The organism is Ilumatobacter coccineus YM16-304, assembly GCF_000348785.1.
GTDB lineage: Bacteria > Actinomycetota > Acidimicrobiia > Acidimicrobiales > Ilumatobacteraceae > Ilumatobacter_A > Ilumatobacter_A coccineus.
The window spans coordinates 1,839,399-1,895,850 of sequence record NC_020520.1 but is presented as its reverse complement, the minus strand read 5'-3'; the positions used below and the strand labels follow the sequence as shown (position 1 = coordinate 1,895,850).

Annotated in this window: 55 protein-coding genes and 1 tRNA gene (1 of these 56 running past the window's edge); 22 read left to right on the top strand and 34 right to left on the bottom strand. The window is 67.5% G+C overall.

Annotation, left to right across the window (positions count from 1 at the left end; all coding sequences use genetic code 11):
- Nucleotides 1-19: 19 nt before the first annotated feature.
- The gene (locus YM304_RS08505; RefSeq protein WP_015441255.1) at nt 20-1,588 is read left to right on the top strand and encodes a sulfatase family protein; all 1,569 of its coding nucleotides are present in this window, start codon (nt 20-22) and stop codon (nt 1,586-1,588) included.
- A gap of 62 nt (nt 1,589-1,650) precedes the next feature.
- Here the strand turns inward: YM304_RS08505 and YM304_RS08500 are convergent, their stop codons facing one another.
- Genes YM304_RS08500 through YM304_RS08485 form a run of 4 tightly spaced genes read right to left on the bottom strand, consistent with a single transcriptional unit; the run spans nt 1,651 to nt 4,600 of the window.
- Nucleotides 1,651-2,049, bottom strand: coding sequence for a DoxX family protein (locus YM304_RS08500; protein WP_015441254.1), 399 nt, complete (start codon nt 2,047-2,049; stop codon nt 1,651-1,653).
- A gap of 6 nt (nt 2,050-2,055) precedes the next feature.
- A complete protein-coding gene (locus YM304_RS08495) occupies nt 2,056-2,697 on the bottom strand; it encodes an FMN-dependent NADH-azoreductase (RefSeq protein WP_015441253.1) in 642 nt (213 codons plus the stop codon).
- Nucleotides 2,697-3,848: an acyl-CoA dehydrogenase family protein gene (locus YM304_RS08490; RefSeq protein WP_015441252.1), complete on the bottom strand. Its 1,152-nt coding sequence runs from the start codon at nt 3,846-3,848 to the stop codon at nt 2,697-2,699. Before YM304_RS08490 ends, YM304_RS08495 begins: the two co-directional genes overlap by 1 nt.
- On the bottom strand, nt 3,845-4,600 hold the full coding sequence (locus tag YM304_RS08485; protein ID WP_015441251.1) for a maleylpyruvate isomerase family mycothiol-dependent enzyme: 756 nt from the start codon (nt 4,598-4,600) through the stop codon (nt 3,845-3,847). Before YM304_RS08485 ends, YM304_RS08490 begins: the two co-directional genes overlap by 4 nt.
- A gap of 186 nt (nt 4,601-4,786) precedes the next feature.
- Here YM304_RS08485 and YM304_RS08480 point away from each other — a divergent pair, with 186 nt between their 5' ends.
- A complete protein-coding gene (locus tag YM304_RS08480; protein ID WP_015441250.1) occupies nt 4,787-6,634 on the top strand; it encodes an ABC transporter substrate-binding protein in 1,848 nt (615 codons plus the stop codon).
- Between the two features lie 69 nt (nt 6,635-6,703).
- Here the strand turns inward: YM304_RS08480 and YM304_RS08475 are convergent, their stop codons facing one another.
- The 3 genes from YM304_RS08475 to YM304_RS08465 are packed head-to-tail and all read right to left on the bottom strand — an operon-like array spanning nt 6,704 to nt 9,321.
- Nucleotides 6,704-7,303, bottom strand: a complete 600-nt coding sequence (locus YM304_RS08475; RefSeq protein WP_015441249.1) for a uracil-DNA glycosylase family protein — start codon at nt 7,301-7,303, stop codon at nt 6,704-6,706.
- Between the two features lie 6 nt (nt 7,304-7,309).
- Nucleotides 7,310-8,173 (bottom strand): alpha/beta fold hydrolase, encoded by an 864-nt coding sequence (locus YM304_RS08470; protein WP_015441248.1) that lies wholly within the window; start codon nt 8,171-8,173, stop codon nt 7,310-7,312.
- Complete coding sequence (locus tag YM304_RS08465; protein ID WP_015441247.1) at nt 8,170-9,321, bottom strand: acyl-CoA dehydrogenase family protein; 1,152 nt, start codon at nt 9,319-9,321, stop codon at nt 8,170-8,172. The genes YM304_RS08470 and YM304_RS08465 overlap by 4 nt, the downstream gene beginning before the upstream one ends.
- Before the next feature lie 119 nt (nt 9,322-9,440).
- On the opposite strand from YM304_RS08465, the gene YM304_RS08460 reads away from it, so the two are divergent.
- Entirely contained in the window at nt 9,441-10,190 is a 750-nt protein-coding gene (locus YM304_RS08460) for a dihydropteroate synthase (protein WP_015441246.1), read from the top strand.
- 1 nt (nt 10,191) lies between these two features.
- On the opposite strand, the gene YM304_RS08455 is transcribed toward YM304_RS08460, so the two are convergent.
- Genes YM304_RS08455 through YM304_RS23885 form a run of 4 tightly spaced genes read right to left on the bottom strand, consistent with a single transcriptional unit; the run spans nt 10,192 to nt 14,415 of the window.
- The gene (locus YM304_RS08455; protein WP_015441245.1) at nt 10,192-10,809 is read right to left on the bottom strand and encodes a histidine phosphatase family protein; all 618 of its coding nucleotides are present in this window, start codon (nt 10,807-10,809) and stop codon (nt 10,192-10,194) included.
- Complete coding sequence (locus YM304_RS08450) at nt 10,806-11,711, bottom strand: glucosyl-3-phosphoglycerate synthase (RefSeq protein WP_015441244.1); 906 nt, start codon at nt 11,709-11,711, stop codon at nt 10,806-10,808. Before YM304_RS08450 ends, YM304_RS08455 begins: the two co-directional genes overlap by 4 nt.
- A 4-nt stretch (nt 11,712-11,715) precedes the next feature.
- Complete coding sequence (folK, locus tag YM304_RS08445) at nt 11,716-12,564, bottom strand: 2-amino-4-hydroxy-6-hydroxymethyldihydropteridine diphosphokinase (protein ID WP_015441243.1); 849 nt, start codon at nt 12,562-12,564, stop codon at nt 11,716-11,718.
- A 39-nt stretch (nt 12,565-12,603) separates the two neighbouring features.
- A complete protein-coding gene (locus YM304_RS23885; protein ID WP_015441242.1) occupies nt 12,604-14,415 on the bottom strand; it encodes a C45 family autoproteolytic acyltransferase/hydolase in 1,812 nt (603 codons plus the stop codon).
- Between the two features lie 79 nt (nt 14,416-14,494).
- Between YM304_RS23885 and YM304_RS08435 the strand changes: the two genes are divergently transcribed.
- The 3 genes from YM304_RS08435 (at nt 14,495) to YM304_RS08425 (ending at nt 18,095) form a co-directional block, all read left to right on the top strand.
- Entirely contained in the window at nt 14,495-15,871 is a 1,377-nt protein-coding gene (locus YM304_RS08435; protein WP_015441241.1) for an NAD(P)/FAD-dependent oxidoreductase, read from the top strand.
- A gap of 71 nt (nt 15,872-15,942) precedes the next feature.
- A complete protein-coding gene (locus YM304_RS08430) occupies nt 15,943-17,157 on the top strand; it encodes an aminotransferase family protein (RefSeq protein WP_051071368.1) in 1,215 nt (404 codons plus the stop codon).
- 176 nt (nt 17,158-17,333) lie between these two features.
- Nucleotides 17,334-18,095, top strand: a complete 762-nt coding sequence (locus YM304_RS08425) for a dienelactone hydrolase family protein (protein ID WP_197536946.1) — start codon at nt 17,334-17,336, stop codon at nt 18,093-18,095.
- Between the two features lie 67 nt (nt 18,096-18,162).
- Here the strand turns inward: YM304_RS08425 and YM304_RS08420 are convergent, their stop codons facing one another.
- Entirely contained in the window at nt 18,163-18,585 is a 423-nt protein-coding gene (locus YM304_RS08420) for a cyclic nucleotide-binding domain-containing protein (protein ID WP_015441238.1), read from the bottom strand.
- 136 nt (nt 18,586-18,721) lie between these two features.
- On the opposite strand from YM304_RS08420, the gene YM304_RS22275 reads away from it, so the two are divergent.
- The 4 genes from YM304_RS22275 to YM304_RS08395 all read left to right on the top strand — a co-directional run bounded on the left by YM304_RS22275 (nt 18,722) and on the right by YM304_RS08395 (nt 22,524).
- Nucleotides 18,722-20,317, top strand: a complete 1,596-nt coding sequence (locus tag YM304_RS22275; protein WP_015441237.1) for an aromatic ring-hydroxylating oxygenase subunit alpha — start codon at nt 18,722-18,724, stop codon at nt 20,315-20,317.
- Between the two features lie 107 nt (nt 20,318-20,424).
- On the top strand, nt 20,425-21,021 hold the full coding sequence (locus YM304_RS08405; protein ID WP_015441236.1) for a pyridoxamine 5'-phosphate oxidase family protein: 597 nt from the start codon (nt 20,425-20,427) through the stop codon (nt 21,019-21,021).
- A complete protein-coding gene (locus YM304_RS08400; RefSeq protein ID WP_015441235.1) occupies nt 21,018-21,512 on the top strand; it encodes an anthrone oxygenase family protein in 495 nt (164 codons plus the stop codon). Before YM304_RS08405 ends, YM304_RS08400 begins: the two co-directional genes overlap by 4 nt.
- A 13-nt stretch (nt 21,513-21,525) precedes the next feature.
- Nucleotides 21,526-22,524: an AraC family transcriptional regulator gene (locus YM304_RS08395; RefSeq protein ID WP_015441234.1), complete on the top strand. Its 999-nt coding sequence runs from the start codon at nt 21,526-21,528 to the stop codon at nt 22,522-22,524.
- Here the strand turns inward: YM304_RS08395 and YM304_RS22270 are convergent.
- From YM304_RS22270 to YM304_RS08380, 3 genes are read right to left on the bottom strand one after another with little or no spacing between them, the layout of a single operon-like run.
- Entirely contained in the window at nt 22,521-23,441 is a 921-nt protein-coding gene (locus YM304_RS22270) for an SCO6745 family protein (RefSeq protein ID WP_015441233.1), read from the bottom strand. The two genes, YM304_RS08395 and YM304_RS22270, sit on opposite strands and share 4 nt — an antisense overlap.
- Nucleotide 23,442: 1 nt before the next feature.
- Nucleotides 23,443-24,723 carry an acyl-CoA dehydrogenase family protein gene (locus YM304_RS08385; RefSeq protein WP_015441232.1) on the bottom strand — a complete coding sequence of 427 codons (1,281 nt, stop codon included), beginning with the start codon at nt 24,721-24,723 and terminating at the stop codon, nt 23,443-23,445.
- Entirely contained in the window at nt 24,720-26,300 is a 1,581-nt protein-coding gene (locus tag YM304_RS08380) for an AMP-binding protein (protein ID WP_015441231.1), read from the bottom strand. Before YM304_RS08380 ends, YM304_RS08385 begins: the two co-directional genes overlap by 4 nt.
- A gap of 134 nt (nt 26,301-26,434) precedes the next feature.
- Between YM304_RS08380 and YM304_RS08375 the strand changes: the two genes are divergently transcribed.
- The 5 genes from YM304_RS08375 (at nt 26,435) to YM304_RS08355 (ending at nt 30,794) form a co-directional block, all read left to right on the top strand.
- Nucleotides 26,435-28,072: an acyl-CoA mutase large subunit family protein gene (locus YM304_RS08375; protein WP_015441230.1), complete on the top strand. Its 1,638-nt coding sequence runs from the start codon at nt 26,435-26,437 to the stop codon at nt 28,070-28,072.
- A 2-nt stretch (nt 28,073-28,074) separates the two neighbouring features.
- Nucleotides 28,075-28,554, top strand: coding sequence for a VOC family protein (locus YM304_RS08370; protein WP_015441229.1), 480 nt, complete (start codon nt 28,075-28,077; stop codon nt 28,552-28,554).
- Between the two features lie 91 nt (nt 28,555-28,645).
- On the top strand, nt 28,646-29,155 hold the full coding sequence (locus YM304_RS22265) for a hypothetical protein (protein ID WP_015441228.1): 510 nt from the start codon (nt 28,646-28,648) through the stop codon (nt 29,153-29,155).
- A gap of 122 nt (nt 29,156-29,277) precedes the next feature.
- Nucleotides 29,278-29,934: a nitroreductase family protein gene (locus YM304_RS08360; protein ID WP_015441227.1), complete on the top strand. Its 657-nt coding sequence runs from the start codon at nt 29,278-29,280 to the stop codon at nt 29,932-29,934.
- Nucleotides 29,931-30,794, top strand: coding sequence for an LLM class F420-dependent oxidoreductase (locus YM304_RS08355; protein WP_015441226.1), 864 nt, complete (start codon nt 29,931-29,933; stop codon nt 30,792-30,794). Before YM304_RS08360 ends, YM304_RS08355 begins: the two co-directional genes overlap by 4 nt.
- Here YM304_RS08355 and YM304_RS08350 read toward each other — a convergent pair.
- Together YM304_RS08350 and YM304_RS08345 are read right to left on the bottom strand one after the other, a co-directional pair.
- Entirely contained in the window at nt 30,755-31,240 is a 486-nt protein-coding gene (locus tag YM304_RS08350; protein WP_015441225.1) for a MerR family transcriptional regulator, read from the bottom strand. The two genes, YM304_RS08355 and YM304_RS08350, sit on opposite strands and share 40 nt — an antisense overlap.
- The gene (locus YM304_RS08345; protein ID WP_015441224.1) at nt 31,237-31,689 is read right to left on the bottom strand and encodes a methyltransferase family protein; all 453 of its coding nucleotides are present in this window, start codon (nt 31,687-31,689) and stop codon (nt 31,237-31,239) included. The genes YM304_RS08350 and YM304_RS08345 overlap by 4 nt, the downstream gene beginning before the upstream one ends.
- Nucleotides 31,690-31,832: 143 nt before the next feature.
- On the opposite strand from YM304_RS08345, the gene YM304_RS22260 reads away from it, so the two are divergent.
- Nucleotides 31,833-33,053 (top strand): HNH endonuclease signature motif containing protein, encoded by a 1,221-nt coding sequence (locus YM304_RS22260; protein ID WP_015441223.1) that lies wholly within the window; start codon nt 31,833-31,835, stop codon nt 33,051-33,053.
- A gap of 99 nt (nt 33,054-33,152) precedes the next feature.
- Nucleotides 33,153-34,814, top strand: coding sequence for a hypothetical protein (locus tag YM304_RS22255; RefSeq protein ID WP_231897666.1), 1,662 nt, complete (start codon nt 33,153-33,155; stop codon nt 34,812-34,814).
- 24 nt (nt 34,815-34,838) lie between these two features.
- On the opposite strand, the gene YM304_RS08330 is transcribed toward YM304_RS22255, so the two are convergent.
- A complete protein-coding gene (locus YM304_RS08330) occupies nt 34,839-35,207 on the bottom strand; it encodes an FKBP-type peptidyl-prolyl cis-trans isomerase (RefSeq protein WP_015441221.1) in 369 nt (122 codons plus the stop codon).
- A 77-nt stretch (nt 35,208-35,284) separates the two neighbouring features.
- On the opposite strand from YM304_RS08330, the gene YM304_RS08325 reads away from it, so the two are divergent.
- The gene (locus YM304_RS08325; RefSeq protein ID WP_154723370.1) at nt 35,285-36,925 is read left to right on the top strand and encodes a hypothetical protein; all 1,641 of its coding nucleotides are present in this window, start codon (nt 35,285-35,287) and stop codon (nt 36,923-36,925) included.
- 50 nt (nt 36,926-36,975) lie between these two features.
- A complete protein-coding gene (locus YM304_RS22250) occupies nt 36,976-37,665 on the top strand; it encodes an alpha/beta hydrolase (protein ID WP_015441219.1) in 690 nt (229 codons plus the stop codon).
- 13 nt (nt 37,666-37,678) lie between these two features.
- On the opposite strand, the gene YM304_RS08315 is transcribed toward YM304_RS22250, so the two are convergent.
- Complete coding sequence (locus YM304_RS08315) at nt 37,679-38,578, bottom strand: NAD(P)-dependent oxidoreductase (protein WP_015441218.1); 900 nt, start codon at nt 38,576-38,578, stop codon at nt 37,679-37,681.
- Between the two features lie 84 nt (nt 38,579-38,662).
- On the opposite strand from YM304_RS08315, the gene YM304_RS08310 reads away from it, so the two are divergent.
- The gene (locus YM304_RS08310) at nt 38,663-39,157 is read left to right on the top strand and encodes a VOC family protein (RefSeq protein WP_015441217.1); all 495 of its coding nucleotides are present in this window, start codon (nt 38,663-38,665) and stop codon (nt 39,155-39,157) included.
- A 50-nt stretch (nt 39,158-39,207) separates the two neighbouring features.
- A complete protein-coding gene (locus YM304_RS08305) occupies nt 39,208-39,951 on the top strand; it encodes an endonuclease/exonuclease/phosphatase family protein (protein WP_162142051.1) in 744 nt (247 codons plus the stop codon).
- Here YM304_RS08305 and YM304_RS08300 read toward each other — a convergent pair whose 3' ends face one another.
- From YM304_RS08300 to YM304_RS08265, 7 genes are all read right to left on the bottom strand, one after another.
- Entirely contained in the window at nt 39,952-40,488 is a 537-nt protein-coding gene (locus tag YM304_RS08300) for a CarD family transcriptional regulator (protein ID WP_015441215.1), read from the bottom strand.
- Nucleotides 40,489-40,565: 77 nt separating this feature from the next.
- Nucleotides 40,566-40,639, bottom strand: a tRNA-Arg gene (locus YM304_RS08295).
- A 29-nt stretch (nt 40,640-40,668) separates the two neighbouring features.
- Complete coding sequence (locus YM304_RS22245; protein ID WP_015441214.1) at nt 40,669-42,792, bottom strand: hypothetical protein; 2,124 nt, start codon at nt 42,790-42,792, stop codon at nt 40,669-40,671.
- A gap of 51 nt (nt 42,793-42,843) precedes the next feature.
- The gene (locus YM304_RS08280) at nt 42,844-44,118 is read right to left on the bottom strand and encodes a CinA family nicotinamide mononucleotide deamidase-related protein (RefSeq protein ID WP_015441213.1); all 1,275 of its coding nucleotides are present in this window, start codon (nt 44,116-44,118) and stop codon (nt 42,844-42,846) included.
- Nucleotides 44,115-44,675: a CDP-diacylglycerol--glycerol-3-phosphate 3-phosphatidyltransferase gene (gene pgsA / locus YM304_RS08275; RefSeq protein ID WP_015441212.1), complete on the bottom strand. Its 561-nt coding sequence runs from the start codon at nt 44,673-44,675 to the stop codon at nt 44,115-44,117. Before pgsA ends, YM304_RS08280 begins: the two co-directional genes overlap by 4 nt.
- Nucleotides 44,675-46,000: a 30S ribosomal protein S12 methylthiotransferase RimO gene (gene rimO, locus YM304_RS08270; protein ID WP_015441211.1), complete on the bottom strand. Its 1,326-nt coding sequence runs from the start codon at nt 45,998-46,000 to the stop codon at nt 44,675-44,677. The genes pgsA and rimO overlap by 1 nt, the downstream gene beginning before the upstream one ends.
- A 9-nt stretch (nt 46,001-46,009) precedes the next feature.
- Nucleotides 46,010-46,984 carry a helix-turn-helix transcriptional regulator gene (locus YM304_RS08265; protein ID WP_015441210.1) on the bottom strand — a complete coding sequence of 325 codons (975 nt, stop codon included), beginning with the start codon at nt 46,982-46,984 and terminating at the stop codon, nt 46,010-46,012.
- A 62-nt stretch (nt 46,985-47,046) separates the two neighbouring features.
- Here YM304_RS08265 and YM304_RS22235 point away from each other — a divergent pair, with 62 nt between their 5' ends.
- On the top strand, nt 47,047-47,709 hold the full coding sequence (locus tag YM304_RS22235; RefSeq protein WP_051071363.1) for a TIGR03086 family metal-binding protein: 663 nt from the start codon (nt 47,047-47,049) through the stop codon (nt 47,707-47,709).
- Here YM304_RS22235 and YM304_RS08255 read toward each other — a convergent pair whose 3' ends face one another.
- The 8 genes from YM304_RS08255 to YM304_RS08220 all read right to left on the bottom strand — a co-directional run.
- Nucleotides 47,710-48,207: a GNAT family N-acetyltransferase gene (locus YM304_RS08255; RefSeq protein ID WP_015441208.1), complete on the bottom strand. Its 498-nt coding sequence runs from the start codon at nt 48,205-48,207 to the stop codon at nt 47,710-47,712.
- Nucleotides 48,204-49,148 (bottom strand): SMP-30/gluconolactonase/LRE family protein, encoded by a 945-nt coding sequence (locus tag YM304_RS08250; protein WP_015441207.1) that lies wholly within the window; start codon nt 49,146-49,148, stop codon nt 48,204-48,206. Before YM304_RS08250 ends, YM304_RS08255 begins: the two co-directional genes overlap by 4 nt.
- Before the next feature lie 17 nt (nt 49,149-49,165).
- The gene (locus tag YM304_RS08245) at nt 49,166-50,119 is read right to left on the bottom strand and encodes an isopenicillin N synthase family dioxygenase (RefSeq protein ID WP_015441206.1); all 954 of its coding nucleotides are present in this window, start codon (nt 50,117-50,119) and stop codon (nt 49,166-49,168) included.
- A gap of 16 nt (nt 50,120-50,135) precedes the next feature.
- A complete protein-coding gene (locus YM304_RS08240; protein WP_041298125.1) occupies nt 50,136-52,727 on the bottom strand; it encodes an FtsK/SpoIIIE family DNA translocase in 2,592 nt (863 codons plus the stop codon).
- A gap of 62 nt (nt 52,728-52,789) precedes the next feature.
- Nucleotides 52,790-53,728, bottom strand: a complete 939-nt coding sequence (locus YM304_RS08235) for an AAA family ATPase (RefSeq protein WP_015441204.1) — start codon at nt 53,726-53,728, stop codon at nt 52,790-52,792.
- A gap of 21 nt (nt 53,729-53,749) precedes the next feature.
- Nucleotides 53,750-54,283 (bottom strand): hypothetical protein, encoded by a 534-nt coding sequence (locus YM304_RS08230; protein ID WP_015441203.1) that lies wholly within the window; start codon nt 54,281-54,283, stop codon nt 53,750-53,752.
- Nucleotides 54,280-54,690, bottom strand: a complete 411-nt coding sequence (locus YM304_RS08225) for a YidB family protein (protein ID WP_015441202.1) — start codon at nt 54,688-54,690, stop codon at nt 54,280-54,282. The genes YM304_RS08230 and YM304_RS08225 overlap by 4 nt, the downstream gene beginning before the upstream one ends.
- A gap of 28 nt (nt 54,691-54,718) precedes the next feature.
- Nucleotides 54,719-56,452, bottom strand: the 3' portion of a protein-coding gene (locus tag YM304_RS08220; protein WP_231897636.1) for a ribonuclease J. Its footprint extends 24 nt past the window's final position; 1,734 of the gene's 1,758 nt are visible here — the last part of the coding sequence; its start codon lies off the right edge, out of view; it ends in the stop codon at nt 54,719-54,721.

Below are 56,452 nucleotides of genomic sequence, written 5' to 3'. Positions count from 1 at the left end.
CACTGCTCCCACCGATCCCATGACTCGTACAGACACCACGACGCCACCCAACGTCCTCGTCGTCATCACCGATCAGCAACGGGCCGATCACGTCGGCTTCGGCGGCAACGCCACGGTCCGGACCCCGAACCTCGATGCGTTGGCCGAGCGTTCCGTCGTCTTCGATCGGGCGTACGTCGCGAACCCGGTGTGCAGCCCGAATCGAACCACGTTGCTCACGGGCCGGATGCCGAGCAGCCACGGCGTGATCTTCAACGACCGTGCGTTGGAGTGGGGCACGAACACCTTCGTGCGTTCGCTCCGAACGGCGGGCTACCGCACCGGGCTGATCGGCAAGTCACACCTTCAGCTGTCGATGGACCGCTGGGCGATTCCGATGATCGGCGCCGATGCACGTGACGACGGCCATCCCGACGACGTGTACTCGTGGGAGTTCGCTGAGCGTTTCGACGGCGACGCCGAGCTCGACGCACCCGATGACTACTACGGGTTCGATCGCGTCGAGTTCTCCACCGACCACGGCGCACGGATGGCCGGTCACCACCTCCGTTGGGCGCTGGACAAGGGCGCTCGTCGCGAGGACGTGTTTCCGCCGATGAGCGCCGACGCACCGGGCGACCGTCGCTCCGAACGGTGGTGGCAGATCTACCGACCGCCGTACGAGCCCGAACTCCACTCCACCGCGTTCGTCGGCGAGCGGACCGTCGCGTTCGTCGACGAGGCACACGCGCAAGGACGTCCGTGGATGGCGTGGATGGCATTCCCCGACCCGCACCACCCGCTCACCCCTCCCGGGCACTGGTTCGATCGTCACGACCCCGACGACATCGAGACGCCTCCGACGTTCGGCGATCCGCTCGCCGACGCGCCGCCGTATCTCCAGGCGATTCGCAATCGTTCCGAAGCGCCGTTCTGGCCGCTGCCGTTCGGCACCGACGATCCACGGCTGGTCCAGGAGGCGATCGCGGCCACCTACGGGATGATCGAGTTCGTCGACCAGGAGGTCGGCCGAGTCCTCGCCCATCTCGACCGTCTCGGCATCGCCGACGACACCATCGTGGTCTTCACGTCCGACCACGGCGACATCATGGGCGACCACTCGCTCATGGTGAAGGGCAACATCCACTACCAGGGCGTCATCCGCGTCCCACTGTCCATCGCCGGCCCGGGGGTCACGCCGGGCCGCTCGTCTGCGCTGGTCTCGAGCCTCGACCTGGCACCGACGGTCATCGACCGTTGCTCCGTCGACGGGTACCGCGGCATTCAAGGAGCGTCGCTCTCGCCACTCCTCGACGGCACGAGTGCGTCGGTCCGCGACCATCTGCTCATCGAAGACGACCTGCAACCCGAGATCGCCGCGCTGCTGGGCAACCCGACTCGGATGCGCACCCTCGTCACCGATCAGGTGCGCTACACCCGCGACTCGCTCGGTTTCGAGCAGCTCTTCGATCTCGACGACGACCCGGACGAGATGCACGACCGCTCATCGACCGATACGAGACGAACCGAGCTGCTCGCGACGCTGGCCGATGCGATGATGAACGTCGACGACGTCGGCGGGGGCGTCGGCCGCGATCGCACCGGCTGACGCGCTGCGACGACGACCCGCGTTTTTCGACGTGCTCGTGCCGTTCGCCGCTCCGAGCTGCCTCAGAGAGAAACGGTCGGCGACGTGAGCGCGTTGGCGTCATCGATGGCTTCGGTGAAATCGCCCCACTGGACGATGACGACCGCCACCAACACGGCGATCACCGCCAGGGTGAACAGCACCTCGGGCGGCCCCTTGAACCGCAGGTTGGTGACCGCTGCACCGATCATCGTCGGCAGCACCAGGAGCGCTCCGGCAACCGCACACCATGGCCACCAGATGCCGGCGATCAGAAGCAGTGCGGCGGGGATCTCGACGACGGCGGTGAACACGGCGACGCGGTAGGAATAGCCGAACAGTTCGAACGACTCCACCATGTGCGGGTGGCGGGTGAGCTTCATGTAGCTCACCATGAGGTACAGCGCAGCGATCAGGCCCTGCAGAATCCAGAGGACGATCATCCGCGCTCAGTCTGCCGACGCTGCGGTCGCGAAGGAGCGAGCGGCGGCGCGCGATCGTTCGACCGCCTCGGCGGCGAGCGCCTCTCGCTCTTCGGGGGTGAAGGCCGTGGTGGGCTCGACGATCACCGACTCGGCCAGATCGAACCCGAGGAACTCGAACAGGTAACGCAGGTACGGCTCCTGGTGGTCTTCCATCTCGGGACTGCGTCCGTCGTACGCCGACGAGCGAGTCAGGATCAGCTGTGCCCGCTTGCCCACGCCGAGGGTGCCGACGTGGCGCCCCTCGGCGTCGAGCGTGAACGACTGAAGCGGTTGGACGACGACGTCGATCCAGGCCTTCAACGCGTGCGGGATACTCCAGTTCCACATCGGCGAGCTGATGAGCAGCGCATCATGCGACGCCACCTGTTCGATCTGCGCGGTCACCCGCTCCCAGATCGCCGCCTGGTCCGGGGTGTGCGGCTCACCGAAGAGCGGGCCGAGCTTGGCCAGCGCCGCTTCGCGGCCGAACGACACGATCTCGTCCGACCAGACGTCGAGATGCGTGATCTCGACGTCGTCGAGCGTGTCGAGGAACGCGCGGGCACACGACGACGACAGCGAACGCTGACCCTTCGGGCTGCCTTCCACCCAGAGTATCGAGGTCATCAGACGAGCTGGTTCGTGATCGGCTGGCCGAAGAGTTGCCGGGCATGATCGCCGTAGCGCGACTCGCGCTCGAACACCACGTGATTCGACGCCGTGTTGATGTCTCGGGCGAAACGCTGAATCGGGTTGTCGAGCATCGCTCCGCTGGCACCGACGAGCGAGGCGATCGTGTTGGTCGCCGTGCGGCACATGAACACCGCGTGTGCGATCTGGCTGACCCAGGCCGAGCGCTCGTCGACGCCCGCATCGTGGCGGTGTGCGAGCAGCTTCGCGAGCGAATCGCGCATGAGGAGTTCGGCAGCGTCGATCGACAACGACGCCTCGGCGATCAACCCGAAGTTGCCTTCGCCCTTGACCATGCCCGTGGCGCCGATCTTCTCCTTGACCTGTTCGCCGAACGCTGCCCGAGCGCCGCGAGCCGCCCCGAGGCACGGAAGCCCGGCGGCCAGGGCCAGGATCGGCACCAACGGCGTCGAGTACAGCGGAGCGTCGTTTCGTGCGGCGATTCCCCAACTCCCGTCGAGGAGACCCAGGAACGGCACGGCGCGATCCTCGGGAACGAACACGTCGTCGATCGTGAAGTCGAGCGACCCGGTGCTGCACATGCCGGAGATGTGCCAGGTGTCGATGGTGTCGACCTCGTCGCGCGGGAGGAGGAACATCATCGGCGTCGCACCGCCGTCGGCGTCCATCGCGATGCATCCGGCGATCACCCAGGTCGCATGCACGATGCCGGTCCCCCACGACCAGCGACCGTTCACCAGGTAGCCGCCGTCGGTCGGCGTCGCGGTGCCACCGGCGATGTTGAGCGCCGCGGGTGCGAGTACGTGATCGGCATCGCCGTACGCCTCGTCCTGCACCGCTTCCGGGTACTCGGCGAGCCAGAACGCATGCTCGATGTAGAAGCCGATGAGCCAGCCCATGGCCGCATCGGCCTCGGAGAGGATCAGCACCACCTCGAAGAACGTGTCGACGTCGAGTTCGTGTCCGCCGTAGCGCTTCGGCACCATCATCGAGAAGAGCCCGCTGTCGCGCGCCGCCTCGATCACGTCGTCGAGCGGTCGGCGGGCGATTTCGCCGTCTCGCGCTTTCTCACTCAGGAGCGGCGCGAGATTCCGCGCCGCACGGATGCAATCGTCGTGGGTCATCATGATGGTCCTCGTCTCGTGGATGTGTCTTCGCTGAGTTCTGTCGCTGGCGACTCTTCGTGGATGTCGGTCTCGGCGAGCGGGTTGTGCACCAATCCGGGTGCGTATCGTTCGATGTCGCCGTCGTGGTCGGTGGCGCGGAGTTGGTTCATCGACCGCCGCCCTCCGGTGAGCCGGAACATCTCCCAGAGGCTGCCGCGCACTTCGAGCTCGACGTCGCCGGAGCCGTACTCGAAGGTGTGGTCACCGGCGACGACACGGATCGCCTGCAGACCGTTCGCCTCGAGATCCTTCTCGACGAAGCTCGTCTTTGCCGACATCACCAGTTCGACACCCGACGACGACCGGTCGGAGTGCGTGCCGAGTGCACCGGCGATGTCGTGCTCGTGACTGAGCAGGTCGATGACGAGCACTCCGGCCTGAGGAACCTTGCGCAGCAGCGCTTCGAACGCGGGACCGCTCTGCGACCACCGCTCGAGTTGCTCGGCGACGCTGGTGTCGGCTCGGTCGGCGACGACCTGATCGACCCACACCTGCGGATCGCCGGCTGGGCCGCGTCCTGCCGACACCTCTTCGGCTGCGCCGTTCAGATGACTCAACAGGTCGCGGACTCGCCACGCCGGGCAGGTGGGCACCATCTTCTGCTCGTCGTCGGCAGAGATGCCGTCGAGGAGTGCCATGGTGCGTCGCCGCGACGCCTCGTACTCCTTCGCCCAACGCTCCCCACTCGGCTGGGTCAGATCGTCTGCACTCATCGTTGTCCCCCTGCGTCGACCCCTCGGACGGCGTCGACAATTCGTCTTGCGTTTCCAGCAGTATTGTATGACAATGTGACCGACGTCAAGCCGAACGTGCTCGACGGGCCACGACGACTCGATCGTCGGCGGCAGTCAGACAGGGGAACAACGACCGCGCTCGTCTGGGCGCACCGAGGGGGAACCATGAAGTATTCAGCACGCCGTGTCGCCACGCTGCTCGTTGCGGGGACGATGATCGCCGCATCCTGCGGCGGCAGCGACGACGCTTCTGACAGCGGACCGGAGGACGCCGGTCCGGAGACGGAGACGACCGGGGCCGACACGACCGACGCCGACACCGAATCGACCGACACGGACGCCACCGACGACGCAGCGACGGACGACGCCGACGACGACGCAGCGACGGATGAGTCCGACGCCGGAGACGCGACCGATGACGAGACCACGGACGGCGCGACGCCTGAAGATGACGGTGCCGACGCGGCCGACATCGAGCGCGGCGGCACGTTGACCTACCTGCTCGAAGCGGAGAGCGACACCTGGGACATCCCGGGAGCCAACTGCGCGGTCTCGTGCATCACGGTGATGAACGCGGTGGCCGACACGATGACGACCGTGAACGAGGACGGCGAGGTCGAGCCGTTCCTGCTCGAGTCGTTCGAGGCGAACGACGACTTCACCGAGTTCACACTCGTGATGCGCGACGGCGTCACGTTCCACGACGGCACACCGGCCGACGGTGCCGCGGTGCAGCGCACGCTCATCGAGATGGCCAGCGGCGTGCTCGCCGGTCAGACGTACTTCGACCTCGCCAACGGTGCGCCCAACAACCCGGACAACCCGGGCGACGCAGCCGACAGCATCGTGCTGAACGACGACGGGTCGGTCACGGTCAGCTTCGCGAACCCGTACTCCACGTACGGCATCTTCCTCGCCAACCGCGGTGGTTGGTTGGTCGCACCGAGCTTCTGGGACGACCCCGACCGCGCCGGGGCGCTCATGGTGGCGACCGGACCGTTCATCATGACCAACCAGATCCGCGGTGAGGTCACCGAAGTCGTCGCCAACCCCGACTACTGGCGCGACGGTGCCGACGGTGAACCGCTGCCGTATCTCGACGGCGTGAACTTCCGTCCGGTGCCCGACGTCTCGACGCGTCGCGCCACGATGGAAGCGGGCGACGCCGACGTCAACATGGACAGCTTCGGTGAGAACCAGGAGTTCTGGAACAACGAGTGGGTCGAAGCGGGCAATGGCGTGGTCGACGAAGACCCGGCTCGCGAGGTCAGCTACCTGATGTTCAACAACTCGAAGCCGCCGTTCGACGACCCGCAGGTCCGCCGGGCGCTCGCGCTGTGCACCGATCGCAACGAGTACCTGACGTTCCGTGAACCGGGGAACGACCTGGCCAACGGCCCCTTCGCCGAAGGGTCGCCGGGCTACCTCGAAGATCCGGGCTTCCCGCAGTTCGATGTCGACGCCGGCAACGCCTTGTTCGACGAGATCGGCCGTCCCGACGTGATCAACTACGGCACGACCAACGTGCCGGCCAACCTGATCACCGCGGAGTTGTTCGCCGACATGTGGAACCGCAACTGTGGGCTCAACGTGGCGATCGACCAGTTCGAGCAGGCCGAACTGATCACCAAGGCGATCACCGGTGACTTCGAGGTGTTCGCCTGGCGGAACCACGGCCAGGGACACCCCGGCATGGAGTACGTGTGGTGGCACAGCCAGTTCTCGACGGGCCTGGCGCTCAACTTCGGCCGCATCGTCGACCCGGAGCTGGACGATCTGCTCGAGCAGTCCTGGGCCACGGCCGACGCTGACGAACTCGACGCGATCGGTCAGGACATCAACGTGCTGTTCGCAGAGAACGTGTACAACATGTGGCTGAACACCACGGAATGGGCGAACCCGTACCGCCAGGGTGTCCACGGGCTCCAACACCTCACCCTTGAGTCGGGCAACCCCAACCAGCAGTCGATCGCCGGCCGCGTCGAACTCGACGAAGCCTGGGTCGAGAGCTGACCGATCTGGTTCGCGTGGGTGCGGGCGCAGCGTGCGCCCGCACCCACGCCAGGTCGAGTTCAGCCGGCGCTACCGACTGGCGTCGTCTGCAACACACTCGGCGATACGTCGGCGGACCGCGGGCAGCGCGTTGGCTTCGAACCAGGGGTTCTTCGTGAGCCAGTGCTGGTTGCGCGGCGACGGGTGCGGCAACACGATCGTGCCGGGCAGATACGCCGACCAGTTGGCGACCGTGTCGGTCAGGTTTTTCCTGCGGTCGGGCACGTAGCGTTTCTGGGCGTAGGTGCCGATGATGACGTGGAGTCGGTCGGTGGGCAGTTCGTCGAGCAGTCGCTCGTGCCACAGCGGCGCACACTCCGGCCGCGGCGGTTTGTCACCCGATGCAGCGGATCCGGGATAGCAGAAGCCCATCGGCACGATCGCCACGATGTCGGGGTCGTAGAACTGCTCGTCGGTGAGGCCGAGCCACCGGCGCAGTGTGCGGCCGCTCGGGTCGTCCCACGGCACGCCCGACTCGTGGACCCGCCGACCGGGCGCCTGACCGATGATGACGATGCGGGCACGGCTGCTCGCCTGCACGACCGGGCGGACGCCGTGTTCGAGGTGCGGGGCGCACACGGTGCACGAACGGATCTCGCCGAGCAGGTGGTCGAGCGTTCGTGCGGGCATGTCGGGTCAGGGCAGACGTTGCAGGAAGCCGACGACGGCGTCGTTGAACGCATCGTTCGCGTCACCGGCGACCATGTGGCCGGCGCCGGCGACGTCGGCGAACTCGGCGTGTGGCACGAACTCGAGGAAGCGTCTGGCGCCCTCCTCCGACAGCAGGTCGCTCTGGCGCCCGCGCACGAGGAGCGTCGGGATGGTGAGCCCACGAGCCGCGTCCTCGAGCGACTTGGCGCGCTCGTCGAACTCGATGATGCGGGTCTCGTCGGTCTGTTCGTGCTTGCCCCACATGAACGCCGGGTCCCAGTGCCAGTACCACCGACCGTCGTCGCGGAGTCGCACGTTCTTCTTCAGCCCGTCGAGGTTCGTCGGTCGTGGTCGGTGCGGGTTGTACGCCGCGACCGCGTCGGCCACCTCGTCGAGTGAGGCGAAGCCGGTGTGCATGTGCTCGTGCATGAACTCGCGGATCCGGTCGACACCGCTCGGTTCGATGTTCGGTGCGACGTCGACCAGAACGAGGGCTCTGGCGATGTCGAGCGGCTTGCTGCGATGCACCGCCATGAGCGACGACGTGCCACCGAGTGAGGCACCGACGAGCACGGGTCGGTCGAACTGCTGGGCCACCGCCGCGACGTCATCGGGGAAGACCGCCGCGCCGTAGTCGCCACCGGGCGACCAGTCGCTGTCGCCGTGCCCACGGAGATCGATCGAGGCGACGTGGAAGCCGCGGTCGACGAGATCGCGCATCGCGCTCCCCCACGAATGGCGAGTCTGACCGCCGCCGTGGAAGAGCAACACCGCCGGGTTCGACGGGTCACCGAGGATGTCGGCAGCGAGTTCGACGCCATCGGCTGCTGCCAGCCGCACCGTCGTCACGCAAGCACGTCCTTCGAGATGATCGTCTTCATGATCTCGCTCGTACCGCCGTAGATCGTGCAGACGCGCGCATCGGCGAAGGCTCGGCCCACCGGGTACTCGGTCGTGTAGCCGTAGCCGCCGAAGAGCTGCAGGCACTTGTCGATGCAGCGGTTCTGCATCTCACTCCCCCACAGCTTCGACTGTGCGGCGACGCCCGGCGACAGTTCGCCGGCGTTGAGCTTCATCACGCACTGGTCGATGAACGGCTTCGTCACCTCGATCTCGGTGGCGACTTCGGCGAGCACGAACTTGGTGTTCTGGAACGAGCTGAGCGGCTTGCCGAACGCCGTGCGCTCCTTGACGTACTCGACGGTCCAGTCGAGCACGGCGGTGGCGGCGGCCAAGCCGTAGAGGCCGATCGAGAGACGTTCCTGCGCGAGGTTGAAGCTGAGGTACTGGAAGCCCTTGCCCTCCTCGCCGAGCACGTTGGTGACGGGCACCCGAACGTCGGAGAAGAACATCTCGGCGGTGTCGGCCGAGTGCTGACCGATCTTGTCGAGGTTGCGTCCGCGCTCGAAACCGGCCATGCCGCGCTCGACGACGATCAGCGACATGGCGTTGGCACCGTCCTTGGGGTCGCCGGTCTTGCAGGCGACGATGACGAGGTCGGAGTTGATGCCGTTGGTGATGAACGTCTTGGCGCCGTTGATGACGTACTCGTCGCCGTCGCGCACGGCCGTGGTGGCGATCGACTGGAGGTCGGAGCCCGTGCCCGGCTCGGTCATGGCGATCGCCGTGATCAGTTCGCCCGAGGCGATGCCGGGCAGCCAGCGCTGAGCTTGCTCGTCGGTGCAGTACTCGATGAAGTACGGGGTGGTGATGTCGTTGTGCAGCATCATGCCGAGGCCACCGCCACCGATGCCCGCCCGAGCGATCTCCTCGTTGAGCACCGCGTTGAACCGGAAGTCCTTGATGCCGCCGCCACCGAACCGTTCGGGGATGGCCATGCCGAGGAACCCGAGCTTGCCGGCCTCGAGATACACGTCGCGATCCATGATCCCGTCTCGCTCCCACCGCTCGACGTGCGGGCTCATGTGGGTCTGGACGAACCCGCGGAAACTGTCGCGGAAGAGTTCGTGTTCGTCGTCGTAGATCGTCATCTCCACAGCATGGCAAACCATCGTCCGGATCGCAGCAACCGTCGTGGCTCTGCCCGTGCCCGATGCACGTGGCGGCCTGTGATCAGAGTGCAGCACCCGGCCGGCGACGGCAGTAGCTTCGCCTCGTGATCATCTACGGCGTCGTGAACGCCAGCCCCGATTCACTCGCCGGCGACTCGATCGCCACCACTCCGGAGGAGGCGATGGCCAGGGCCCGCTCGCTGCTCGCCGACGGCGCCGACGCCATCGATCTCGGCGGCCAGGGTTCCACCGACAACGCATCGGTCGTGACCTGGCACGACGAGTGGGCTCGTGTCGAGCACATCATTCCGGCGCTCGCCACGCTCGGCGTCGACGTGTCGATCGACTCGTGGCGGCCCGAGGTGGTGCAACGCTCGCTCGACGCCGGAGCGACGGTCATCAACGCCGCCGACGGGATGCAGTCGGACGAGATGTGGAAGGTGGCGGCCGAGTACGACGTGCCGATCGTCGTGCCGTTCCTCTCGGGTCCGAACCCGCGCGAGATGGACTTCGTCACCTCCGACCCGGTGCAGGTGATGGTCGACTTCTTCACCGAGCGGCTCAGAGATGCCGACCGGTTCGGGCTGCGCAGCCGCTGCATCCTCGACCCCGGCACCGGCTTCGCTCCGTCGAACTGGGAGTGGGAGCAGCGCTACCTCTACCAGAAGCAGGTGTACTCGAACCTCGGCGAACTCCGACGTTTCGACCTGCCGATCTACATCGCGCTGCCGTGGAAGGAGACCGCGCAACACGACGAGCTGCTCGACATCGTCGTCGAGCAGCGTCCCGAGTACGGCCGGGCGCACTACCCGGCGAAGATCCGCCGTGTGCAACGAGCGCACGGTGTGATCTGACTCAGGCGTAGGAGCGGTCGACCGGCTCGTCGTCGGGGTCGGCAGCTCGCAGGTGCACGCGCTCGCCCACCGGCGCCAACCGATCGTCGGCGTATTCGAACCAGCGTCCTTCGAGGTTGTCGAGTCGCACCCACGGCTCGCCGCGATCGCGTTCGAGCGCGTTGATGACGCCACCGTGCGACACCACGAGCATCGACTGTCCGGCGTGGCGGCGAGCGAGGTCGGTCAGTGCCGCGCCGGCACGGTGCACGACCGCGTCGTCGTCCTCGTAGCCGGGCGGTCGGCGGTCGTGATCGAGGAAACCGGGGTAACGCTCGTTGATCTCCACGCGTGTGAGCCCTTCCCACTCGCCGGCGGCTCGCTCCGCCAGTGACTCGATCGGCGCAGCGATGTCGACGCCGACGCCGGCGGCGAGCAGTTCGCCGGTGCGCCGAGCGCGCTGCAGTGTCGACGTGGCGACGAACGAGAACGAGCCGAGACCGCGCAGCGCGGCCACGGCATCGAGCGCCTGCTGCTCGCCTCGCTCGGTGAGCGGCGGGTCGGCCTGCCCCTGCCAGCGGCGCACGGCGTTCCAGGTCGACTCGCCGTGACGGACGAGCAGGAGGCGCGTGATCGTCATGCAGACGTGCGGCTCAACCCCAGCGAGGCGAGCGAGGGGCGCGAGCGGAGATTGAGCGGGACGTCGGTTCCGTCGGCGCGGATGAGCGCCTGCTGCACCTCGCCGTCGCCGGGCGGATGTCCGGCACGGTCGAGCATGGTGGCCATCACTTCGGCGGCCTGCACCGAGAGCGATTGGAGCGACCGGTGGCGGTGGAGTCGGTTGCCGAGGTCGACCTGGGCGATGGCCTCGGGTCCGTATCGGTCGGCGATGTCGATGAGCAGTCCCATCTCGACGCCCCAGCCCTGCACGAAACTCAACGATTCGAGCACCGAGCGGCGGCCTGCATACTCGCCCGACAGCGGCTGGGCGAGTCCGGTGAGTTCGGGGAAGTACCGCGACATCAGGGGGCGAGCCACCAGTTCGGTCGTACGACCGCCACCGCCGTACTTGGTCGGCCGGTGGTACAGCGCCTTGACCATGCCGACCGAGTCGTCGTCGAGCATCGGGAGCAGCAACTTCGACACCCAGTCGGGTTCGAAGCTCGTGACGTCGCCATCACACCACACGACGAAATCGCCGTGGCTCACGAGGAGCGTCGCCCAGAGGGCGTTGCCCTTGCCGAAGCCTTCGCCGTGGGAGACGTGGACGTCGTCGATCGACACGACGCGTGCTCCGGCGTGCGTGGCGACGCGTGCGGTGTCGTCGGTACTGCGATCGTCGAGGACGATCAGTTCGTCGACGAGACCCGTCTTCGCGATCAGTTCGCTGCGGATGACGCTGATCAACGGGCCGACCGTGGCCGCCTCGTCGCGACACGGCAGGCACACCGAGATGGTGCGGTCACCCTTCAGTTCGAGCAGACGAGCGATCTCGTCGTCGTCGAGCCGATCGGGCACCTCGAAGGTCCGAACTCCGGCCATCGGTTCAACCCAGCGAGAGTGGCCCTCGGGCGTGCACCCCGCCCGGCTCGAGCGTGTCGTCCCAGCCGTCGGGGCATCGCTCGGGGGCGACGTCGGACAGCGGCTGCAGCACGAAGCGGCGTTCGGCGAACCGCGGGTGCGGGATGCTGAGGTCGTCGCTCACCATGGTGAGGTCGTCGAAGAGGACGATGTCGACGTCGAGCGTGCGCGGCCCCCAGTGCACCACTCGTTGTCGCATGGCTTCGGCCTCGATGCGCTGGCAGCGGCGCAGCAGGGCGAACGGATCGAGCGAGGTCTCGACCTCGACGACCATGTTGAGGTACGGACCTTGCTCGTCGGGGCCACCGACCGGATCGGTCTCGTACACCTGCGACATCGCGGTGACGTTGCCCAGCCCCTTGACGCCGAGGCGCAGGAAGGCTTCGCGGTCGCCCAGGTTGGAGCCGAGGGCGATGTAGGCGCGGTGCAGGGTCTGCGGCGGCATCTCGGCCTCGGCCCGTGACCGGCGGATACGAACCGCGGTGTCGACTGCGTCGACTTCGAGCGGCGGGCGCAGTTTGGTCAGCTTGACCTCGACGGCTTCGACGCGATCGAACGCCAACACCTCGTCGGCGATGCGCGCGACCAGGCGCTCGAGCAGGAAGTCCTTCGATTCCTGCACGACGGCGACGACGCGATCGGCGACGAGGCCGTAGTGCACCGTGTCGCCGAGTTCGTCGCTCCGGCCGGCGTCTCGCAGGTCGACGTCGAAGGCCAGGTCGATCTGCAAGGGCTGGGCGATTTCACGCTCGTGCGGGAGCGCACCAACGATGGTGATCGCCCGCAGACCGTTGATCTCGATCTGATCGCTCATGGGCGAGACCCTACGGCCACCGGCCGCCCGACACCCGACTCAGCCCCGACCTCGTCGCGCCGTGTCGGTCACATCTGGTTCGACGAAGTCGGCGTTGTGCCAGACGATGAGCGCGGCATAGCTCTCGACCAGGGGATTCTCCATGTAGTTCGCCAAGGCCCCGCGAGCTTCGAATCCGTTGTCGAGTTGGAAGGTGAGGGTCGGGTCGTACAGCCGACCGGCCGCGACCTCGGCGATGTACTCCTCCGCGCTCATCTCGTGCTTGTGGCCGGCATAGCCCGGGATCACGCCGCCGGCGACGATGCCGCGCAGCCCGAGGTCCCGGCACACCTGTTTGCGCAGGTCGTAGAGCTCACTGCCGATGCCGCGTCGCCGATGGTCGGGGCGCACGGCGATCGAGGTGCCGTAGTACCAGTCGCCGTCGGGTACGTGTCCGCAGCCGCCACCGTTCCGCTCGATGAGTTCGAGCACGGTGTGTTGCGGGTCGTCGAGGTCGAAGTACGTGCGGATGCCGAAGCCGGTGGCGATCGGTACGCGTCGTTCGTCGATGCCGACGAAGCAGCCCTCCGGAAAGGCCGCGGCCAGCCCGGCGACGTCGTCGAGGTCGAGCAGGTGCTCGGGGCGCGTGTTCGGAAACGCCTGGCTCTCCAGCGCCACGGCCATCGACGACCACATCGGGTCGAGGTGGTGGTAGCGCACGCCCGAGCGCGGTCCGATCATGACGGGGGCCGCAGCCGGCTCGGGCATCGACTCGCGCGCCACCATCGGCATCGCGACGCGCGAGAAGTCGTTGTCGGCCGGGCGCCCCCAACACGCCCAGAAGTCGCTCGAGGCGGGACGCATCACCGCTGCTCCGCTCGACTCGATGTGCATCGGCTCGACGGCTCGCTGGCAGATCGCGGTGGGCTCGCGCAGCATCTCGACCAGGCGATCGAGGTCGATGTCGCCGTCGGCGAGCAGACGCTCGGCCATCGCCCGACGCTTGGTCGACGACTCGGTGGCCAGCGGTGGCCGCTCGACCTCGACGGCGGTGGCCGCGTCGTACACCGTGTGGTTGGTGTGCACGACGACCGTCGCGCCGAGTGTCTCGACCGGCCGGACCGCCGGCATCGCCTCGACGTTGTAGCCGACGTCGTGGCGGTCGTAGACGAGGAAGTTGTGCGCTCCGGCGAGGTCGGCCGAGAGCAGCAGGTCGAGTGCGGCATCGGCCGAGTCGGTGTTGAGCATGCCGCGGACGACCGAGGTCCACGCGACCCCGCGGCGTCCGTCGAGCCCGGTGAGGTTGTTGATGCCCACACACACCCCGGCGGTGTTCATGCCGATCTGGCCGAGACACCCGGTGGTGGTGAACACGTTGAAGCCCAGTCCGTCGGCCGGGTGCGCACGCAGCAGGACGACGTGGTCGGTGGCCGAGTCGTGCATGTCCCAGGTCTGGGCGAGGAAGCCCGCTCCCCCGGCGCGCGAGTTCGGCACGATCACCGCCGTGCAGTCGTCTTCGATCAGTTCGGCGGGCGTCGGTCCGCCGGTGACGGCGCGCACCGTGTCGACGAAGTCGGTGAACCCGCCGACCACCACGGCTTCGGCGAGCGTGATACCGGCCGCGTCGGCCATCGCCGCCATCTCGGCGTGGAGGCTCGCGTCGAACGCCTCGTGTGCCGGCAGCATCGACGCCGCGATGTCGAGCACGTCCGACTCGGCGATCGGTCCCCCACTCCACGATCCTTCGGCGACCAGGGCCACTCGATCGCGGGTGTATCGACGGATCTCGTCGGCGAAGGCCGCACCGTGCGTCGCGCCCATCTCCTCGGGCGTGCCGGAGATGTCGAGGATGCGAATCGGCGGTCGTCTCATCGTGAACCTCGACGCTATAGGTTTCGCCCATGCCGGTTCCTGCCGCACCAGAATTCGACGCACCGCGTCGGGGGTTGCGGTGACCGAGGCGGTGCCGAGGTCGCTCTGGCTCGACCGAGCCCCGCTGCCGCCGCGACGACCTGCACTCGACGGCGACGCCGACGTCGACGTCGCCATCGTCGGTGGCGGGTTCAGCGGACTCTGGACCGCGTACTACCTCACCGAACTCGACCCGACGTTGCGCATCGCCGTCATCGAGAAGCACTACTGCGGCTTCGGCGCGTCGGGCCGCAACGGCGGATGGGCAGTCGGAGAACTGGCGGGAGCGACGAGCCGCTACGCCGAGATGTCGACACGATCCGACGCCCACCGCCTCGAACTGGCCGTGTTCGATGCCGTCGACGAGATCGGACGCGTCGCCCGGCGTGAAGGCATCGAGTGCGGGTATGCGAAGGGTGGCAACATCCGGCTCGCCCGAACCCGACCGCAGGCCGAGCGCCAGCGCGCCGAGGTCGAGCACGCGCGCCGGGCCGGCATCGGCGACGAGCACCTTCGTCTGCTCGATGCCGACGAGGCACGACGCCACTGCGCTGCCACCGACGTGCGGTCGGGCATCTTCTTCGCCCCGTGCGCCGCGCTCGACCCGGCCCGCCTCGTCCGTGGGCTCGCCGACACCGTCGAGCAGCGTGGCGTCACGATCCACGAAGACACCGCTGTCACCGCCATCGACGGTCGCCGCGTCGTCACCGAACGAGGCACGATTCGCGCCGACGTCACCGTCCGAGCGCTCGAGGCGTACACGCGCGACCTCGCCGGCGAGCGACGCGACCTGCTGCCGGTGTACTCCTTGATGATCGCCACCGAGCCCCTGCCTTCGGAGGTGTTCGACGAGATCGGTCTCGCCGACCGGCAGACGTTCAACGACGACCGCACGATGGTGATCTACGGGCAGCGCACCGACGACGACCGTCTGGCGTTCGGCGGCACCGGCATCCCCTATCGATTCGGGTCGGTCATCGACCCGGCGACCGAGTTGCACGAACCTGCTCACCACCGGATCCGCGACGTCCTCGTCGATCTGTTCCCCTCGCTCGACGACGCGGTCGTCACGCACCGATGGGGCGGCGTGCTGGGCATCCCCCGCAACTGGCTGCCTTCGGTGCACCTCGACCGAGCCTCAGGGACGGCGACGCTCGGCGGCTACGTCGGCGAAGGCGTGGCCGCGGCCAACCTCGCGGGGCGCACCCTCGCCGAACTCATCCACGGCGACCAGACCGACCGCACCACACTGCCGTGGGTCGGAGCGCGGCACCGCCGGTGGGAGCCCGAACCGCTGCGCTGGCTGGGCGTGCGAACCAGCCGACGTCTCCTCGCCGCGGCCGACCGTCGTGAAACCCGACGCGACCGTCCCGCACGAGCGGCGATGTGGCTCGCCGGCGCACTCCGCGGCGACTGACGAGACGAGCCGCCGGGTGGGCGGGCGGATGAATGGGCGGGCGAATGAGCTGGGGATGGGAAGATGACGTCATGACGTCGAGCGCGCTGCTGCATCCCTTCGCCGACCCGGCCAAACCGGAAGGCGACTTCGTGAAGATCGTGCGCGCCGAAGGCACCACGTTGTGGGACGACACCGGCAAGACCTACCTCGATGCGATGGCCAGCCTGTGGTTCTGCCAGATCGGCCACGGCAACCGCGAGATGGTCGATGCGATCGGCACACAGTTGGCCCAGCTCGACAGCCACCACATCTTCGACCCGTTCACCCATCAACCGGCGATCGACGCGGCCGAGGCCATCCGTTCGGTCTCGCCGATGCCCGACGGTCGCGTGTTCCTCGGCAGCTCCGGATCCGAGGCGGTCGACACCGCGCTCAAGTTGATGCGCCAGTTCCACCGGTTGAACGGCGACCCCGACCGCCAGATACTGCTCCGCCGAACGCGCGGCTACCACGGCACCAACTGGGGCGGAACCACCGCCCAGGGCATCGAACCGAACCGAGACGGCTGGGGCGACCTCGTCCCGCACTTCGTCGAGATCGACCCGGACGACGTCGAGGACGCGGCGCGCGTGTTCGCCGAGCACGGCGACCGCATCGCCGGGGTCATCACCGAGCCGATCCAGGGCGCCGGCGGTGTGTTTCCACCGTCGGATGGCTATCTCGAAGGGCTTCGCCGCCTCACCGAGCAGCACGGGGCGTTGCTGTGTTTCGACGAGGTCATCAGCGGCTTCGGACGGACCGGGTCGTGGTTCGCGTCGCAGACCTACGGCGTCACGCCCGACCTGATCACCTTCGCCAAAGGGGTCACCTCCGGCTACCAGCCGCTGTCGGGTGTGGTCGTCGGCCGGCGCGTGGCCGATGCCTTCGAGTCGTCGGATGCGATGTTGCGCACCGGCTACACCTACTCCGGGCATCCGGCAGCGTGTGCTGCCGGGGTCACCAACATCGCGATCATCGAACGTGACGGTCTCGTCGCCCGAGCGACCGAGATCGGCGAGCGCTTCGAGGCGGCGTTCGCGGCGCTCACCCGCGACGGCGTCATCGCCGGTCACCGCGGAACGGGTGCCGTCCAGGCGGCACTCCTGCACGCCGACGGCATCGGCACTCGACAGCGGATGCTCGAGGGTGGCGTGGTCGTACGCCCGATCGGCGAAGCGCTCGCCTTCTGCCCGCCGCTCACGTCGACCGACGCCGAGATCGACACCATGATCGATGTGATGGTCGCATCGATCCGCCCTGCGTAGGCGCTCCGAGCGGGCGGAGGTCGCGGTCCCGCCAACCGTCGATTCCGTCGATCGAGCGGTCGCTCGTACGTTGCTCGCACGTTGCCAGCTCGTTGCTCGTTCGTTGCCCGATTCGCCATGACTCATGCCAGAAAGAATCTGCGGTGACTTGGACGCTCACCGTGACGATCGGGCCGATGAGCGGGTACTTTCACCCGATGGACCTCAACGAATCGATCCTCGACGTCGCCACGGACGACGGCACGATGGCGGTGCTCGTGAAGGAACCGGCCGCCGGCGGACCGTTCCCGACGGTCGTCATCTTCCACGATGCTCCGGCGATCCGCGAGGCCCTCCACGAGTTCATGCGCAAGCTCGCCGCCGACGGGTTCCGCGTCGTCACGCCCGATCTGTACCACCGCTCCGGCCGGATGATCGGGTTCGAACCCGCCGACGTGGTCGCCGATCCGTCACTCCGCAACCGCATGTGGGAGCTCATCGCCAGCCTCGACGACGTCGGCATCCAGTCCGACCTCGACGACACGCTCGACGCGCTCGACCTTCCGGCCGACGCGAAGCTCGGCACGATCGGCTTCTGCCTCGGCGCCCGGGCGGTGTTCCGCACGCTCGAGCGACTGCCCGAGCGTTTCGCCGCCGGATCGATGTTCCATCCATCGTTCCTGGCCGACACCGAGCCCGACTCCCCGCACCGGTCGGCCGCGCAACTGCAGCAGCCGCTGTTCATCGGCATCGGCACCGCCGACAAGGTGCAGTCGATCGAGATGCATCAACCGTTCTTCGACGCGGTCGAACCGCTCGACAACGTCGAGGTCGAGATCTTCGACGGGGCCGACCACGGCTTCACCTGGCCTGGCTACGCCACGTACCACCAGGAAGCGTCCGACCGCACGTACGAGAAGACACTCGAGATCTTCCGCCGCACGTTGACGGCAGGCTGACCCGCCCGGCCGCGACCCGACCGCGATGAGCGGCCGGCTCGGCGTCGGAACGACGCCGGCAACCGGGTCAGTCGGAGACGCGGGAGTTGTTGTCGACGACGCGCTTGGCGACGATCGGCAGCATCTTGACCGCGATCTGCGGCGCTTCGTCGAGCACGTTGTCGAACGAGCGACTGTCGATGTGCAACACCTTGGTCGGCCCCTTGGCCACCACGTCGGCGTTGCGCGGACGACCTGCGAGCAGCCCCATCTCGCCGGCGAAGCCGCCGGTCTCGATGAGCGCGATCTCGGTGTCGCCGAGCTTCACACAGAGCGAGCCCTCGAGCACGATGACCATCTCGCGAGCCGTCGAGCCGGCACGCATGAGCACGTCGCCCTCCTTGAAGGAGAGTTCGGTGACCGCGGCGCCGATGACGTCGAGGTCCTCGTCGTCGACACCCGCGAACAGCGGGACAGCGCGGAGGTAGTCGTGGTACTGGTTACGTGACATGTGGTGAAGTCCGATCTCGTCCGAAGAGTGCTGAGTGTAGCGACTGTCTGCCAGGCGTATCGGGCCGAGCTCACCACAATCCGAACGCCTTTTCACCAACTCGATACGAGCCGAAGTGGCGTGCGAACATGGCCTCATGACCGAGACGATCACCGGCACCGACCGCTCCGCTGGCATCAGCTTCACCGAGTTGCTCGAGGGCGACTCGGGCCCCGTGTCCGACCTGCTCCGCAACGAGAGCCGGGTCGGCCTGCGCGAGGGCAACACGCGCGTCCCCGCCTGGTATTACACCTCGCCCGAGTTCCACGCGCTCGAGGTGGAGAAGTTGTGGAGCCGCGTGTGGCAGATGGCGTGCCTCGAAGAGGAGATCCCCGAGGTCGGCGACTACCACGTCTACGAGATCGCCGACATGTCGTTCCTGATCGTGCGCACCGACGACGGCATCAAGGCCTACCGCAACGCGTGTCTGCACCGCGGCCGCCTGCTTCGCGAAACCCACGGCAAGGGCGCCAAGAACCTGCGCTGTGCGTTCCACGGCTGGGCCTGGAACCTCGACGGGTCGATGAAGGAGATCCCGTGCGAGTGGGACTTCCCGAGCATCCGCAAGGAGGACTACGAACTGCCCGAGGCGTCGGTCGACACGTGGCACGGTTTCGTGTTCATCAACCCCGACCGCAACGCCGAACCGCTCGCCGACTACCTCGCCGGCCTCGACGAGCACCACGAGAAGTACCCGTTCGAGAAGCGCGTCAAGGTCGTGCACGTCGAGAAGATCATGCGGGTCAACTGGAAGGCCTGCCAGGAAGCGTTCATGGAGTCGTACCACGTGGTGGCGACCCACCCGACGCTGATGACCAACCTCGGCGACGCCAACACGCGCTACGACACGTACGGCAACTTCTCTCGAGCCATCTCGCCCAACGCCGTCGAGAGCCCGCACCTCATCGGCATGAAGCACTACGAGCGCCTCGAAGACGGCAAGCAGTTCTCGCGCTACCGGCACCCGATGAACGGCCACATCTACGAACGTGTCGAGTTGGGCAAGGTTCGCATCATCGACCTCGACGGCAACGAGAGCCACTTCACCGACGAGGGTGAATGGCTCGACGGTCCGATCAAGCAGGGCGATCAGCACCTGTGCAAGTGGATCGGCGGCCCGACGCCCGAAGACGTGCTCGATCTGCCGCTCACCGATCCGGCACCGCCGCCCGAGATCACGACCGAAGCCGAGACGCGTGCCTGGGTCGCGGCGCAGCGTCGCGACGGCGTCCGCCAGCAGTTCGGCGACGCGATCGACCCCGACGAGTTCAGCGACTCCGAGATGCTCGACGCCACCTACTACTCCGTGTTCCCGAACTGGTCGCCGTGGGGTGTGTTCAGCACGCTCAACTACCGCTTCCGTCCGCACGGCAACAATCCCGACGAGTGCATCTTCGAAGTGATGATGTTCACGCCGTGGGGCGATCAAGACAATCGCCCGACTCCGGCCAAGGTCACCAAGCTGGGCCCCGACGACGACTGGACGATGGCCACCGAGATGGGCGCCGTCGCCAAGATCTTCCAGCAGGACTCGATCAACCTGCCGCAGGTCCAGAAGGGACTCAAGGCCCAGGAGCAGCAGGAAGTCGTCCTCGCCAACTACAACGAGACCAAGCTGCGCCACTTCTGGGAGCACCTGTACGCGCAGCTCGAGATCGGCGAGACGAACGTGTCGCTCACCCCGCGTTCCTGACGCTGGACACGCCCGGCGCCCAGACGCCGAGCGGTTCGGACGATCGGTCATGAACACCGGCGTCTGAGCCATTCCGCGTCCGAGAACGGTCGGTCATCGTGGACGTCATGACCACGACGAACATCACCTCCACCACGTCCACCGCCACGCGCACGCCGCAGGCTCCGCCACCCGACACGGCGGCCGACGCCATGGCGAGTCTCCTGACCGGCGACGGCCACGCACGCCGAATCGTCCGACTGATCCGCCGCAAGTCGTTCTGCACGCTCGCCACCGTGTCGCCCGCCGGGCGCCCTCACTCGGCCGGCGTCGTGTACGTCTGGGCCGACGGCGCGCTCTGGGCGCACACCATGAGCACCAGCCGCAAGGGCCGGAACATCGCAGCAAACGAGCACGTCGGCGTGACCATCCCGTTCCGGCGGCTTCCGGCAGGGCCGCCCTACACGATCCACTTCCAGGCCACCGCGACACTCGTCGAGATGACCGACCCGACCGCCCGCCGATTGATCGACGACGGCACGCTGAAACTCATCAGTGGCCACGGCGCGCTCGACGAACTCGACGGCGCCTTCATCCGCATCACACCGGTCGGCAACATCCACAGCTACGGCCCCGGCGCCCGGGCCATCGACATCATCCGCGACCCGCTGCACAGCGGCGCCGGCATCACCACGGCCGAGGCGATCGGCGAGGTCGAGCGATGAGCGCGGCGAGCGTCCTCACGGGGGCCTCGGTCGTGACGACGGGACTGATGGCCGGGCTCTTCTTCGGCTGGGCCGTGTCGGTGATCCCCGGCACGAAACAGGTCGACGACCACACCTACGTCGAGACGATGCAGTCGATCAACCGGGCCATCATCAACCCCGGATTCGTCGTGCCGTTCGTCGCCACTCCGCTCGTCCTCGGCGCCGCGGCGTTCGCTCAGGCCCGGGTCGGCAACATCCGCGCCGCCTGGTGGCTCGGTTCGGCGACCGTGCTGTACACCGTCGGCCTCATCGGGGTCACCGGCGTCGGCAACATCCCGCTCAACGACGCGCTCGACCGGTTCTCGCTCGATGCAACGGATCGGGCGGCGCTGGCCGAGCGTCGACGCACCTACGAGTCGCCGTGGAACCGTTGGCACGCGCTGCGCACGGCCGCTGCGGTCGCCGCGCTCGGTTGTGCGTCGATCGCCGCGCTGGTCGAGAGCGACTAGAACGGTGTGGACCATGGGTACCGCGCACACCCCCAACGAGATCGGCGAGGCCGGTGTTCCACTCATCACCGATCCGCTCGCCGAGGCGTTGCACTTCATGCGCATGGAGGGCGTGTTCTACTGCCGCTCCGAACTCACCGCACCCTGGGGTGTCGGCATGCCGGCGCTCCCCGACTGCGTGTACTTCCACGTCATCACGTCGGGCGAGTGCTGGCTCGTCGACGCCGACGGGACGCAACGCCTGGCGCGAGAGGGCGATCTGGTGGTGCTGCCACACGGACGCGGCCACGACGCTGTCGACGCGATCGGCAACGACACGCCCTCGGTGTTCGACCTGCCGCACGAATACGTCAGCCGCCAGTACGCGATCCTCCGCCATGGTGGTGGCGGCACAGCGACCAACCTGATCTGCGGCGCCGTGCAGTTCAAGCACCCTGCGGCACGATCGCTCGTGGCCCTGCTACCCGAAGTGATCCACGTGACGTCGTCGACCGTGCACGCCGAATGGCCGTGGATGCCGACGTTGCTCGGCCTGATGGCGCACGAGAGCGCGGCGACGCAGCCGGGAGGCGAGGCCGTCGTGACACGGCTGTCCGACGTGCTCGTGATCCAAGCGATCCGGCACTGGATCGCCACCGACACCGAGTCGCCACGGGGTTGGCTCGGCGCACTCGACGACCCGCTCATCGGTCATGCCATCGCGATGGTGCACCGCGAACCCGAGCGCGAGTGGTCGGTGGCGTCGCTGGCGCGGGAGGTGGCGATGTCACGGTCGAGTTTCTCCGCCAAGTTCACGAAACTCGTCGGCGAGTCGCCGATGCAGTACGTCACCACGTGGCGGATGCACCTGGCCGCCGACCTGCTCGCCGAAGAAGGACTCACGGTCGCACAGACCGCCGAACGGCTGGGCTACACGACCGAGGCAGCGTTCAGCCGGGCGTTCAAACGCATCACGGGCACGCCGCCCGGTGCCGTCCGGCGTGCGCCGACGACGGTCGATGCAACGGCTTAGCCCGCGGCTCGTTTGCGAGGATCCGCCGGCGCGACCTGCGCGTCGACGACGGCGGCACCGATCGTCTCGAGGTCGCCGACCAGGTCGTCGAAGCCGTCGCCGATGGCCTCGATGATCGCATGCTGCGAGAGGTCGGTCGCCGCCTCGATGGCGGTCCGCGCTGCGCGACCCGACTCCGTGATGACACCGCCAGACACCCAGCCGCTGGCTTCGATCGCGTCGACCGCCTGCTGAATGCGCTCTGGGCCGAACCCCCGTGTGGCGGAGTACTCGCCGATCGGATAGCCGAGCCACAGTTCGGTGAGCACGTTCATCTCGACCGGATCGAGGCCTGCAGCGACGGATGCCGCGAGGTTGCCGTCGCCGCGGTGCTCGCGGTACATCTCGGCGGCTCGCCACAGCGCGGCGTGCGGGTCGGCGCCGATCGGCAGCGAGCGGAGCGCGCTGAACAGCGGACGAGCGGTGCCGTCGACGCCGTCGAGCGCGGCTCGCAGCCGCGCTCCGGCCGACTCGACGAGTTCGATGTCGATGTCGGTCGTGGAAGCGACGACGGCGCGTAGCCCGTCGGTGGCGCCGGCTTCACGTCCGGCGAGTACCGCCTCGTGTGACGCTGCCGAGCGAGCGCCGTCGAGCACCGAGGTAAGGAGCGTCGGCTCGAACACGCCGAACGCCGACACGACGACGCCGGCGTCGACGTCGGGCCCGAGTGCTGCGGCCCTCCCCCACACGTAGCCGCCGAAGAAGTCGAGTCCGAGGGCGGTGAACTGCTCGGTCGCCGCTCGTGACCACCATCCGATGGTGGCGATCGGTTCGATCGCGTCGCGGAGTCGACGGGCTCGCGTCGTCGGCAGTGCCGGTGACGGCGGCGCAGGCGTGGACGGCGTGAGGAAAACGGCGGCGAGTTCCTCGTAGCTCATCTCAGCGAGGAACGTCCTTCCACGGGCCGGTGTCGGCCTTGGGCTCGCGTGGCAGACCGAGCACTCGCTCCCCGATGATGTTGCGCTGCACCTCGTCGGATCCACCGGCGATGCGGTAGCCCGGGGCACCGAGCACGTGCTCGCCCCATTCGAACGTGCCCCACTCGCCGCTGTCGGCGATGAGCTTCGGGCCGAGCACGGCACTGATCATCTCGGTCATCGCGTACATTCCCTCGGTCCAGAGCAGCTTGCCCAGCGAGCCTTCGGGGCCAGGTGTGCCCGACTTGGCGAGGTCGGCGGCGCGACGGTTGACCATCGACTCGATCCGGTCCTTGATGTACACCTGCATCAGCTTGTCACGCATGACCGGGTCGGCGGTCACACCTTCGTGCTGAGCGGTGGCGAGCAATTGCTTCCAGGTGCCGCCGGCTGCCGCGCCCTCGGACCCCGACTCGGAGTGGTCGCGTTCGAAGCCGAGCGTCGTGAGCGCGACACTCCAGCCCGCGCCGACATCGCCGATGCGGAGGTCGTCGGGGATGCGGACGTCGTTGAAGAAGACTTCGCAGAACGACGAGCCACCGCTCATCTGGTGGATCGGTCGCACTTCGATGCCCGGAAGGTCGAGCGGGATCATGAACGCCGTCATGCCCTTGTGCTTGACCTCGTCGACGTCGGTGCGAGCGATGAGCTCGCCCCACTGAGCGAACTGGGCTCCCGAGCTCCAGACCTTCTGGCCGTTGATGACCCATTCGTCGCCGTCGCGCTCGGCGCGGCATGCGAGGCCGGCGAGGTCGGAGCCGGCGCCCGGCTCGCTGAACAGCTGACAGGCCAGCGTCCGCGCGGACATGAGATCGGGAAGGAAGCGCTGCTTCTGCTCGTCGGTGCCGAACACGTTGATCGTCGGAGCGATCAGGCCCGTGGTGACGCCGAGCAGTTCGTGCTTGCCATGCGACTTGAACTTGCGCTCGAGGCGCCCGTACGCCCGAGCGTGCTTGCGGCTGAGGCCGAGGCCGCCGTACTCGACCGGCGCGGCGATCGCGTGGTAGCCGCGTTCGGCCTTCTTGATGACCCAGTTCTGGATGTTGGTGATGTACTCGAGTTCGGTGTCGTGGTCCATCGCATGGAACACCGACACGCTGAACTCGCCGTTGCCCCATTCGATCGGGCCGCTGGCGTCCGGCCGTGGTTCGGCGTTGGCCTCGAGCCATGCCAGCGCTTCTGCCTCGAAATCCTCGATGCTGATGTTCGGGTCGATGGCGGGGCGTTGCTGTGTGTCGGTCATGCGGAGTCTCCAACTGGGTCGACGGTGATTTCTTCGATGGTTCCGGCCAACCACGCATCGCGCAGGGCCCGCTTGTTGATCTTGCCCATCGTGTTCCGCATCAGATCGGTCACGACGTGGTATTCACGGGGACACTTGTAGTGGCTCAGCCGTTCGCGAAGCCAAGCGGAGAGCTCGGCGACGTCGGGCGGGTTGTCGGGGTCGGTCGCCTGCACCAGGCCGACGAGCGACTCACCCATTTCTGGGTGCGGCACCCCGATGCAGCCGACGTCGGCGACGCCGGGATGATCGATGAGCAGCTGTTCGGCCTCGGCGGGATAGATGTTCACACCGCCCGACACGATCATGTCGCTGAAGCGGTCGGTGATGAAGACGTAGCCGTCTTCGTCGAGGTAGCCGATCTCGCCGAGTGTGAAGAGTCCGGGTTCGGGGTTGGAGGCGGCGGTCTTGGCCGGGTCGTTCGGGTAGATGATGCCGCGGCCGGTGGCGTCACGGAAGAACAGCTGGCCTTCGGTGTTGGCCGGCACCTCGTTCATCTCCTCGTCGAGCACGAGGGCGGTGAACGGCGGGATCGAGCGGCCGACCGAACCCTTGTGTTCGAGCCATTCTTCACTCGAGATGGCGCACACGGTGCCGACTTCGCTCGCCCCGTAGGCGTCGCGGAAGACGGGGCCGAACCACTCGATCATCGCTGCCTTGACGTCGACCGGGCACTTCGCCCCGGTGTGCGCCATGAGCTTCATCGACGACACGTCGTACTTGGCCTTGACCTCGTCGGGCAGGGCGAGCATGCGAACGAAGTGCGTCGGCACCATCACCGTGGTCTCGGTCTTGTACTTGTCGATCATCGCGAGCGTCTGCTCGGCGTCGAACTTGGCGAGGATCACCGACGGCACGCCGGCACACAGCAGGCGCATGCCCGAGAGCGGGCCGGTGTGGTACATCGGGCCGACGACGAGGTGGGTGCCGAAGCCGGAGAATCCGCCCTGGGCGAGCGCTTCGAGGTGTTCGACCATGTTGGTGCCACCGGCGAACATGGTGGGCGGCAGCTCGGTGCCCTTGGGGCGTCCGGTGGTGCCCGACGTGTAGAGCAGGTTCGGGCGTGGGACGACGTCGTCGGGCGGGTCGTCGGTCGATCCGCCGGCGAGCCACTCGGACCACGGCGTCACGCCGTCGGTGGGCGGACAGTCCCACGCGATGATGGTGTCGACGCCGGCCTGGCGTGCAGCCTCGACACCTCGCTCGAGGGTTTCGGGGCCGACGAAGAGCACCCGGCTCCCCGAGTCGGTGAGGATGTAGGCGGCTTCGTCGGCGGTGAGGTGGAAGTTGACCGGTACCGACGAGGCACCGGCCAGCAGCCCACCCAGGTGGGCGAGGGCGGTCTCGGCGGCGTTCTCGGCGAACACCGCGATGCGGTGATCGGGCCCGAGTGCACCCTGTCGGTCGAGGTCGAGCAGGAGGTTCGCCGAGCGGTTCAACGCATCGTCGACCTCGAGCCAGTTCAACTCTCGCTGTCCGTCGACGAGCGCGAACCCGTTCGGATCCGCGGCGGCCTGGTCTTTCGCGAAACGTGGCATCGACTCGTTTCTAGCGGGAGCGCGCCGCTCAGTTCGCACCCGACGGCCGAGATTTCCGAAAGAGCGTTCAGGAATGTGTCACACCACGCCGTTGTCCTCGTCGTCGCGACACCGAAGCGTCTACGTTTGTGGCCATGAGCGAGCCCACGAACCGTGAAATCTGGGAAGAAGCCTTCGGGGCTTCGCGAATCCGAGAGCAGGACTACTCGACGATGTCGGGCATCCCGCTCGAACCGGTCTACGGACCCGACGACGGAGAGTTCCCCGGCCAGTACCCCTACACCCGCGGGCCGCACGCGTCGATGTACCGCTCGAAGCTGTGGACGATGCGCATGTTCGCCGGGTTCGGCACCGCCGAAGACACGAACAACCGCTTCAAGGAGATCCTCAAGGCCGGCGGCGGCGGGCTGTCGACGGCGTTCGACATGCCGACGCTGCTCGGGCTCGACTCCGACGACCCGATGGCGCTCGGTGAAGTCGGTCGCTGCGGCGTGGCCGTCGACTCGCTCGCCGACATGGAAGACCTCTACGCCGACATCGACCTCGGTGAGATCACGACGTCGATGACGATCAACAGCCCTGCGGCGCCGATCTTCGCGATGTACATCGCCCAGGCCGAGAAGTCGGGCGTCAACCGCGTGCGCCTCGGCGGCACGCTGCAGAACGACATCCTCAAGGAGTACCAGGCGCAGAAGGAGTTCGTCTTCCCGCCGCGCCAGTCGATGCGCCTGGTTCGTGACACGATCCAGTTCACCGCCGCCGAGATGCCGCGTTGGAACTCGATCTCGATCTCCGGCTACCACATCCGCGAAGCCGGCTCGACCGCTGCCGAAGAGTTGGCGTTCACGATCGCGAACGGCTTCGCCTACGTCGAGTTGGCGTTGCAGGCCGGTTTGCCGATCGACACGTTCGCACCCCGGCTCAGCTTCTTCTTCAACGCCCACATCGACTTCTTCGAAGAGATCGCCAAGCTGCGCGCTGCCCGCCGCATCTGGGCGCGCTGGATGAAGGAGCGCTACGGCGCCGAGAGCGCCAAGTCGATGCAGCTCCGCTTCCACACCCAGACCGCCGGCGTGTCGCTCACCGCACAGCAGCCCGAGGTCAACATCGTGCGCACGGCGATCGAAGCGCTCGCCGGGGTGCTCGGCGGAACGCAGTCGTTGCACACCAACTCGATGGACGAGGCGCTGGCGCTGCCGACCGAGAAGTCGGCACGCATCGCGCTTCGCACGCAGCAAGTCATCGCGCACGAAACCAACGTCACGCACGTCGCCGACCCGCTCGGCGGCTCGTACTTCGTCGAGGAACTGACCGACGAGATGGAGCGTCAGGCCGAAGAGATCTTCTCGAAGCTCGACGAGTTCGGTGACGGTTCGATCCTCGAAGGCGTCATCCGCGGCATCGACGAGAACTGGTTCCAGGGCCGTCTCGCCGATTCGGCGTACGAACTCGAGCGCAAGTTCAACGCCGGCGAGCGTGTGATCGTCGGCGTCAGCGACTTCCTCGAAGGCAACGACGACACGATGGACATCCTCCAGATCACCAACGAAGACGAGCAGCGTCAGCGCGCTCGCCTCGACACGGTGAAGCACGACCGTGACAGCGAGGCCGTCGAGAAGGTGCTGGCTCGCCTGGCCCAAGAGGCGGCCGACCCGGAGGTCAACCTCATGCCGACGCTCATCGAGGCCTCGCACGTGTACGCCACGCTCGGCGAGATCATGTCGACGCTCGCCGGGGTCTTCGGTCGCCACACCGAAGTCCCGATCATCTGACCATGGCCATCGACTACCAGCGGATCTACCACACGGGCGTGCGCGTGCCATCGCTGCGTCCGGCGATGGACGAACTCGGCGCACAGCTCGGCCTCACGTGGGCCGAGGTGCGCCAGAACGACCAGCAGGTCTGGACCCCCGAGCGCGGCCTGCACACCGTGCCGCTCACCTACACGTACTCCTGCGAGGGTCCGCAGCACCTCGAACTCCTCGAAGGCGAGCCCGGATCGGTGTGGGACGGGCGCGAACAACCCGGCGTTCACCACATCGGTGTGTGGGTCGATGACGTGGCGGCCGAAGCCGAGGAAGCGCTCCGCAACGGGTGGACCTGCGCAGCGTCGCAGACGGCTCCCGACGACGGCTTCGGCGTGTTCGCCTACGTGGTTCCGCCGAGCGGCATGATCGTCGAGTTGGTCGACGCCGCCGTGCTCCCCCACTTCGAACAGTGGTGGGCCGACGGGCTCGCCGCCGTGGCCGACTGACACCGACTGACACCGAACTGCCCCTCGGCATCCTCGGCCGCCGACACATCGTTCGCGACGACAACTACCGTCTGGACATGGAGGCCCGAGCGTGAGCATCGAACCCCGTCGCCCCGACATGCCGGCCGAGGTCGAGGTCGTCGCCGAGCGCCGCACCATCGTCACCGCACTCCCCTTGAAGAAGGCAGCACGGCAACGTCTCGCCGAGCTCCTCGATGCGCGTGTGGTCGATGTACGCGATCCGGTCGACCACGTCGATCTCGTCCTCACGCCGTCGTGCAGCCCGCAACTGATCGGTGCGCTCAGCGACAAGTACGACGGCGCACGGGTGGTGGTGGTCGAACTCGACGACTGGGAGTTCGGCGTGGAGTTGGGCGGGCCGGTCAAGCGGATCCTGCGGAGTGGGGCGTCTGCCTACGTGCTCGCCGACAGCATCGACGAACTGGCGAGCAAGATCAGCACTCCCTCCGCCGAGGATGATCGAGCCGACGCGGCCGAGGTGCACGAACTCGCTGCGGGAGCGACGGTCGACGAGGTCATCGCCGCGTTCCTCCGCGAATCGGTCGAGTACTCCGCTCGGGTCCACACCCCCGACTCCTGATCACTTCCGCTCCCCTGCCCGGCGGCGCCGACGCCGGCGCGCCGTGACCGAACTGGCGTGCTGTGACCGAATCGGTCGTTCCCGCTTCGATCGACGCGTGGCCGCTACGGCAGTCTGACGAGATGGATTTCGACCTCGATCAGACCGATCATCTGCTCTCGACGACGCGCGCTGTTCGCAAGCGTCTCGACCTCACCCGAGAGGTGCCGAGAGAGCTGGTGCTCGACTGCGTGCGCATCTCGACGCAGGCCCCGGCGGGCGGCAACTACCAGAAGTGGCGCTGGGTGATCGTCGACGATCCCGACAAGAAGGCGGTCATCGCCGACGCCTATCAGCGCTCGTACGCCCCGTACATCGAGAAGCAGCGGGCCGCTGTGGCGAAGGCCGGCAACGCCGCGTCGTCCGATCCGATCATCGACTCGAGCACGCACCTGGCCGAGGTCCTCGCCGACGTCCCGGTCCTGGCGATTCCGTGTGCTCTCGGCTCGCCCGCCGACGCCGGTGACGTTCAGCAGGGCTGGTGGGGGTCGGTGATTCCCGCCGTGTGGAGCTACTGCCTGGCGGCCCGGTCGCGCGGGCTCGGCACGGCGTGGACCACGCTGCACCTGCCGTACGCCAACGAAGTCGGCGAAGCGCTCGGCATCCCCGACACGGTGACGCAACTCGCGTGCATCCCGACGGCCTACTACACCGGCGACGACTTCAAGCTCGCCAACCGCAAGCCGGCCGAACAGGTCACGTACTGGAACGCCTGGAAGAACAGCGAGATCGAATCATGAAGTACGGCGTCGTCTACCCGCAGACCGAACTGGGTGGCGACCCCGACGCAGTCCGCCAGATCGGTCTGGCGACCGAAGAACTCGGTTTCGACTACCTCCTCGCCTACGACCACGTCGTCGGCGCCGTTCACGCCGACCGCGAACCGAAGCTGTGGGGGCCGTACACCGAGCACGATCCCTTCCACGACCCGTTCGTGATGTTCGCCTACCTCGCCGGCATGACCGAGCGCATCGAGTTCGCCAGCGGCGTCCTCATCCTCCCGCAGCGCCAGACGGTGCTCGTCGCCAAGCAGGCAGCCGATCTCGATCTGTTGTCGGGCGAGCGGTTCCGGATGGGTGTCGGTGTCGGCTGGAACTACGTCGAGTACGACGCGCTCGGCCAGGACTTCTCGACCCGCGGTCGGCGGGCGGACGAACAGATCGAGTACCTCCGCACACTGTGGTCGGAGGATCTCGTCGACTGGACCGGCGAGTTCGACGCCATGGATCGGGGCACGTTGATTCCGAAACCGAAGCGACAGATCCCGATCTGGATCGGCGGGTTCAGCCCGGCCGCGTTCCGCCGCGGCGCCGAACTCGGCGACGGATTCATGTACGCGGGCGACGAGGGGCGCGTGTTCCGCGCCAAAGACGACGTGGTGGCGCGAGCGGCCGAGAACGGTCGCGACATGACCGACTACGGCCACGAGTGGGTCGGTCTCCGGGCCGGCGATCCACAGAACGCAGCCGACGCCGCCGAACGCTGGCGCGAGGCTGGAGGAACCCACTTCGCATCGGTGTCGATGGGCCAGGGCCTCGACTCGATCGAGGCGCACCTCGACTACTTCTCGAACATCGCCGAACGACTCATCTCCGAGTAGCCGAGCGAGTCGTCTGCCGATCCCGACGGAGCAGCGTCGCGTTCCCCGTTGCGGCTGACCGGCAGTGCATCGGCAACGTGTTGTTGGAAGCCTGGACAATCGAGCGGGACCGGGTTCGGACACTCGAGCGCATGAGTGAGACCGTCGATGGCTCGGTCCAACCGCGTTCTCGTCGCTTGCAATTCCAGGATCTTCGCCTCGAGACGGTGCTTGCCGTCATCGAACGCATCCGGCGCGAGGAGCGCCGCGATCTCGTCGAGCCGAAAACCTGCGCCCTTGAGCACGACGATGGTCGCAAGACGATCGAGGATGTCGGCTGGGTACTGCCGGCGGATCCCGCGACGGCCGGCGACGGCGATCAGACCGCGCCGCTCCCACACGTGCAGCGTGGTGGCCGGCAGGCCCGATCGTGCGATGACATCGCCGATGTCGATGAGTTCGGTCATGACCGCCCGATCCATCGGCGGCAGTGCTGTTGGTACATGCGATAGTCGTCTCCGAAGTGAGCGACCATTCTCGCTTCTTCGTACGGGATGTACCAGCGACCTGCAGCCGTCACGAACGCGACCGGCGCGATCCAGGCCGAGAGCGACCCGACCGCGATCGCGACGCCGGCGAGCAGCGTGGCGAACCCGAGGTACATCGGATTGCGCGACCACGCGAACGGTCCATCCACGACGAGGACGTCGGGGTCGCGGAACGTGTGGATGTTCGTCCGGAGCGCTTCGAACAGTGCCGAACTGCGCCAGGTCAGCGCCGCCCCGCCCAAGATCGGCCCCAACCCCACGAGGCGCCACCACCCGTCGATCAAGCTGACCACTGGCGCCAGCAACCCGATGACAATCGCAACGATGATCAGGATCAGCACGAGGATGGGAGGAAGAATCGAACGCATACGCCGAGTCAACAACCTCGACCCGAGTCGAGGTCAAGGCCCATGACACGGAAACCACCGACGCTCGATCGTCGGCGCCGAAACACTCGGACTCCTGGCGCGTTGCCCCAACTCTGAGACACCCCTGTCGTACACTTGTTCGTATGCAGACCTTGTCGATCGCCGAGTGTGTGGAGGAACTCGACCGGCTCGCCGACCCCACACCCGCGGTCACCGCCGCCACGCGTGGGATGCGTCGCCAGCGCGCCGAGCAACTCGACGAAGTCCACGCCATCGTCCAGCGGGGCGAGTTCTACACGCTCGGCTACCGCTCGGCGACCGACTGGCTCTACCAGACCACCGGCGAAGGCATCGGCCACTGCAAAGTCACCCTGCAGTTGGCTGAACGCATCCAACACATGCCACTCATCAAGGCCGCGTTCGCAGCCGGACACATCCCCGAAACCAACCTGCGTTCGTTGGCCGACGCCTGGACCCTCGACGTCGCCGACATCTTCGAACGCGACGAGGCGATGCTGCGATCGTGGGCGGTCGACCTGCCCCACAAAGACTTCCGCTTCGTGCTCGACACCTGGCGCATGCGCGCCGACCCCCACCGCGAAGAACGCACCAGCCAAGAACAGTTCGACTCACGAGCCCTGCACCTGTCGAGCCTGCTCGACGGGATGGGACGCCTCGACGGCACCCTCGACCCCGAAGCACTCGCCTTGGTTCGCGAAGCCATCCGCGCGCTGTCACAACCAGCCGACGGTGAGACCCGCACCGCCAGCCAACGCCGGGCCGACGCCCTCACTGAAATGGCGCGCATCACACTGGCCAACCTCGACGTGGCGCCTGGCAAGAAGCGACGCAAGCCGAAGGTGATCGCGACAATCGCGTACGACGACCTCGACAACGCGACGGGTGGCGGCGTGATCGACACCGACCTGGATACGACCGTCGTACCAGCCGAAACGATCCGGCGGATGGCATGCGACTGCAACGTCCACCGCTACATCACCAACCCCTTGGGCACCGTCATCGACTACGGACGCTCCCACCGAGTCGTCACCGACCCACTGTTCGACACGCTGCTCATCCGTGACCACGGATGCCGGTGGCCCGGCTGCTCCATCCCCGCCGGCTCATGCGACGCCCACCACGCCCAACACTGGCTCGACGGCGGCGACACCAAACCCGACAACCTCGTGCTGCTCTGCTGGTTCCACCACCAACTCCTCCACGAACAGCAATGGAGTATCGAGCCCCTCGGGGGCGGACACTTCAACCTCAACTCACCACACGGCACGTCGCAGACGCTGCGACCACCCCTGGTCGGCCTCACCCCACCGACTCGAGCACCGCTGCCCTTCCCACCCGCCTGAGAGCACCCGGCCGGCCCGTCGAGATGTCGGGGTAGGGGGCTGTGGCAGTGTTTTGGGATGAGAAGGTTCACGGGATTGTTGGTGGCTGGTTGTGTCGGCGTGGCAGGCACGTTGATCGGGACACAGTGGGTGTCAGGGGCAGGTGAGTCAGCCGAGTCGGTGTTCATATCGGTCACGCCGTGCCGTCTGGTCGACACGCGTTCCGACCCAGGGTTGAACACCGGGCCGCGCGATGTGCCGATCGGCGAAGACGAAGTGGCCACGTTCAACGCCCACGACGGCTCCGATGCCGACTCGGCGTGCGAGATCCCGGCCTCGGCGACCGCCATCGCGACGAACACGGTCGCGGTGAACCCCACAGCACGGGGATTCCTCACACTGTTCCCCGGCGACGTCGCCAACCCTGGGACCGCGAACCTGAACTTCGTGGCCGGTCAGGCTCCGACTCCGAACGCAGCCAACATCCCGCTGGCGGCCGATGGGTCGTTCAACGTGTTCAACGCGTTCGGCACCGTGAACGTCGTCATCGACGTCAACGGCTACTACCAACCATCAACGAGCATCGGAGCCACCGGCCCACAAGGACCCGCCGGCCCGGCGGGATCCACAGGCCCGCAGGGCCCCACTGGACCTGCGGGACCAGTGGGGCCTGTGGGACCAGTGGGGCCTGCGGGTGGGCTCGACACCGGCCACAGTGTCAGCGGCGTCGACACTGCTGGAATCGTCGGCTCGCATACGTCGACCGCGATCGGAGCGAACGGCAACCCGATCATCAGCTACCACGACGCCACCAACGATGACCTCAAGGTCGCGGCCTGCACCAACCCAGCCTGCACCGCAGCCACCATCACCCCACTCGACACGACCGGGGACGTCGGTGAGTACACATCGATCACCATCGGCACGAACAACAACCCGATCATCAGCTACCAGGACGACACCAACGATGACCTGAAGGTCGCGGCCTGCACCAACCCGACCTGCGCAGCGGCGACGATCACACCACTCGACACCGGCGGCGACGTCGGCCGGTACACGTCGGTCACGATCGGGGCGAACGGCAACCCGATCATCAGCTACTACGACGACACCAACGATGACCTGAAGGTCGCGGCCTGCACCAACCCGACCTGCGCAGCGGCGACGATCACACCACTCGACACCGGCGGCGACGTCGGCCGGTACACGTCGGTCACGATCGGGGCGAACGGCAACCCGATCATCAGCTACTACGACGACACCAACGATGACCTGAAGGTCGCGGCCTGCACCACCCCCACCTGCACCGCAGCAACCATCACACCACTCGACACCACCGGCGACGTCGGTCAGTACACATCGATCACCATCGGGGCGAACGGCAACCCGATCATCAGCTACCAGGACGCCAGCAAGTTTGATTTGAAGGTGGCGGCCTGCACCGACACCACTTGCAGCGCTGCGACGATCACGCCACTCGACACCACCGGCAACGTCGGGTATTTCACGTCGATCACCGTCGGTGTGGACGGCAACCCGATCATCAGCTACTTCGACTTCTCAAACCGCGATCTGAAGGTGGCCGCATGCACGAACCCTGCCTGCACCGCAGCGACGATCACCCCACTCGACACCACCGGCGATGTCGGCTTCTACACGTCGATCGCCATCGGCGTCGACACCAAACCCGTCATCGCCCAGAACGACGACTCGAACAGCGATCTGAAGGTGGCGGTCTGCGGGAACGCGACCTGCGAGAACTACGCCGGTCGCAGCCGCTGAGACACCGGACTCCGGTCAGCTCGGTCAGGTGACTTCGAGGAGATCGACCACGAAGACGAGCGTCTCGTTCGGGGCGATCACACCGCCGGCGCCCTGGGCGCCGTAACCCATGTGCGGCGGGATGGTGAGGCGGCGGCGGCCGCCGATCTTCATGCCCTGCACGCCTTCGTCCCAGCCCTGGATGACCTGGCCCTGACCGAGGCCGAAGCGGAACGGCTCGAGGCGATCCCACGACGCGTCGAACTGCTTGCCCGTCGACCACGAAACGCCCACGTAGTGAACGGTCACGTTGGCACCCGACGTGGCTTCGTTGCCGTCGCCGACCGTGAGGTCTTCGATGACCAGCTCTCCGGTCGGGGTCTCGTCGGGAATGGTGACTTCAGGCTTCTTCATGGCGGCAACCTATCCGCGGCGGCGCCGCTCGCGCCGGCGTGCAATCCGAGGTGGCCGGATTGTGGCAGAGTTTTCGCATGAGCAGATTGATGGGGTTGTTGGTTGCTGGTGGTGTCGCGGTGGCGGGCACATTGATCGGGACACAGTTGGTGTCGGGCGCGGGCGAGTCGGCCGAGTCGGTGTTCGTGTCGATCACCCCATGTCGTCTGATCGACACGCGCTCCGATCCGGCGCTCAACACCGGTTCGCGCGATGAGCCGATCGGCGGCGACGAAGTGGCCACGTTCAACGCCCACGACGGCAGCGATGCAGACTCACCGTGTGAGATCCCCTCGTCGGCGACAGCGATCGCGACGAACACGGTCGCGGTGAACCCGACTGCACGCGGGTTTCTCACCCTGTTCCCCGGCGACGTCGACAATCCGGGGACGGCCAACCTGAACTTCGTGGCCGGTCAGGCTCCGACTCCGAACGCAGCGAACATCCCGTTGGCGCCTGACGGGTCGTTCAACGTGTTCAACGCGTTCGGCACCGTGAACGTCGTGATCGACGTCAACGGCTTCTACCAACCGTCATCGAGCATCGGTGCCCCTGGTCCACAAGGACCTGCCGGACCTGCCGGGCCTGCGGGCGGAACCGACACCGGCCACAGCGTGAGCAGCGTCGACATCGCCGGCTCAACGGGCTTGAACACGTCGACCGCGATCGGCGCGAACGGCAACCCGATCATCAGCTACTACGACTCGTCCAACGACGATCTGAGGGTGGCCGCATGCACCAACCCTGCCTGCACCGCAGCCACGATCACCCCACTCGACACCACTGGCGACGTCGGCACCGACACGTCGATCGCCATCGGCACCAACGGCAACCCGACCATCAGCTACCGCGACGCCACGAACGGCGACCTCAAGGTCGCGGCCTGCACCGACCCCATCTGCACGGCAGCAACGATCACCTCGCTCGACACCGGCGGCAGCGTCGGCACCGACACGTCGATCGCCATCGGCGCCAACGGCAACCCGACCATCAGCTACCGCGACATCGCGAACGGCGACCTCAAGGTCGCGGCCTGCATCAACCCTGCCTGCACCGCAGCCACCATCACCCCACTCGACAGCGCCGGCGACGTCGGCACCGACACGTCGATCGCCATCGGCGCCAACGGCAACCCGACCATCAGCTACCGCGACATCGCGAACGGCGACCTCAAGGTCGCGGCCTGCACCAACCCCGCCTGCACCGCAGCAACGATCACCTCACTCGACACCGCCGGCACCGTCGGCCGGTACACATCGATCACCATCGGCGCGAATGACAACCCGATCATCAGCTACTACGACGGGTCCAACGGCGACCTGAAAACGGCTGCATGCACCAACCCCGCCTGCACCGCAGCCACCATCACCCCGCTCGACACCGCCGGCACCGTCGGCGCCTTCACCTCGATCACCATCGGTGCCAACGACAACCCGATCATCAGCTACTACGACACGTCCAACGGCGACCTGAAAACGGCTGCGTGCACCAACCCCGCCTGCACCGCAGCAACGATCACCTCACTCGACACCGCCGGCACCGTCGGTCTCGGCACGTCGATCGCCGTCGGCGTCGACACCAAGCCGGTCATCGCCTACCTCGACGACGTGAACGGGGACCTGAAGGTGGCGGTCTGTGGGAATGCGACCTGCGCGAGCTACACCGGCCGCAACCGCTGACCAGCCCGCCCACCGCATCGGCATTCGCGGCGACGTTGTACCGTTCGCGGATGTCCGTTCCCGAGGGTGACCCCACCGACCCGACAGCGCTCGAGGCGCTCCATCCGTTGGCCGTGCAACAGGTCGAGATGACGCCGACACTGCGCCACCGGGAGACCTACACCCAACGTGGGCTCCACACGGTGTTGTGGCATGAGCCGCTCGATCCGAAACCCGCCGCGATCGTCGCGTGCGGTGGCGCGATGGGCGGGCTGCTCGGACCCGGTCACGGGCTGTACCAGCGGCTCGGCGACGCCTGGGCCGAGCGAGGCGTGCGCTTCCTCCGGGTCGGCTACCGCGAACCGAACAACCTCGACCTCTGCGCGCACGACCTCGCCGTCGGTGTCGAACTCGCCCGCGACGCCGGTGCTGAGCGAGTGGTCGTGATGGGCCACAGCTTCGGTGGCGCCGTCGCGATCCGCACCGCCGTCGTGATGACCGGCTCGGTCGCCGGCGTCGTCACGTTCGCGACGCAGTCGGCCGGATGCGAGGTCGCGGGCGCTCTCGCCGGACGACCGCTGCTGCTGTTCCACGGCGACAGCGACGAGATCCTCCCCGCTCAGTCGAGCGAGATCGTGCACGCCATCGCCGGCGTCGGCGACCTCGAGATCATCCCCGGCGAGGGTCACCTGCTCGCCGAGAGCGACGACCTCATCGCCGAGCGACTCGACGAGTGGCTCCCCGACGTGCTCGGGATCTGACGCCTGGGAAGGTTCAGGGGTTGGCGAGCAGGTCGATCAGCGAGCTGGTGTCCCAGCGCTCACCGCCGCGGGCCTGCACCTGTGCGTAGAACTGGTCGACCAATGCGGTGACCGGGAGCCGAGCACCGTTGCGGCCGGCTTCCTCGAGCACGATGCCGAGGTCCTTGCGCATCCAGTCGACGGCGAACCCGAAGTCGAACTGGCCGTCGGCCATCGTGCGAGCACGGTTGTCCATCTGCCAGCTCTGTGCGGCGCCCTTGCCGATCACGTCGACGACCTGATCGATGTCGAGCCCGGCGCGCTGACCGAAGTTGATCGCCTCGGCCAATCCCTGCACCACACCGGCGATGCAGATCTGGTTGACCATCTTGGTGAGCTGCCCGGCGCCGGCATCGCCGAGGCGCTCGCACGACTGCGCGTACGCCGCGATGACCGGGGCGACGCGCTCGAACGCGGCCTCGTCGTCGCTGCCGCACATCACGGTGAGTTGCCCGTTCTCGGCACCGGCCTGACCACCCGACACCGGCGCATCGACGAAGCCGACGCCCTGCTCGGCGCACGCACCGGCGAGCTCGCGCGCGAGGCCAGCCGACGCCGTGGTGTGATCGACGAGCGTGGTACCGGGTGCCATCGTCGACAGCACGCCCTGCTCCCCCATCACGACCTCACGCACGTCGTCGTCGTTGCCCACACACATGAACACGATGTCGGCACCTTCGGCCGCTTCGGCGGGCGTGGGCGACGCCTGGTGACCGTTGAGCGCGACCCACGCCAACGCCTTGGCTGCCGTGCGGTTGTAGACGCACACGTCATGACCCGCACGAGCGAGGTGCCGCGCCATCGGCGCACCCATGACCCCCATGCCCAAGAAGGCGACCTGCAGGATTCCGTCGTTCGTCGTGTCGTCACTCATCGTCGGAGAGTCTGACACGCCCGGCGACACCGCCTCGCGACGTCGGTCGCATGTCACGGTCGGCGACCTGACAGGATCGTCGTCATGTTCGGTCCGCCGGTCCAGTTCGCGTATGTCGTCGACGATCCGGAGCGGGCCGCGGCCCACTGGGAGCAGCAGTTCGGCGCCGGGCCGTTCATCGTCAACGAGCACATTCCCGTCGTCGACGTCGTCCACCGCGGCGTGCCCTCGACGTTCGACCACACGAGCGCGTACGGATGGTGGGGCACGACGATGATCGAACTCTTCTGCCAGCACGACGACGAGCCGTCCGCCGTCCGCGAACGCTTCGCGCCGGGCGAGACCGGCCTGCACCACGTCGCCTGCTTCGTCGACGACTACGACGCCGCGCTGCAGCGAGCAGCGGACGCAGGCCTCGACATCGCCATGACCGCCCGGGCCGGACGCACCGACTTCGCGTTCGTCGACGACGTGGCGGCCCGCGGCCACTACTGGGAGCTGTACGAAGGCACCGAGGCACTCCGCGGCTTCTACGACCACGTCCGGACGCTCCACCATCGCCACAAAAGCGAGACGTGACGATCGACCTCGGTGTCACAGACGACATCTGAGCTGCCAAGATGGTCCGCGTGGAGACCACGGGGCTCGAATGGGCGGTACTGAGCTGGAACGTGCAGGGAACGAAGCACACCGACCTCGAGCGCGTCGCCGACGTCATCCGCAACGAATCGCCCGACGTCGTCGTGCTCCAGGAGATCCGGCGCAGTCAGGCCACCGAACTGGCCGAGCGGCTCCAGATGAAGTTCACGTGGTCGTTCAAACACCACGTCTTCTCGCCGTTCTTTCGCGACCGAGCGGAAGGCGCAGCGATCCTGACTCCCCACGCACTCGACGCTGCTGCCCACACCGTGATCAGCGAGGCCACGTCGCGACGCAGCTACAAGCGGCGTATCGCTCAGTGGGCGCTCGTCGGTCGGCCCGACACGTCGGCGTACCGGATCTACAACGTGCACCTGTCGCCGCACAACCGGCCCGACCAGCGGCGTCTCGAGGCCATCCGAGTCGCCGGCCTCGTCGCCGAACACGGCGACAGCCCGCCCGCCATCGTGGCGGGAGACTTCAACGATGCCGGCGAACCGATCGTCATCGCCACGCTGCCGGGCATCGAACACGTGCCACCGCCTCCGACCAACCCGTCGGACGATCCGATCGCCTGTCTCGACCACGTCCTCGTCCCCGCCGAGGCGCGTGACGTCAGCGTGTCGGTTCCGGCAGGTGGTGCCGATTGGGCCGAACTCTCCGATCACCTGCCGGTGACCGTGCGCTTCACCCTCGATTGGGTGCAGGGCGGCTTCGCACCGCCCCGCCCCTGACTACTTCTTCTTCTTTTTCTTCGGCGCTTCGGCTTCGTCGCCGTCTTTGAGCACGCCCTTGGCCAATGCCTCGTCGAGGTACTCCTCGGCGTCTTCGGCCGACACCTTCAGCGCCGGCGAGATCTCGGAGATCAGGTTGACGCGAGCACGCTCGTACATGGTGCGCTCGGCAGCCGACAGCGACGCATCGCGGTTGCGAGCTGCGAGGTTACGAACCACTTCGGCGACCTGATAGACGTCGCCGCTCTTCAGCTTCTCCTGGTGGTTCTTGAAGCGACGGCTCCAGTTGCTCGGCACACGCGGGTCGGGCTTGGCGAGCACGGACACGAGGTCTTCGAGCTCGTCGGCCGAGACCGGCGGTCGGACGCCGACGTCATCGGTCTTCTCGACTGGGACCTTCAAGGTCATTTCGTTGATGACGGTCTTGAGAATCAGGTACTCCTGTTTCTCACCGAAGAACTCCATCTTCTTCGTTCCCTGCACGACGCATGCACCGTGCTGGGGGTAGATGACGGTTTCGCCCTTCTTGAATTTCACGCAGTACCTCGCCCTGTTGGGGCAGCTCGGGGGGTCGCAGCTCTCGCATGCGACTCTTCAGGCTACCTGTGTCTGTGCGCCCTCGGCAGGATTCGAACCTGCGACCGGTCGATTAGAAGTCGACTGCTCTATCCAGCTGAGCTACAAGGGCAGAGGCGGAATGGTAGCGGCCGTGCTGCGTCAGACGTTCGTGGCGGCCTGAACGCCCGCATCACCGGGCGTCGAACCGGGTCCACCAGGCCCGCTCGCTCCCTCGATGAACTCGGCGTCGTCGAAGATCTGGTCGGCGCCGGTGAGGTCGAACCACCCGTACGACGCTCCGCCGTCGGCCCCGACGCCTTGCGCAGCCGCCGCTCCCGACGCTGCTGCGCCGCCCGATCCGCCGTTGCGTGCCGACCCGGCCGAGCCGTCGCCGCCTGCGAGTCCGCCTCGACCGCCGCGTGCTCCGACGCCGCCACCGCCGCCGCGGATCGTGGTCGCCGAGATCTCGACGATGTCGACGTTCGACGTCAACATGCCGTACGACGGGCCACCGGCACCGCCGCCACCGGCACCTCCCTGCCCGCCGGCGCCACCGCCTCCCGCGCCGCCGCCGTCGCCACCATCGGCCAGGACTCCGTCGACGCCACGGCCACCGCTTCCACCGTCACCACCGTCGCCGGCGGCCGGGGCGTCGCCACCCACGCCGCCGTCACCGCCGCGCCCTGCGGCGATCAGCGACTCGCGGATGACCAGTCGATCGACGTCGACGACCCACAGGCCGAGCGACGCACCGCCGCCACCACCACCGGCGGCTCCCGGGGTGCCGCCGGCGCCCGCGCCGCCACCACCGCCACCACCACCGGCGACGAGCAGCGGACCGAATCCGCCGCCGCCACCCGATCCGCCCGTGCCGGGCTCACCGTCGGCGCCGGGCTCGCCCGTGGCGCCTGCCACCACGCCGTCACCCTCGGTTCCGACACCCCCGTCGCCGCCCACGCCACCGGTGCCGCCGTCGCCACCCGACCCGGGCTCGCCCACGCGTGTGTCGATCGTGCCGCCTGCGCCGCCATCCGGTGCCGCCGATCCGTTGCTCGTCTCGCCACCTCGGCCGCCGTCGCCACCGGTCTGGGCCGCGGTCGCTGCTGCTCCCCCGTCGCCGGGTTCGCGCCCTGCCGCGTCGTCACCATCATCACCGGCGTCACCGGCGTCGCCGGCTGCCTCGCCCGAGGCACCGTTTCCGCCGCGACCGCCGTTGATCGTCGAGCGCTCGATGTACACCTCGTCGGCTCGGTCGACCGCGACGCCGACGCTGACGGCACCCGCCGCTTCCCGGCCCGCTGGACCGCCGTTGCCGGCGACGACGCGGCTGTCTTCGATGTGGATGACGTCGCCACCGTCGATCACGACCGCCTGCGAGGCGGTGTCGTCGGGTCCGCTCCGCGAGGTCACCTCGATCGCCGACAGCCAACGATCGTCGTTGCCGGTGATCCGGATCGCGGTCGTGGCCCCGTCGATGACCGCTCGGTCGGCGACGTTGCGATTCCAGCGTTCGTCGAATCCGCCGTACAGGCTCATGCCATCGCCGAGTTCGATCGTGTCGGACCCCTCGTCGTACACGCCGACGCTGCGGATGTAGACATCGCTGCCGGTGGCGGCCGCGGTGGCCGCGCGAATCGTCTGGTACGGACGCTCGCGGGTGCCGTCACCGGCGTCGTCGCTGCCGCGTTCGCCATCGACGAACACGGCCGCCTCGATGTCTTCGAAGACGCGCACGATCACCCGATCGGTGGCTGGTTCGTCGTCGGCACGCTCGATCTCGAGGTCGAACGCGATCGTGCCGACGAAGTTCGGCGCACCGAACGACACCGGCGAACCTCCGAGCGCACCGACTCCCGCCGTGACGTCCGGCCCGCCGATCTGCACCCAGCGGACGGATTCGGCGTCGACCGACGCATCGAGATCGACGGCTTCGAGAGTGACGACCTCCCCACCGCTGGCGTCGACATCGGGTCCGGCATCGGCCTCGATCACCGGCGGCAACGTCGTGGTCGTGGTGGTCGTCGTCGTGGTGGACGTGGTGGTGGTCGACGACGTGGTGCTCGTGTCGACCACGGGCACCGACGTGGGTGACCCCGTGTCGGACGTGGCCGTCGAGTCGCCCGACGGGCGGGTCGCCGCGAAGGCGATCACGCCGATCAGCAGCACGAGCGCAGCGGCGATCGACAGCCCGATCACGATGTTGCGCTGGCGACGCTCGGCATCGGACATCGCGGGCGGCGCAGGAGGGTTGGGAGGTGGCGGCGAGCCGGGGATGTTCGTCATGTCACGTCGTTCCTGGTCAGAACGGTAATCAGCATCCGGGCCGAAGCCACGTCACCCGAGTGGCAGATGGGTGTCGAGCGCCGTGCGCAGCATCCCGAGGGCGGTGATGACCGAGAACTGGCGCATCTGGTCGCGGAGCCCCGGCAAGCGGACCTCGTGGACTTCGTCGAACCCCGGGCCGCTGATGCCGACGAAGAGCGTCCCGGCCCGTCGCCCCTCCTGTTCGCCCGGTCCGGCGACGCCGGTCAGCGAGAGCCCCACATCGGCACCGACCGCTGCGCGGACGCCGTCGGCCATCTCCCGCGCGGCCGATGCCGTGACGACGGGCCCCGGGCTGACCCCGAGGACCTGCTGCTTGACGGCGGTCGCGTAGCTGATGATGCCACCGAGGAAGACGTCGCTCGAGCCCGGTACCCCGGTGAGTCGTCCGCCGACGAGACCTCCGGTGACCGACTCGGCAACGGCCAGGCTGAGCTCGCGCCGGCGACACTGCTCGAGCACCACCGACTCCATGGTGTCGTCGTCGACGCCGAACACGATGTCGCCGATCTCGACACGGAGCCGCGCTTCCCACTCGTCGAGCTGCGCCCGACAGGCCTCGATCGTGGCCGCCTTGGCGGTCAGCCGAACCTTGAGCCCTTCCCAGCCCGACGCGAGGAACGCCAGCGTCGGCACGTCGCCACCGCCGTCGAGTTCGGCGATCACGTGGTCGAGTCGCTCGTTGAGCCCGCTCTCCGATTCGCCCCAGGTGCGCAGCACCCGGCTGGCGATGACCGATCGCTCGCCGCTGCGTTCGAGCAGGTCGGGCAGGATCGAGCGGTGGAACATCTCCTTCATCTCGTGCGGCACCCCCGGCACCGCGTAGATGACCTTGGGGCGACCGAAACTCGAGATCGGGCAGATCAGCCCCGGAGCGGTGCCACGCGTCTGAGCGATGATGTTCGCCCCGACCGGCACCATCGCCTGGCGCAGGTTGTTGCCGGCCATGCGACGCCCTCTCGACTCGAACAGGACGCGAATCACCTCGGCGACCGCTTCGTCGAGCACGAGGTCGACGCCCATCACCGCGGCGATCGCCTCGCGTGTCAGGTCGTCGTGCGTCGGGCCGAGGCCGCCGCACATGATGACCGCGTCGACATCGTCACCGTCGGCCGACAACAGCCGGTCGAGCTGCGAGATGATGCGGTCGACGTTGTCGCCGACCTTGACCTGCACCAACGAGTCGACCCCGCCCGCGGCCATCTCGCCACCGAGCCAGGCGGAGTTCGAGTCGATGATCTGCCCCAGCAGCAACTCGGTTCCGACGGCGAGAACGCCGACGTTCATCGAGCGGGCTCGGGCACTCGCTCGGGCGCTGGACGTCCGGCGTGCCAGAGGTACTGCGCTCCACTGACGAGCGTGAGCACGACGGCGATCCACAGCAGACCGAGCCACAACCAGGTCGCGTCGACCGCGGTCCACGGCATGATCGCAAAGGCGACGGCGAACTGCTGCACGACGGTCTTGTACTTGCCCATCCGGCTGGCGGGCACGCTGATGCCCTTGCCGCTCTTGATGATGCGATAGCCGCTGATGAGCAGTTCGCGTCCGGCGATGATCGCCACGGGGACGAACCAGAACACGTCGTGGGCGACGAGCGTGAACATCGCGCCGAGCACGAGCACCTTGTCGGCGAGGGGGTCGAGGAACGCTCCGACGGCGGTGGGGCCGCGACGACGGGCGATGTAGCCGTCGATGCCGTCACTCGAACAGAGCACGAACCAGAGCAGGAACGACCACCACGAACCGGTGCCGTCTTCGGGAATCGCCAGGAAGACCAGCGGCGCGAGCAGGATCCGCGTCGCCGTGATGGCGTTGGCCCAGCTGTTGATCGACTCGACCATCAGACGTCCTCGCGGTCGGCCCCTGCAGCGACGAGATCGGGTCCGAGCGCATCGATGATCTCGACCTCGACGAGTTCTCCCACGGGTTCATTCTGCCCGATGTGGATCACACCGTCGATCTCGGGCGCCTCGCGATGGCTGCGACCGACTCCTTGCTCGTCGACGAGCACCTCGAGTGTCTGGCCGATCATCGCATCGCCACGAGCTGCGGTGATCTCGTCTTGCAGCTCGCGCAGCTCGGCGAGCCGCTCGTTCATCAGTCCCTCGTCGACGTGCTGATCGAGATCGGCGGCGTAGGTGCCTTCCTCATCGCTGTACTTGAAGAAGCCGCACCAGTCGAGCTGTGCCTGTTCGACGAAATCGAGCAGCTGGTCGTGGTCTTCCTCGGTCTCGCCGGGGTAGCCGACGATGAAGTTGGAGCGGAACGCTGCGTTGGGCTCGCGCTCGCGGATGTCGCTGATGCGGTCGAGGAAGCGCTGCCCGTCGCCCCAACGGCGCATGCGGCGCAGCAGCGGCTTGCTGACGTGCTGCAACGACAGGTCGAAGTACGGCACGCCGGTTCGACAGATCGAGTCGATGAGTTCGTCGGTCAGGTCGCTCGGGTACAGGTACAGCAAGCGGACTCGATCGACCTCGGCGGCGACCGCGTCGATGAGCGGGACGATCGAACCGGCACCCAGCTCGTCGGGTCGGTCTTTGCCGTACGAGGCAAGGTCTTGCGCCACGAGCACGATCTCGCGAGCGCCGGTCTGGTTGACCTCGTCGACGATCGACGACACGTCACGGCTGCGCTGCGGGCCGCGGAAACTCGGGATGGCGCAGAAGCCGCACGACCGGTCGCAGCCTTCGGCGATCTTGACGTACGCCCACGGCGCCACCGTCTTGGGACGCGGCAGGTTCAGGAGGTCGAACGCGGGCAGCGGCACGCTCGACACCGGGATGAGCTTGCGCTGAGGCGCCTCGTGACCGGCCGGCACCTCGGAGCCGTCACGCTGCGCCGGGGTGAGGTTGAACGCCTGGCCGAACCCGGCGACCTGGTCGACCTCGGGAAGTGCCTCGGCGAGTTCGTCGCCGTACCGCTCGGCCATGCACCCCGTGACGACGAGCTTGCTGGCCTTCGAACGTTGCTCGTCGAGCGCGAGGATCGTGTCGACCGATTCCTGACGGGCCTCGCCGATGAACGCACACGTGTTCACCACGACGAGGTCGGCGAGCGACGCGTCGTCGGTCGCGACCATGCCGTCGGCGACGAGCGCCCCGACCAGTTTGTCGGAGTCGACATCGTTCTTGGGGCAGCCAAGCGTCTCGACATAGAACCGTTGCACCTGATCACGCTATCTCTCAGCGGCACCGACGAACCGTGACACCAGTTGCCGGCCGATCGCAGCGAGCCGGCTCGTCAGTTCGGCGGGCGGGTCGACGAGGTCGATCGCATGCATCACGCCGGCGATCTCGGCCGCCAACACCTCGGCGTTCCACGCTCCGATCGTCACCGAGGAACGACCGGTGCCGACGGCACCGTGCACCACGGTCTCGACGCCGAGCGCTCGGAGCGCCGGGATGATCTGGTCGTCGACGACCGCCGAGGCCACGACACGCGTCGACTTCTCGATGTAGCTGATGGTGATCGATTCCCACGCCGCAGCGAGGTCGAAGTCGGGTGGTCGATCGAATCGCCGATCGGTCGACTCCAGGCCGACGATGCGATCGACCCGGAACGATCGCTGCCCGGCCACGGTCATCGCCAGCAGGTACCAGTAGCCCTGTTTGACGACCAGACCGAGCGGATCGATGTCTCGCTGCGACACCCCTTTGCGCGGCGTGTCGTAGGTGAGCACGACCGTGTGCTGGTCGATCACGGCCTGCTGGAGCGGTTCGAGCCATTCGTCGCGTCGCGGCTCGACGAGGAGCGAGGCGTCGCGATTGCCCCAGCTCGTCGAGTCGGCGACCACCGACGCCATCACCTGCTCGGTCTCGACGCGAATCGGTTCGGGGAGCGCTTGGGTGAGCTTGCGCATCGCGGAGGTGAATTCGGGTGTGGCCTGGCCCGTCGCCGCCGCCATGGTCAGCAATGCCCGAGCCTCGGCCGACCGGAACCCGGTGAGATCGGTGCGAGCACCGCCGATCAGCTGCCACCCTCCGCCTCGCCCCTGCTTCGAGTACACGGGAATCCCGGCGACGCTCAGCGCATCGAGGTCGCGACGCGCTGTCCGCTCGCTGACCTCGAGTTCGGCGGCCACTTCGCTCGCGGTCACCGTGCCGCGCGCTTGAAGCAGCAGCAGGGTCGCCACGAGTCGATCGGCACGCATGCGTTCATCTTCTCACGCAAACCGGTCAGACGTTGACCGGTTTGAGAGCGCACGATGCCCTCATGACCAACACACCCATCACCAACGCCAGTACGAAGCAGATCCGCATCGAGTACACCGACGGCGCTCCGCTCGCCGCCGACGACCCCCGAGGAGCGATGGCTCGGGCCGTACAGGCCGCTCGCGCCGTGCTGGCCCAAGTCGACGCCGACAACGCCGCCAACCCCACGCCGTGCTCGGAATGGACTGCACTCGAACTCGCTCAGCACATCGTGGCGGTACTCGACCGAGCGGCCGCCGGGCCCACCGACCGCGACGTGCCCTCGATGCCGCTGCTCGCCGACGTTCCCCTCGATCGGCTCGACGAGGCTGCGCTGGCGGCGGCAGAGCGCATCCACGCCAACTGGACCGACGACAGCATCCTCGATCGCCCGATCGTGGTGCCGTGGGGCGAGTTCCCCGGAGCCGTCGTGATCGGCGTGTACGCCGGCGAGACCATCGTGCACGCGTGGGACCTCGCCGTGGCGATCGGCGTCGACCTCGACTGGCCGGAGGCCGACGTCGCAGTTCACTTCGAGATGTCGAAGGCCGGCATTCCCGAAGACGGACGCGGCCCCGAGATGCCGTTCGACCCGGTGTTCCGCCCGGGCGACGACGCGCCGCTGATCCACCATCTCGTCGGCTGGCAGGGTCGCGAGGTCGATCGTTGGATCGCGGCGAGATGATCAGATCTCGCCGGCGAGGATGCTCCACACGTGAGCGTCGTGGAACTCGCCGTGCAGGAGGAGGCTGGAGCGGGCCACGCCTTCGTGGGTCGCTCCGGCCTTCTCGGCCACTCGGCGAGACGCGTGATTGCGCGTCGACATCTTGATCTCGAGACGCTGATACCCGGCCTCGCGGAGCCCGAACTCGGCGACGAGTCGCGTCGCCGCCGTGGCGAGACCATTGCCCGCACGGTCGGTCCGCACCCAGTAGCCGAGGTTGGCCGACCGGTTGAGTTCGTCGACCCCGTTGAGGCCACAGGTGCCCACGAGCACTCCGTCGTCGTCGACGATCGCGAAGCGGTACGGGTCACCCGTCTCGCCACGAATCCAGGCGAGTGCCATCGCCTCGTCGTAGTCGGCTGACGCCCACGGCATCCACGGCAAGAGTTCGGCGAGCGACGCCTGCACCGCCGTGGCCACGGCGACCGCGTCGGCATCGACCGGCTGCCGGAGCCTCACATGTGCGCCAGTCGCAGACCGCGACGCGGCCACGGGGTCGACACGAGGCGGCCGGTGCTCGACAGGGTGATGTAGGCGGTCTGCAGTTCGTCGCCGCCGAAGCAGACGTTGGTGGTGATCAGGTCGCCGGTGGCGTGGTGTTCGATCTGCGAACCGTCGGGAGAGATGGCGGTGACGCCACCGTTGATCAGCGTCGCCACGCAGACCCACCCGTCGGCGTCGACACCGAGCGAGTCGAGCAACTGATACCCCGGCAGGCCGTGCAGCACGATCGAGGTGTCGAGCGGCGCCGCCGCTTCGAGCACACCCGGCGACGTGACCGTGCGTTGGAACACCCGCCCGGTGTGGGTTTCGGCCCAGTAGAGCGTCGAGCCGTCGGGCGACAACCCGATGCCGTTGGGGGCCTCGGTCGGGAACACGGCTTCGGAGATGTGCGAGCCGTCGCACTTCGCGTAGTAGATGCCGGTCAGATCGGAAGTGCGCGCGACGTTGTCGCGCAGCCCGTGATCGGTGAACCAGAATCCGCCGTGCCCGTCCATGACGATGTCGTTGGGCGCACGGAGCGGTCGTCCGTCGCACGCGGTGTAGAGGTCGGTCACCTCGCCGGTCTTGACGTCGACACGCTGGATGCGCCCGCCGATGTATGCGGCCGGGTCGAACGGACCGGGGAAGGTCATCCCCATCACGTCGGCCGGCGTGAACGCTCCGCCGTTGTTGCACACGAACACCGAGCCGTCGGGGCCGATCGCTGCGCCGTTGGGTCCGCCCGGGATCTCCGCGATCGTGTCGGTCGACCCGTCGGGATGCACGCGGGTGAGGCGTGGACCGAACATCTCGACCAGGATCACCGTGCCGTCGGGCATCGCGATCGGCCCTTCCGGAAATCGGAGACCGGTGGCGATCTCCGTGAGTTCGGGCTGGAGTTCGACGAGTTCGCTCATACCCACATGCTTACTGGTCACGGCGACTCGGTCACGGTCGAACGGAACTTGGCCAACAGGTGTGCGCCCGCCAGCACCGGATCGTGGAGCGCCCGACCGCCCGGTTCGACGATGCATTCGACCCGGGCATCCCAGTTGGCGTTGTGGAAGAACGGCATGGTCAACCGGCGACGCGCTCCCCCGTCGGGCGGAACCACCACGCGGTGCATCGTCGAGCGCCAGCGGTCGTTCGTCCACCGTTGCATGAGATCGCCGAGGTTGATCACCAGCGCACCGTCGGGAGCGTCGACATCGACCCACTCGCCCGTCGGCGATTCGACCTGCAGCCCCGGTTCGTCGTCGAGTCGGAGGATGGTGAGGGTGCCGTAGTCGGTGTGCGCTCCGGCTCGAAAGCTTCCGGGCGGAGCGGGCTCGGCGAGCGCCGGGTAGTGCGCGAGTCGAAGCGCCGAGCCGTGCCGATCGACGAACGGGTCGAACCATCCCGGGTCGAGATCGAGCGCCACGGCGAACACGCTCATGAGCCGTGACGACAGCGACGACATGGCGTCGTAGTACGCCTCGATCGCCGGACGGAACGCCAGCAGCGCCGACGGCCACAGATTGGGGGCGTACACCGCCCGCTCGTCCGGGTCGGTCATGTCGGCGAGCGGGCGGGGCGGTGCATGGACCGGCCCGATGTTCATCGTCTCCTTGAGATCGGCCGGGGCGACGCCGCCGATCGAACGGTTGAGCGCCTCGGCGCTGAACGGCCGGTATCCGTACGGGTAGCTCACGTCGTCGGGCTCGGCCTCGGCGCGGTCGACGAGCGGAAGGTCGAAGAACGCGAGGGCGAGGCGGTGAGCCTCGGCGATCAGCTCCTCGGGCACGCCGTGACCGACCACCGAGAAGAACCCGACCTCACGGCACGCCGTGTCGACCGCAGTGCCCACCTCGCCGATCGGCCGGCGCAGGTCGATCAACGGAACGCTCATGTCGTCGGGCGACCGGTCAGAGCTGACCGTTCTGCGCGAGGAGTTCGTACTCCTCGACGGTCATCAGCACCGCACGGGCTTTCGAGCCTTCGCTCGGGCCGACGACGCCGCGCGTCTCGAGCAGATCCATGATGCGGCCGGCGCGAGCGAAGCCGACCTTGAGCTTGCGCTGCAGCATCGACGTCGAACCGAGTTGGCTGCGCACGACGAGTTCCATCGCCTGACGCATCATCGCCGTGTCTTCGTCTTCTTCACCGGCGGAGAATGCATTGGCGTCGGACGTGAGATCGAGGTTGCCCATGCCGCCGGGTGACGCGGACGGTGCCGGCGGGGTGAGTGCCGGTGAACTCATCGCGGCGGGCGGCTCGGCACCGGGTTCGGCTTCGATCGCCGCCGACGTGACGGGCTCGGGTGCCTGCGTGCGCCAGTGCTCGACGACGTCGCGCACCTCTTCTTCGGTGATGAACGCACCTTGAATACGGTTGGGTACCGACGAGTTGCCGGGCAGCAGCAACATGTCGCCCTTGCCGACGAGCTTGTCGGCACCGGGCTGGTCGAGGATCACTCGTGAGTCGGTGAGGCTCGACACCGCGAACGCCATGCGCGCCGGGATGTTCGCCTTGATCACGCCGGTGATGACGTTGACCGACGGGCGCTGCGTGGCCACGATGAGGTGGATACCCACCGCACGGGCCTTCTGCGCGATGCGGGTGATCGACTCCTCGACGTCGCGAGCAGCGACCATCATCAGGTCGTTGAGCTCGTCGACGACGATGACGATGTACGGCATGTACTCGTAGACCGGCGGACCGTCGGGGTCGGTGCCGGGCGGGTCTTCGATCTTGCCCGCCTTGAACGCCTTGTTGTAGCCGAGGATGTCGCGGTAGCCGATCTCGGAGAGCACGTCGTAGCGCCGCTCCATCTCCTTGACCGCCCACCCGAGCGCGTTCGCCGCCTTCTTCGGGTTGGTGACCGGCTGGGTCAGCAGATGCGGCAGCCGCTGGTACTGCCCCATCTCGACCTGCTTGGGGTCGATGAGGATCAGGCGGACGTCGTCGGGAGTCGTGCGCATGAGCAGCGACGTGATGATGCAGTTGATACCGCTCGACTTACCCGCACCGGTGGCACCCGCGATGAGCATGTGCGGCGTGGCGGCCAGGTCGAGCATGACCGCCTTGCCCTCGATGTCTTTGCCGATCGCCACTTCGAGCGGGTTGGTCGCCCGCTGCGCCTCGTCGGACACGAGCAGGTCGCCGAGCGCCACGAGTTGGCGCTGATGGTTCGGTACCTCGACGCCGATCGCCGAGCGGCCCGGAATCGGCGCCAGGATGCGCACGTCGGTGGCCGCCATCGCGTACGCGATGTCTTTCTGGAGGTTGGTGACCTTGGCGACCTTGACGCCCAGGCCGAGCTCGAGTTCGTAACGCGTCACCGTCGGGCCGACGGTCATGCCGATCAGTTCGGTCTCGACGTTGTGCGACTCGAGCGACTGCTGGAGTGTGACCCCGCGGGCTTCGATGGCCTTGCGGTCGACCTTCTGCTCACCGGCGCGCACCAGATACTTGATCGGTGGGAGGATCCAGTCGCCGACCTGTTCACCGTCGAGCGGCTTGTTGCCGGCTTTCGACGAACCGGTCGACAGCTTCGGCTTCGATGCCGCCCGTTTGCGCTTGGGGGCCTTGTCGGCGTCGTCGTCGGCGAAGTCGTCACCGAAGTCGAAGAGCTTCGGGCCGCTGTCGCCCGACGTGGCGAGCGCTTCGCCGGCGACGCCCGCAGTACCCGGGCCGAGCGACTGCTGATCGAAGACCTGGGTCGTGTCGATCTCGCGGCTGTCGTCACGGTCGCTGGTGAGCGTGGTGATGTTGCCGAGGCCGGAACGAGCGGCGCGTCCGAGCGGACGGATGACGGCGTTGACGAAGCCACCGGTCTGCGTCGCCATCGTGCGCAGCGACGTCTGCGTGACCAGCATGAGCCCGCCGATCAGCAGCGCGCTCAGCACCACGACCGCTCCCGGTGTGGCGATGAGCGCCATGAGCGGTTCGGACACGGCCGCGCCGATCAACCCGCCCCACTCTCCGAAGCGATCGAACCCTTCGGCGTCGTCGTTGCGGCGCACGATGTGGATGAGGCCGAGCACGGTGACGCTCACGACCGTCCAGGCGATCGCGAGGCGAATCGGGTTGTACGAGCGCCCGCGCCGCACGAGCGCCACGCCGGTGGCGACGAGCACGACGGGGACGGCGAAACGGCCGATGCCCGTGAACCAGCCGATGAGGGTCTCGACACCGCGGCCGAGTGGCCCGGCGAGGTCGAAGTAGACCGCGAGGGCGACGAGCACGCCGATGCCGATGAGTCCCAGCCCGATGAACTCGCTCTCGCGCCCGCCGACCGCCGTACGCAGCTCGTCTTCGGCGCGCGAGCGACCGCGGGGAGTGGCCGGCGGCGTCTCGTCGCGCACCGCTCCACGGCCGGACGACTTCGACGACTTCGACGTACGGGAGGTCTTGGCGGTCTTGGCCGACGGATTCACACGCGTCGAACGCTTGCCACCGGACTTACCACCCGATTTGCCGGACGATTTCTTCCCATCTGGGCCCCACGTAGACATGACACCGCAACCGTACCAATGCCGTGTCACGCAGAGGGGAACACCTGCGCGATCTCTGTGGCTCAGTCGGCAGCGGCGGAGCGGAGGTCGTCGGCCGTGAGCGTGCGCAGGGTGAGGCGGTCGAGCGCCGAGCCGAGTTCGTGTTCGAGCCGCAGCGCCTGCCGTTGCGTGGCACGCTCGAACAGCGTGCGAGCGAACCGGGCGTTGCCGAACCCACGGGCACGCCGCGCCTGATCGAACACGGCAACCAGCGTCGGGTCGGCGTCGGGGGCGATCACGTAGTCGGCATCGGACGCATGGCGCCGGATGATCTCGACCAGTTCGTCGTTGCGATAGTCGGGGAACGCGATCTCACGGGCGAAACGGGAGCGCAGGCCCGGGTTCGACGCCAGGAACTGCTCCATCAGGTCGGGATATCCGGCCACGATCACCACGAGGCGACCGCGATGGTCCTCCATCCGCTTGATCAGCGTTTCGACGGCTTCGGCGCCGAAGTCGAGGCTCTTCGGCCCCGGCGGGGTGAGTGCGTACGCCTCGTCGATGAACAACACGCCGTCGAGCGCCCGGCGAATCGAACGATTGGTCTTCATCGCCGTGTGGCCGACGTACTGGCCGACGAGTCGAGCCCGATCGACCTCGATCAGATGCCCGGAGCGGAGCAGGTCGAGGGCCCCGAACATCTCGGCCACCAACCGGGCGACGGTGGTCTTGCCCGTACCCGGGTTGCCGGTGAACACCAGGTGATGCGACGTGTCGATGGCGGCGAGGCCGTGCTCGCTGCGCTTCTGCTGGACCCGGATCTTGGCGCTGAGCGCGTCGATCTGCTCCTTGACCGAGTCGAGGCCGATGAGTGCATCGAGGTCGGCGCGCACCGCTTCGGGGCTTCGGCTGGTGCGTTCGCGGCGTCCACCGAGTTCGTCACGCCGGTCGGCGATGCGCCGGCTCACCGTTTCGGTGGCTTCTCGCGCTCGTCGAGCGAAGTCTCGGGGTCCCGACATCATGACGACGGTATCGACACCGGCTCAGATCGGGTCGACGGAGACGATCTGACCATCGCCGGTCACGACGATGTCGAGCAGTCCGCCGACCTCCGAACGGCCGGCGACCACGTAGGTGGCCCCGAACCCGTCGCCGTAGACGCTCACGGCGTTGATCGCGGTGTTGGGCAACTCGTCGGCGAAGCGCTCGGCGACGAGGCCCCCGTCGATGTCGACGTCTGACGCCGCGAACGTGTGCCCGTTCGCTCCGGTCTGCTTGGGTGCGGGCGGCTGGAGTTCGCCGTCGATGAACAGGTACGGCACGACGGCCGTTTCGTCGTCGACGGCCACGAAGATGTTCGTGAGCTGGGGATTTGCGGTGATCTCGAAGTACCGCTGCGACGCACCGAGCTCGGCCTCGACGGCGGCGATCGCGGCATCGATGTCGTCGACGAACTCCGCTTCACCCGCGACGCCCGCCGACACGATCGCCGAGTCGTCGACGGCCGGCTCGTCGCTGCTGCATGCGCCGAGCGCCATCAGCGCGGCGGCCGCCACGGCGAGACGGCCGAGTCTCACTTGCCCAGGATCGAGCCGAGGTCGAAGCCCTTCAGCGACTTGGCGATGTTGCCGGTCGGCAGGTTGCCACCGGGCGACATCTTGTCGACGAGTCCGGGAATCATGCCCGCGAGGCCCGATTTGGCCTCGTCGCGCGACACGCCGGCATCGCGGGCGATGCGATCGACCTGGTCGGCGCCGAGCGCCTGCTCGACCTCATCGGGGTCGAGGGGCTCGTTGGCCCCCGTGCCGACCCAGCTGTTGGCCTTGTTGCCGAGGCCGGCACCGGTGAACTTGCCCAGCAGACCGCCGAGCCCGCCGATCGCGCCGCCCTTGAGCAGCATCGGCATGAGCGAGTCGAGCAGTGCATTCCCCGACTTCGGCGCCTTGCGTCCGAGCAGTCCGCCAACGATGTCCATGAGTCCCATGGCCGCGACGCTATCGAGATTCGGCGATCTACGTCTCCATGACGACGGGCACGATCATCGGGCGACGCTTCGTGCGCTCGCTGACGAACTTGCCCGTGGCACGGCGAGCTTCACGCTCCAACTGCTCGACGTCACGGATGCCGTCGGCCAACGCCTTCTCGAGCGCCGCTGCGACCGTGTCACATGCTTCGTCGAGCAGGTCTTCGGCTTCGGGAGCGTAGACCCAGCCGCGAGTGATGATCTCGGGGCCGACGAGGACCTTGCCGGTCTGCACGTCGACCGTGGCGACCACGACCACGACGCCTTCTTCGGCGAGCTTCTGACGGTCGCGCAGCACACCGCGGCCCACGTCGCCGACGATGCCGTCGACGTAGAGGTAGCCGCTGGGTACACGACCGACCGGAGCGAGGCCGTCGTCGGTGAGTTCGAGCACGTCGCCGTCTTCGCACTGGATGATGCGATCGCGAGGAACGCCCATGAGCTCGCCGAGGTTCGCGTTGGCGACCATGTGGCGGTACTCGCCGTGGATCGGCACGAACCACTCCGGGTTGACGATCGACAGGTAGGTCTTGATGTCGTCGGCCTGCGCGTGGCCCGTGGCGTGCACGTCCATGATGCCGGAGTGGATGACCTCGGTGCCGAGCCGCAGGAGCCCGTCGATGACCTTGTTGACGTTGCCTTCGTTGCCGGGGATGGCGTGGCTCGACAGCACCACCGTGTCGTTCGGGCCGAGCTTGAGGAACTTGTTCTCGCCGCGCGCCATGAGGCCGAGCGCCGACATCGGCTCACCCTGCGAACCCGTCGAGATCACACAGATCTCACCCGGGTCGTACTTGTCGATGTCGCCGATGTCGATGATCGACGACTCGGGCAGGTTGAGCACGTTGAGATCGAGGCCGAGGCGCACGTTCTTCTTCATGCTCAAGCCGAGCGTGGCGACCTTGCGGCCGTCTTCGATCGCCGCGGAGGCGATCTGCTGGATGCGGTGCAGATGGCTGGCGAAACTCGCCGTGATGATCCGCTTGTCGCGGTGCTCGGCGAACAGTCCGCGCAGCACTCCGCCGACGCTGGTCTCGCTCGGCGCGAACCCGGCTTCTTCGGCGTTGGTCGAGTCGGACATCAGCAAACGGATGCCTTCGGTCTTGGCGAGTTGACCGATGCGAGCGAGGTCGGCGCGTCGGTCGTCGACCGGTGTGAGGTCGAGCTTGAAGTCACCGGAGTGCAGCACGACGCCCTGCGCCGTGTGCACGGCGATCGCGTGCGCGTGCGGCACCGAGTGCGTGACCGGGATGAACTCGACGAGCAGCGAGCCGACGTCGATCTGGTCGCCGTCTTCGACGGGCCGACGGTCGATCTTGCCGAGCAGGCCGGCTTCCTCGATCCGGCTGCTCGCCAGACCGAGCGTGAGCTTCGACCCGTAGACCGGGAGCTTCTCGCTGCGGAGTCCGCCGATGCCGTCGCCGTCGCGCATCAGGTACTGGATCGCGCCGATGTGGTCTTCGTGGCCGTGCGTGAGGACGATGCCCTGAAGTCGCTCGGCGTTGTCTTTGAGGTAGCTGAAGTCGGGCAGGATCAGGTCGATCCCGTGCATGTTCGCGTCGGGGAACATGAGCCCGCAGTCGATCAGCATGATCGTGCGGTCGGGGTCGTCGGCGGCGCCCTGTTCGATCGCCATGCAGTTGCGGCCGATCTCACCGAGCCCACCGAGGAAGATGATGCGGACCGGGGTGTCGGCATCGAGCGGTGCCGTCATCGGTTGGAT

Excerpts from the sequence above, each read along its gene's own strand:
- YM304_RS22260 (WP_015441223.1), top strand. The coding sequence starts at position 31,833 with ATGCAGACCTTGTCGATCGCCGAGTGTGTGGAGGAACTCGACCGGCTC.
- YM304_RS08475 (WP_015441249.1), bottom strand. The coding sequence starts at position 7,303 with ATGCCCGCACGAACGCTCGACCACCTGCTCGGCGAGATCCGTTCGTGC.
- YM304_RS23885 (WP_015441242.1), bottom strand. The coding sequence starts at position 14,415 with ATGAGACGACCGCCGATTCGCATCCTCGACATCTCCGGCACGCCCGAG.
- YM304_RS08235 (WP_015441204.1), bottom strand. The coding sequence starts at position 53,728 with ATGATGTCGGGACCCCGAGACTTCGCTCGACGAGCGCGAGAAGCCACC.
- YM304_RS08430 (WP_051071368.1), top strand. The coding sequence starts at position 15,943 with ATGACGTCGAGCGCGCTGCTGCATCCCTTCGCCGACCCGGCCAAACCG.
- YM304_RS22250 (WP_015441219.1), top strand. The coding sequence starts at position 36,976 with ATGTCCGTTCCCGAGGGTGACCCCACCGACCCGACAGCGCTCGAGGCG.
- YM304_RS08345 (WP_015441224.1), bottom strand. The coding sequence starts at position 31,689 with ATGCGTTCGATTCTTCCTCCCATCCTCGTGCTGATCCTGATCATCGTT.
- YM304_RS08315 (WP_015441218.1), bottom strand. The coding sequence starts at position 38,578 with ATGAGTGACGACACGACGAACGACGGAATCCTGCAGGTCGCCTTCTTG.
- YM304_RS08505 (WP_015441255.1), top strand. The coding sequence starts at position 20 with ATGACTCGTACAGACACCACGACGCCACCCAACGTCCTCGTCGTCATC.
- YM304_RS08490 (WP_015441252.1), bottom strand. The coding sequence starts at position 3,848 with ATGATGACCCACGACGATTGCATCCGTGCGGCGCGGAATCTCGCGCCG.
- YM304_RS08405 (WP_015441236.1), top strand. The coding sequence starts at position 20,425 with ATGACCACGACGAACATCACCTCCACCACGTCCACCGCCACGCGCACG.
- YM304_RS22245 (WP_015441214.1), bottom strand. The coding sequence starts at position 42,792 with ATGACGAACATCCCCGGCTCGCCGCCACCTCCCAACCCTCCTGCGCCG.
- YM304_RS22270 (WP_015441233.1), bottom strand. The coding sequence starts at position 23,441 with ATGAGCTACGAGGAACTCGCCGCCGTTTTCCTCACGCCGTCCACGCCT.
- pgsA (WP_015441212.1), bottom strand. The coding sequence starts at position 44,675 with ATGGTCGAGTCGATCAACAGCTGGGCCAACGCCATCACGGCGACGCGG.
- YM304_RS08310 (WP_015441217.1), top strand. The coding sequence starts at position 38,663 with ATGTTCGGTCCGCCGGTCCAGTTCGCGTATGTCGTCGACGATCCGGAG.
- YM304_RS08370 (WP_015441229.1), top strand. The coding sequence starts at position 28,075 with ATGGCCATCGACTACCAGCGGATCTACCACACGGGCGTGCGCGTGCCA.
- YM304_RS08225 (WP_015441202.1), bottom strand. The coding sequence starts at position 54,690 with ATGGGACTCATGGACATCGTTGGCGGACTGCTCGGACGCAAGGCGCCG.
- folK (WP_015441243.1), bottom strand. The coding sequence starts at position 12,564 with ATGAGCGATCAGATCGAGATCAACGGTCTGCGGGCGATCACCATCGTT.
- YM304_RS08240 (WP_041298125.1), bottom strand. The coding sequence starts at position 52,727 with ATGTCTACGTGGGGCCCAGATGGGAAGAAATCGTCCGGCAAATCGGGT.
- YM304_RS08245 (WP_015441206.1), bottom strand. The coding sequence starts at position 50,119 with ATGAGCGTTCCGTTGATCGACCTGCGCCGGCCGATCGGCGAGGTGGGC.
- YM304_RS08385 (WP_015441232.1), bottom strand. The coding sequence starts at position 24,723 with ATGACCGACACACAGCAACGCCCCGCCATCGACCCGAACATCAGCATC.
- YM304_RS08395 (WP_015441234.1), top strand. The coding sequence starts at position 21,526 with ATGGGTACCGCGCACACCCCCAACGAGATCGGCGAGGCCGGTGTTCCA.
- YM304_RS08495 (WP_015441253.1), bottom strand. The coding sequence starts at position 2,697 with ATGACCTCGATACTCTGGGTGGAAGGCAGCCCGAAGGGTCAGCGTTCG.
- YM304_RS08325 (WP_154723370.1), top strand. The coding sequence starts at position 35,285 with ATGAGCAGATTGATGGGGTTGTTGGTTGCTGGTGGTGTCGCGGTGGCG.
- YM304_RS08355 (WP_015441226.1), top strand. The coding sequence starts at position 29,931 with ATGAAGTACGGCGTCGTCTACCCGCAGACCGAACTGGGTGGCGACCCC.
- YM304_RS08425 (WP_197536946.1), top strand. The coding sequence starts at position 17,334 with ATGAGCGGGTACTTTCACCCGATGGACCTCAACGAATCGATCCTCGAC.
- YM304_RS08480 (WP_015441250.1), top strand. The coding sequence starts at position 4,787 with ATGAAGTATTCAGCACGCCGTGTCGCCACGCTGCTCGTTGCGGGGACG.
- YM304_RS08420 (WP_015441238.1), bottom strand. The coding sequence starts at position 18,585 with ATGTCACGTAACCAGTACCACGACTACCTCCGCGCTGTCCCGCTGTTC.
- YM304_RS08280 (WP_015441213.1), bottom strand. The coding sequence starts at position 44,118 with ATGAACGTCGGCGTTCTCGCCGTCGGAACCGAGTTGCTGCTGGGGCAG.
- YM304_RS08400 (WP_015441235.1), top strand. The coding sequence starts at position 21,018 with ATGAGCGCGGCGAGCGTCCTCACGGGGGCCTCGGTCGTGACGACGGGA.
- YM304_RS08450 (WP_015441244.1), bottom strand. The coding sequence starts at position 11,711 with ATGGCCGGAGTTCGGACCTTCGAGGTGCCCGATCGGCTCGACGACGAC.
- YM304_RS08485 (WP_015441251.1), bottom strand. The coding sequence starts at position 4,600 with ATGAGTGCAGACGATCTGACCCAGCCGAGTGGGGAGCGTTGGGCGAAG.
- YM304_RS08250 (WP_015441207.1), bottom strand. The coding sequence starts at position 49,148 with ATGAGCGAACTCGTCGAACTCCAGCCCGAACTCACGGAGATCGCCACC.
- YM304_RS08265 (WP_015441210.1), bottom strand. The coding sequence starts at position 46,984 with ATGCGTGCCGATCGACTCGTGGCGACCCTGCTGCTGCTTCAAGCGCGC.
- YM304_RS08375 (WP_015441230.1), top strand. The coding sequence starts at position 26,435 with ATGAGCGAGCCCACGAACCGTGAAATCTGGGAAGAAGCCTTCGGGGCT.
- YM304_RS08360 (WP_015441227.1), top strand. The coding sequence starts at position 29,278 with ATGGATTTCGACCTCGATCAGACCGATCATCTGCTCTCGACGACGCGC.
- YM304_RS22275 (WP_015441237.1), top strand. The coding sequence starts at position 18,722 with ATGACCGAGACGATCACCGGCACCGACCGCTCCGCTGGCATCAGCTTC.
- YM304_RS08500 (WP_015441254.1), bottom strand. The coding sequence starts at position 2,049 with ATGATCGTCCTCTGGATTCTGCAGGGCCTGATCGCTGCGCTGTACCTC.
- YM304_RS08350 (WP_015441225.1), bottom strand. The coding sequence starts at position 31,240 with ATGACCGAACTCATCGACATCGGCGATGTCATCGCACGATCGGGCCTG.
- YM304_RS08330 (WP_015441221.1), bottom strand. The coding sequence starts at position 35,207 with ATGAAGAAGCCTGAAGTCACCATTCCCGACGAGACCCCGACCGGAGAG.
- YM304_RS22235 (WP_051071363.1), top strand. The coding sequence starts at position 47,047 with ATGACCAACACACCCATCACCAACGCCAGTACGAAGCAGATCCGCATC.
- YM304_RS08380 (WP_015441231.1), bottom strand. The coding sequence starts at position 26,300 with ATGCCACGTTTCGCGAAAGACCAGGCCGCCGCGGATCCGAACGGGTTC.
- YM304_RS08455 (WP_015441245.1), bottom strand. The coding sequence starts at position 10,809 with ATGACGATCACGCGCCTCCTGCTCGTCCGTCACGGCGAGTCGACCTGG.